The sequence below is a fragment of the Parabacteroides caeci genome (assembly GCF_023656795.1).
In the GTDB taxonomy this organism is placed as follows: Bacteria; Bacteroidota; Bacteroidia; order Bacteroidales; family Tannerellaceae; genus Parabacteroides; species Parabacteroides segnis.
The window spans coordinates 1-47,103 of sequence record NZ_JAMOKT010000056.1; the positions used below are offsets into that span (position 1 = coordinate 1).

At 43.6% G+C, this 47,103-nt stretch carries 18 protein-coding genes and 1 pseudogene; 17 read left to right on the forward strand and 2 right to left on the reverse strand.

Going from position 1 to position 47,103, the window contains the following annotated elements:
• Positions 1-152: 152 nt before the first annotated feature.
• The 8 genes from NBH15_RS22355 (at position 153) to NBH15_RS22390 (ending at position 19,893) form a co-directional block, all read left to right on the forward strand.
• On the forward strand, positions 153-2,495 hold the full coding sequence (locus NBH15_RS22355; RefSeq protein ID WP_128134200.1) for an ABC transporter permease: 2,343 nt from the start codon (positions 153-155) through the stop codon (positions 2,493-2,495).
• 200 nt (positions 2,496-2,695) lie between these two features.
• On the forward strand, positions 2,696-5,026 hold the full coding sequence (locus NBH15_RS22360) for an ABC transporter permease (protein ID WP_128134199.1): 2,331 nt from the start codon (positions 2,696-2,698) through the stop codon (positions 5,024-5,026).
• Positions 5,027-5,188: 162 nt separating this feature from the next.
• Entirely contained in the window at positions 5,189-7,576 is a 2,388-nt protein-coding gene (locus NBH15_RS22365) for an ABC transporter permease (protein ID WP_128134198.1), read from the forward strand.
• 42 nt (positions 7,577-7,618) lie between these two features.
• Entirely contained in the window at positions 7,619-9,973 is a 2,355-nt protein-coding gene (locus NBH15_RS22370; protein ID WP_128134197.1) for an ABC transporter permease, read from the forward strand.
• Between the two features lie 88 nt (positions 9,974-10,061).
• On the forward strand, positions 10,062-12,437 hold the full coding sequence (locus NBH15_RS22375; RefSeq protein WP_250823586.1) for an ABC transporter permease: 2,376 nt from the start codon (positions 10,062-10,064) through the stop codon (positions 12,435-12,437).
• 156 nt (positions 12,438-12,593) lie between these two features.
• Positions 12,594-14,966: an ABC transporter permease gene (locus NBH15_RS22380; RefSeq protein ID WP_250823587.1), complete on the forward strand. Its 2,373-nt coding sequence runs from the start codon at positions 12,594-12,596 to the stop codon at positions 14,964-14,966.
• Positions 14,967-15,003: 37 nt separating this feature from the next.
• Positions 15,004-17,376, forward strand: a complete 2,373-nt coding sequence (locus NBH15_RS22385; RefSeq protein WP_250823588.1) for an ABC transporter permease — start codon at positions 15,004-15,006, stop codon at positions 17,374-17,376.
• 159 nt (positions 17,377-17,535) lie between these two features.
• Positions 17,536-19,893, forward strand: a complete 2,358-nt coding sequence (locus NBH15_RS22390; RefSeq protein ID WP_128134195.1) for an ABC transporter permease — start codon at positions 17,536-17,538, stop codon at positions 19,891-19,893.
• Positions 19,894-20,561: 668 nt separating this feature from the next.
• Here NBH15_RS22390 and rbp read toward each other — a convergent pair.
• A complete protein-coding gene (gene rbp, locus NBH15_RS22395; protein WP_007653338.1) occupies positions 20,562-20,807 on the reverse strand; it encodes an RNA-binding regulator in 246 nt (81 codons plus the stop codon).
• A 368-nt stretch (positions 20,808-21,175) separates the two neighbouring features.
• Here rbp and NBH15_RS22400 point away from each other — a divergent pair, with 368 nt between their 5' ends.
• The 8 genes from NBH15_RS22400 to NBH15_RS22435 all read left to right on the forward strand — a co-directional run bounded on the left by NBH15_RS22400 (position 21,176) and on the right by NBH15_RS22435 (position 42,544).
• Positions 21,176-24,595, forward strand: coding sequence for a glycoside hydrolase family 2 protein (locus NBH15_RS22400; protein ID WP_287625860.1), 3,420 nt, complete (start codon positions 21,176-21,178; stop codon positions 24,593-24,595).
• 143 nt (positions 24,596-24,738) lie between these two features.
• Complete coding sequence (locus tag NBH15_RS22405; protein WP_250823590.1) at positions 24,739-26,883, forward strand: TIM-barrel domain-containing protein; 2,145 nt, start codon at positions 24,739-24,741, stop codon at positions 26,881-26,883.
• Positions 26,884-27,071: 188 nt separating this feature from the next.
• Positions 27,072-30,242 (forward strand): glycoside hydrolase family 2 protein, encoded by a 3,171-nt coding sequence (locus tag NBH15_RS22410; RefSeq protein WP_250823591.1) that lies wholly within the window; start codon positions 27,072-27,074, stop codon positions 30,240-30,242.
• A 170-nt stretch (positions 30,243-30,412) separates the two neighbouring features.
• The gene (locus tag NBH15_RS22415; RefSeq protein WP_250823592.1) at positions 30,413-33,793 is read left to right on the forward strand and encodes an endo-alpha-N-acetylgalactosaminidase family protein; all 3,381 of its coding nucleotides are present in this window, start codon (positions 30,413-30,415) and stop codon (positions 33,791-33,793) included.
• 23 nt (positions 33,794-33,816) lie between these two features.
• Positions 33,817-36,105 carry a glycosyl hydrolase family 95 catalytic domain-containing protein gene (locus NBH15_RS22420; protein WP_250823593.1) on the forward strand — a complete coding sequence of 763 codons (2,289 nt, stop codon included), beginning with the start codon at positions 33,817-33,819 and terminating at the stop codon, positions 36,103-36,105.
• An 85-nt stretch (positions 36,106-36,190) separates the two neighbouring features.
• On the forward strand, positions 36,191-38,581 hold the full coding sequence (locus tag NBH15_RS22425) for a glycoside hydrolase family 95 protein (RefSeq protein ID WP_250823594.1): 2,391 nt from the start codon (positions 36,191-36,193) through the stop codon (positions 38,579-38,581).
• A 212-nt stretch (positions 38,582-38,793) separates the two neighbouring features.
• Positions 38,794-40,179 carry an alpha-L-fucosidase gene (locus NBH15_RS22430; RefSeq protein ID WP_250823595.1) on the forward strand — a complete coding sequence of 462 codons (1,386 nt, stop codon included), beginning with the start codon at positions 38,794-38,796 and terminating at the stop codon, positions 40,177-40,179.
• A 22-nt stretch (positions 40,180-40,201) separates the two neighbouring features.
• Positions 40,202-42,544, forward strand: coding sequence for a glycoside hydrolase family 3 N-terminal domain-containing protein (locus NBH15_RS22435; protein WP_250823596.1), 2,343 nt, complete (start codon positions 40,202-40,204; stop codon positions 42,542-42,544).
• Between the two features lie 504 nt (positions 42,545-43,048).
• On the opposite strand, the pseudogene NBH15_RS22440 reads toward NBH15_RS22435, so the two are convergent.
• Positions 43,049-44,265: pseudogene (locus NBH15_RS22440) on the reverse strand (transposase family protein).
• 236 nt (positions 44,266-44,501) lie between these two features.
• On the opposite strand from NBH15_RS22440, the gene NBH15_RS22445 reads away from it, so the two are divergent.
• The gene (locus NBH15_RS22445) at positions 44,502-46,985 is read left to right on the forward strand and encodes a SusC/RagA family TonB-linked outer membrane protein (protein ID WP_250823598.1); all 2,484 of its coding nucleotides are present in this window, start codon (positions 44,502-44,504) and stop codon (positions 46,983-46,985) included.
• Positions 46,986-47,103: the final 118 nt, after the last annotated feature.

Genomic DNA, 47,103 nt, shown 5'->3' on the forward strand with positions numbered 1-47,103 from the left:
GAGCGTCTAAAGTAAGAGCTACCAAAGGGCTGTTGGTACACTCCTTTGGAAAATTGGCAATTGCTCTACTTTCTTATGTTAATTTTTAATCTTTGAATCAGGTCGCCAACTCCTGATTCGCATGAATAACTAATCTAAACAATAAATATATCATGAGTAATCTTTTAAATTTAAAATCATTCTTTAAATTCCTGGGACGGAATAAGGGATATACAGCCATCGACCTGTTCGGCCTGTCGGTTTCGCTGATGTTCGTGATCCTGATAGCTACCTATGTCACCGGGGAGTTGATGACTGACCGTTATCATGAAAAAGCCGATCGGATATATGTTTTAGGTAACGGTGAATATACAGGTTCTGCCTATCGGATCGGTTACCGCCTGGAAGAACGTTATCCGGAGATAGAGAAAGTGTGCCATGTCATGACACGTGTCTTCGACAATACCCCGTTGAAGAACGGTGAGAATAACCTGACGGCAAACCTGATGCTTGCCGATACGACTTTTTTCGACTTTTTCAATTTTCCGTTGGTAAAAGGAAATTGGGAACAGGCGTTAGCTGCAAAGGATTATGCTGTGATCTCCGAATCTTTTGCCAATAGGTATTTCGGAAATGAGGACCCGATGGGTAAAACGATCCGCATCAATGATAACTTGTCGCTGATTGTTAACGCTGTAATGAAGGATATTCGCTATTCAGTTATCCCTGATGAAGATATCCTGTTCCGGATCGACAATGTCGATGCAATTGGAAAGGGTATGTTCGACAACTATAATAGTGTCGGAGCTGTCAATGTTTTCGTGATGGAACGCGAGGGGGCTGATATTTCTTCCCGCTCCGATGATATAAGGGACTGGTTCAAGACCTTTTTCAAGATATATGAAAAAGGATCATTTAAGGAAGTCAATTTTGTCCCGTTGAAAAAGTTATACTTCTGGGAGCAGAGCAATCCGTTCGGAATGTTTACCATAGAGAGGGGGAACTGGCAGTTTGTGATGATCCTGCTATCGGTTGGTTTGCTTATTCTTTTGTTTGCCGTTATTAATTATGTAAATCTGACTGTGGCGCAAACCGGTTTCCGGGCAAAGGAAATGGCTACCCGGCGATTGTTGGGGTCTTCGCGTAAAGAACTGTTTTCCCGTCTGATCATGGAATCGACGTTGCTGACAACGATTTCTTTCTTTGCCGGTTTGCTGCTGGCCTTTTTCTTTGCGCCTTTTGCGAGCAATCTGTTGCAGAAGCAGGTAGATCTGGTTGATATGATCACTCCGTTGAATGGCATGATCGTTATCGTTTTGATCGTTCTGATCGGATTTATATCCGGACTGTTGCCGGCGATCGTCATCTCGAATGCGAAGCCGATCGAAGTGGTGAGGGGGACTTTCCGTAAACAAACGAAGATGGTATTCAGTAAGTTCTTTATTGTTTTTCAGAATACGATCACTATTTGCCTGATTGCTGCCGCCGTTACGATGTTTTTGCAGGTAAAATACCTGATCAAAGCTCCGTTGGGATATAACTCGGTGAATATTCTGAATATAAACGGTGAAGAGATGCCGGATAAAAATATGGCTTATACGCTGGTAAACGAGTTGAAGCAATTGTCTTGTGTCAGCCGGGTAGGGATAGGTTACGGAACGCCTTTCAATATGGGAATGAATTATACGGCCCGTTATGATAATAAGAGTATTAGTTTTCAGGGTATTCGTTGTGATAAGGAGTATTTTGATATTTTGGGCTTTAAAACTTTGCGGGACAATCATGTAGCTGACCCTGTCAAGTATTTTCTGTCCGAAGGATCGATGAAGGCGTTGGAACTGAATGAAGATGCAACGGATTTTGATTTTAATGTCTGGGGTAAGCATCCTATTGCCGGCATCGTCAAAGATTTTCAGTTGCGTAATGTGATGCTGGAGAATAAGCCGGTCATTGTGATGCTTCACGAGAATAAAGAAGATTTTAGTCCGCATGATATCGTAGTGGAGGTGAACGGGGAACCGTTTGCCGCCCGCCAGGAAGTGGCGGCTGTGTATAAAAAGCTGGCAAGGATGGACTTTGACGGTAAGTTTCTGGATGAGCAGATCGAGGAATCATTTGCCGTTCAGACAAGGACCTCTACGATCGTCATGATTTTTGCTGCTATCGCAATACTGATCTCATTGCTGGGGTTGCTTGCCATGTCGACCTATTTTATACAGCAGCGTGCGGCAGAGATAGCCGTCCGTAAAGTCTTTGGCTCGACAAATGCACAGGTGCTTCTCCGGTTGGTAAAGGCTTTCCTGACCTATGTGGCAGTAGCTTTTATTATTGCCATACCATTGATCTGGCATTTTATGAACGGGTGGCTTACCGGTTATTCGTACCGTATCACACTTTCTCCCTGGATCTATGCAGTTGCCGGACTGTTTTGCCTGATCATTTCATTTATCACTGTCTTTATCCAGAGTTACCAGGCAGCAACAGCCAATCCGATAGAAAGTATAAAAGATAATTAGTTATTTGTAAATGAGGACAGTCCTGTAAAAAAATTAGACAGGACTGTCCATTTATTAGACAATACCGGAACTTTGACCTTGTGAGTATTTGTTTGACAATTAGTTAGTTGGTTCTTTTGGCATGTATTTTGAGTTGAAAAGAGTATCTAATGAATAGTATATAGTACAGGGAATGAGTAAAACCCAATAATTGATGAACCATGAGTAATATTTTGAATTTTAAATCTTTCCTTAATTTCTTGGGAAGGAACAAGGGGTATACGGCTATCGACCTGTTTGGTTTGTCCGTGTCGCTGATGTTTGTGATCCTGATCGCGACCTATGTGGTCGGTGAGTTATCGACCGACCGTTTTCATGAGAAGGGAGACCGTATCTATGCGTTGACGAATGGCGAGTCGACGGGTTCGGCCTACCAGATAGGATATCGCCTGGAAGAACGTTATCCGGAGATTGAGAAGAGTTGCCATGTGCTGGCCCGGGCATTCTACCTGCCGGTTCAAAGCGGAGAGCATAAGCTGAATGCCGGCCTGATGCTTGTCGATACGACCTTTTTCGACTTTTTCAATTTCCCTCTGATAAGAGGAAACAGAGACCAGGCCTTTGCTGCCAGGAACTATGCTGTGATCTCCGAGTCGTTTGCCAATAAGATTTTTGGCAATGAAGACCCGATGGGGAAAACGATCCGTGTCAATGATGAGTTGACGGTGGTTGTCAACGGCGTACTGAAGGATATACGCCATTCCGTGATCCCCAATGAAGATATCATGTGCCGCATCGATAACATCAGGGCGGTAGGGCAGAATATGTTTGACGATTATAACAGTGCAGGGTCTGTGAATGTTTTCGTGATGAAACGCGAAGGAGCTGATCTTGCCTCTAAATCGGATGATATCCGGAACTGGTTCAAGACATTCTTCTGGATATATGAAAGAGATTTATCGACAGTTGTCGAGTTTGTTCCTTTGAAACAGTTGTATTTCTGGAATCATACATATTCGCCCGGCATAGAGAGGGGCAACCGCCAGTTCGTGATCATTTTGTTATCGGTCGGTTTGCTTATCCTCCTGTTTGCCATCATTAATTATATTAACCTGACGGTGGCGCAGACCGGTTTCCGGGCAAAGGAGATGGCTACCCGGCGGTTGTTGGGGTCTTCACGCAAAGAATTGTTTTCGAGGCTGATTATAGAGTCGACTTTGCTGACAGCTATTTCTTTCTGTATCGGTTTGTTCCTGGCTTTCCTCTTTGCTCCTTATGCCGGCGATCTGGTACAAAAACAGATTTATCCGTCTGAAATGATCACCCCGCTGAACGGGATCATTGTCATTCTTCTGATCGCGCTTATCGGATTTATTGCCGGGTTGCTACCCGCGATTGTCATTTCTAATGCCAAACCGATCGAAGTGGTGCGCGGGACTTTCCGCAAACAGACGAAGATGGTGTTCAGCAAGTTTTTCATCATTTTCCAGAACATAATCACGATCTGCCTTATTGCCGCCTCCATTACTATGTTTTTGCAGGTGAAGCATTTGGTTAAAGCGCCGTTGGGATATAATTCGGAGAACATCATCGATATAAGCGGAGAAGCATTGTCGAACCGGCAGACTTGTTTTACCCTGGTAAACGAGTTGGAACAACTGGCCAGTGTGAAACGGGTAGGAGTGGCGGAAGGTACTCCGTTCAATATGGGGATGAACTTTACAGGCCGTTTCGATGATAAGAATATCAGTTTCCAGGAGTTTAGCGGTGATAAGAATTATTGGGATATGCTCGGTTTTGAAATTCTGCGCGATAATAATGTGGCCGAAACGGTTAAATATTATCTGTCCCAGGAAACGATGAGGGTACAGGAACTGCCGGAAGATGTTATGGCTTATAAATACAGAGGGTGGAAAGATGTGACTGTGGCCGGTATCGTCAGGGATTTCCAGTTGAACAATATCCTGATGGACAAACAACCGACTATCCTGATGCTTTATATAAACAGGGAAGACCTGCATCCGCGCAATGTGTTGGTGGAAGTAAAAGGCGATCCGTTTGCCGCCCGTAAGGAAGTGGCGGCTGTCTTTGAGAAACTGACAGGGTTGGAGTTTACCGGTCGGTTTATCGATGAGCAGATCGAGCTTTCGTTCGCCGACCAGGAAAGGACGTTGAAGATCGTTTCGATCTTTGCTCTGATTGCTATCCTGATCTCTTTATTGGGATTGCTGGCGATGTCGACCTATTTTATCCAGCAGCGTTCTTCGGAGATAGCGGTACGTAAGGTTTTCGGTTCGACAAATGTGCAGGTGCTTGTACGGTTGGTAAAGGCCTTCCTGACTTATGTAGGAATAGCGTTCATTATTTCGGTACCGGTGATCTGGTATTTTATGAATGGGTGGCTGTCGGAGTATTCTTACCGTATTGTTTTATCGCCGTGGATATACGCTGCGTCGGGATTGTTCTGCCTGCTTGTTTCATTCGTGACGGTGTTTCTTCAAAGTTATCTGGCGGCTATTTCAAATCCGGTCGAAAGTATAAAAGATAATTAGGCGGAGGCTAAGGGTTTGTATTGTTCTTTGTCTAATTATTTTACACCAGTGTCTAAAATTTAGACACATCTGATAACGCCTTGATTCGTCAAGGCGTTATTTATTAGATGATTACATGTTTGGCATGCGTTTTGAACCTATTCGGGTAAAAATAAATATATAATGAAAACAATTCTTCGAAATTTCATCAGTGTATTACGTCGTTTTAAGATGGCAACGCTTCTTAATATCTTAGGGCTTTCAGTGGCTTTTTCTGCATTTATGATCATTATGATGCAGGTCGATTATGATAAGAATTTTGACACTTTCCATAATGAAGCCGATAATATTTACCGGGTGGAGCTACAGTGGGGTAAGGAAACGCCGCAGGCTATTGTAAGCCGGCCCCTGATGGATGTGTTTTTCAACTTTTCACCGCATATCATAGCCGGAGCCATTAGCTATCCTATCTATAGTGAGACGGTTTTTATTGTAGATAAGGACGGGAAACAGGATAGTTATATGGAACCGAATATGACTATTTATCCTTCCTTTACCGATGTGTTTACTTTTGATATGTTGGAAGGAACGAAGGATGCCCTGAAGGACCCGGAAAAGATCTTGATCTCGGAAAGTCAGGCTAAAAAGATATTCGGTACGGAATCGGCTGTCGGGCGGAGGATGAAAGCGAAAGATACCAGAGGGCGGTTGGCTGGCCTCTTTACCATACCTGAGATGGATTATACAGTGGGAGGTGTCTATAAGGATTTTCCGGTAAACGGTATCCTTCAGAATGCTGTCTATGTGAAACTGGATGATAAGGAGGGCCTGAATGATTGGGGAAGTTCTAATTATTATGCTTATATCCGCCTGGATAGCCCCGAAGCGGCAAAGGATTTGACAAACGACTTTCTGGATTATTATAAAAAACATGAGATAGGGAAAAATATGCCGTGGTTTACCGATGACCTGAATTTGCGGTTGACTCCTTTGACGGAACTTCATTATGTAACGGATGTTCTTTATGACATGGTTCCTAAGACTAGCCGCCAGACGATATTGGTTCTGATTGCCATCGCATTTGTTATTATGCTTATTGCCGGTATCAATTTTACCAATTTCAGTACGGCTTTGACTCCAATGCGTATGAAAAGCATCAATACGCAAAAGGTGCTGGGTAGTTCTAATGCAACATTACAGTTCTCTTTATTGATGGAAGCGGTTTGTATCAGTGTCGTGGCTTTCTTGCTGGCATTATGGATCGTCCGTATGACGGCGAGCAGTCCCATAACCGGCCTGATCAATGCGGATATCTCTTTTTCCGCTCATCCGGTGTTGATTTCGTTGACGGCTCTGCTGTCTGTGCTGGTCGGAGTGCTGGCCGGGATTTATCCGTCTTATTATATGACATCTTTCTCGCCGGCGCTGGTGCTGAAAGGTAATTTCGGACTTTCTCCCAAAGGAAGGGTATTGAGGAACGTGCTGATCAGTGTGCAGTTCATTTCTTCATTTGTTTTGATTATGGGCGCTATGTTCATGTATTTGCAAAATAATTTTATGCGAACCAGTTCGTTGGGATATGACAAAGATCAAATCATCGTGACAGACCTGACGGCTACAGTCTTAAACAGTAAAGAGGCTTTCACGAATCGTATGAAATCGTTCTCCGGTATTGAGGATGTGACCTGTGCGGAGTTTCTGTTGGCCAGCCAGGATCAGTATATGACCTGGGGACGTGAACTGAATGGTAAAAATATTCAGTATCAGGTGATGCCGGTCGATCCTTCTTTCCTGAAGGTACTGAATATTGCAGTAAGTGACGGGCGGGATTTCCGGGAAGAAGATACTTTGACAGAGCATGGTGCCTATATATTTAATGAACGTGCGCGAAAGACCTATGACATTCAGCTGGGAGATAAGATCGGTGATATGGAGGTGATTGGTTTTGTTCCGGATATCAAGTTCGCTTCTTTCCGTACGGAGGTGGTTCCGATGGCATTCTTAGTGCGTGGTAAAAGTTATTCGGGAGGTGCGGCGTTTGCATATATCAAGGTAAAAGCCGGCTCGGACATGGGAGCTGCCATGACGCATGTCAAGAATGTAATGAGCGAGATTCATCCGGATTATCCTTTCGATATCACTTTCTTTGATAAAGTGCTGAATAATTTATATGAAAAAGAAACGAGTCTGGGAGCATTGATCACATTATTCAGTCTGATAGCCGTCTTTATCTCGATGGTGGGTGTCTTTGGTCTGGTAGTATTCGACAGCCAGTATCGCAGAAAGGAAATAGGTGTCCGCAAGGTGATGGGGTCTTCCGTGTCGCAGATTCTGATTATGTTTAACAAAACGTATGTCCGTATCCTGTTGATATGCTTTGTGCTGGCCGCTCCGTTGACCTGGTATGCCATTCATGCCTGGTTGGAGAACTTTGCTTACCGTACTCCGATCTATTGGTGGGTGTTCATACTGGCTTTCCTGCTGGTGTCGGCTGTGACGATCGTTACTGTTACCTTCCAGAACTGGCGGGCGGCAAGCGAAAATCCGGTGATAAGCATAAAAACAGAATAGCGGATGGGTCATTAGATTTATAAACTTAGTACAGATACTATCATGAAAACAATTATCAGGAATTTATTAGGAGTTGTCCGTCGTTTTAAAATGGCGACTCTATTGAATGTGATGGGTTTAAGTATAGCCTTTGCTGCCTTTATAATTTTAATGATCCAGTTACAATATGACTGGGGGTTCGACAGGTTCCAAAAGAATGCAGAACGGATTTACCGGGTAGGACTTTATACTCCGGATTGGGGGAACCAGGTGGTTGTTTCTCCCCCTTTTGCAGAGGCTTTCGTTCAATCGTCTCCCCATATAGAGACGGGAGTATTACTTTCTTCCTGGGGTAGTCAGCTTGCATTAAAAAGGGGAAATGATACGGATGAAACGAGTTTCTGGTGTCCGGTAAATGCAATAACTCCTGAATATGCCTCTGTTTTCGACTTTCAGATGCTGGAGGGGAAGATAGAAAGCCTGGATAATCCGGGGTATGTTTTGATAGCACAGAGCCAGGCTGAAAAGTTTTTCGGAGATGAACCGGCTGTCGGCAAACAGTTGACAGCCGATAAGTTATCTTTTGTTGTGGGTGGCGTATATAAGGATTTTCCTCAAAATTCAGTGGTACAAAATGCCGTATACAGGAGAATCGGTGAAAAGGAGAATCAGGATAATTGGAATGCCAACGGCTACCAGTTATATGTGTTACTGGATGATCCCGGTAAAAAAGACCAGATAATTGCTGACTTCAAGAATCATTTCAACCATGAATATTATGATTGGAAAACGAAAGATGTGAGACTGACCCAACTGACCGATATTTATTATGAGGCAGATGCCCGTTTTGATTCACAGAAAGACAAAGGTAATAAAACGATGGTATTCGTGTTGTTTACCATCGCTGTATTGATCGTTGTCATTGCCGGGATTAATTTTACGAATTTCAGCAATGCACTTGTTCCCATGCGTATCCGAAGTATCAATACACAAAAGGTTCTGGGAGGATCGGATAATACGTTGCGTTGTGCCATGTTGGTTGAAGCGGTAGCGATCTGTCTGTTTTCTTTCATCCTTTCCTTGTTTATTGTTAAAGGGATGGCTAATACCTGGTTGGCAGATATGATCAGTGGAGAACTTTCATTGGAAGCCAACATTCCTTTATTGATAGGGACGGGAGTTCTGGCTGCTCTTACCGGTTTGCTGGCCGGAGCATATCCTGCCTGGCATATAACGTCGTTTTCTCCTGCCTTGGTTTTGAAAGGATCGTTTGGATTGTCTCCTTCCGGTAAAAGGATGAGAAGTTTGCTGGTCTCTTTCCAGTATGTCATCTCTTTTGCTCTGATTATTGCCGCTTTGTTTATTTACTTGCAGAATCATTACATGCTGGCCTCTTCTTTAGGTTTCGATAAGGAGCATGTGGCTATTGTGGAATTGAACGGCCAGTTGATTAAAAATATAGAGGCCGTGGAAAATCGATTAGAGCAGGAAGTCTCTGTGCAGGAAGTTTCTTTTGCGGCAGATTTACTTTCGGCAAGTGATGAATATACCGACTTTGGCCGTGGTTACAGGGAGAATAACGTACAGTTCAAAGTGTTTGTCGTTTCACCTGATTTTCTTAGGCTGATGAACATTCCAGTTATTTCGGGACGGGATTTCCTTCAGGAAGACAGTAAATCGGTTGGGGGCGTTTACCTGTTTAACGAAGCGGCCAGATTGCAATATGATCTGGTTGCCGGTGAATATATCACGGGAAATGAATGGTATGAGGCTCCTCCCGCCTTGATTGCCGGGTTTATAGATGATATTAAGTATGCTTCGTTCCGTACGGAAGTGGCACCGATGGCTTTTTATGTTTCGCCTGCGGCTGGGTATCGGCCGAGGTATGCCTATATCAAAATAAAGGCGGGGGCGGATATCCGGGATGCAGTGGCTTCGATCAGGAAAGCCTTGACTTCGATAGATAAGAATTTCCCCGCCGAGATCAGGTTTTATGATACGATATTGAATAATCTCTATAAGCGGGAACTGAGCATCGGGTGGCTGATCTCTTTATTCAGCCTGATAGCTGTGTTTATATCGGTTGTCGGTGTGTTGGGACTGGTTATTTTTGAGAGCGAATACAGAAAGAAAGAGATCGGTCTCCGGAAAGTTCATGGTGCTACCACTTCGCAGATATTGCTTATGTTCAATAAAGTCTATGTCCGTATCCTGATTGTCTGTTTCGTTCTGGCAATACCGGTTGCCTATTATGGGGTGAGCCGTTGGATGGTTTATTTTGCCTATAAGATTCCGATGTATTGGTGGGTATATGCGGTCGCTTTTGTAGTCGTTTCCGTTATAACATTCCTGACGGTTACTTTCCAGAACTGGAAGACTGCCAATGAAAATCCGGTAGAAAGTATAAAAACAGAATAGCTATCATGCAACATTTCTGAATTTATTACGTATTTATTAAAAAGTTGTTTGGTGAACAACCTTAAATCGGAGTAATAATTCAATTGATATGAAAACTATTTTAAGAAACTTTATCAGCGTGCTTCGCCGTTTCAAAATGGCAATGTTGCTGAATGTATTTGGACTAAGCATCGCTTTTGCTGCTTTTATGGTGATTATGATGCAGGTGAATTATGACTACACGTTCGATTCCTGCCAGCCGGAAGCAGATGCAATCTACCGCATGGACATGGATTTTCAGGGAAAAGCGAGTGCCGTTTTCAGCCGTCCTTTTGCGAGAGGTTTTACAGAGTCATCGCCCCATATTAAGGCCGGCATGATTATGGCGTCGTGGAATTCCGAACTTTTTTATAGTGTCGAACGGCAAGGGGAGAGGCTGAATTTTCAGGATCCGGTCGTGAATGCTTCGCCCGGGATTACCCGTGTCTTTCATTTCAATATGCTGGAAGGAGATGAAACGGCACTGGATCAGCCGGAGACTGCCATCATCCCTGAAAGTATGGCGCGTCGCCTGTTCGGAGACGAGTCGGCTATAGGAAAACGGCTGATGAATGTGGAGACGGGAAGTACGGTAGCAACAATAAGCGGCGTCTTTAAAGATTTTCCCCTTAACTCTTCTATCCGGAATATTATCTACCGGCAGATGCATCCGAAAGAAAACTACGATACTTGGAGTAATCAGAATTATTTCTTCTTTTTCCGAATGGATGATCCTGCCAATACGAAGGATGTGAAAGAAAACTTTATGAAGAATTTTGATGCATCCCAACAGTTCGGTAAAGATTTTGACTGGGAGAAAGATGGTATTGACCTGCGTATCACACCACTTCCCGAGTTACATTTCCTGGAAAATGTCTCTTTCGACTCAATGCCGAAGGCCAGCCGTCAGACAGTGCGTGTCTTGTTTGCCATAGCTTTTGTCATCTTACTGATTGCGGGTATCAACTTTACCAATTTCAGTACGGCACTGACACCGATGCGTATCAAAAGTATCAATACGCAAAAGGTGCTGGGAAGTCCGGATAGTGTGCTTCGTTTGAGTTTACTGGCGGAGGCAATTATCGTCAGTGCGGTGGCTTATCTGATTTCGCTGGGGATGTTGTTTATAGCCGGTAAGACTTTTATAGCCTCTTTGGTGGATGCCGACATAGCTTTTTCGGCACAGTCGGGAGTTATTACTACTACGGCGGTTATTGCTGTGGCTGTCGGTGCGTTGGCTGGCCTTTATCCGGCTTGTTATATTACCTCTTTCCCGCCGGCACTGGTACTGAAAGGCAGTTTCGGACTGTCTCCAAAAGGGAGGTTGCTCAGAAGTACATTGGTCAGTATCCAGTTCATTGCTTCATTTATCCTGATTATCAGTTCCCTGTTCATGTTTTTGCAAAACCGGTTTATGCAGAATACACCGCTTGGATATGACAAGGACGAATTGATCGTGATGGAGCTGAACGGTAAGGTGAATAAGAGCCAGGATGTATTGGCGAGTGAGGTAAAAACATTCTCCGGGATTGAAGATATCACTTTTGCCGAACAGGTTTTATCGAGCCGGGACTTCTATATGGGCTGGGGGCGCGAGTATAAAGATAAGGATATTAACTTTCAATGTATCCCGGTGTCTCCTTCTTTCCTTCGTGTGATGGGGATTAAAGTGACCGACGGACGTGATTTTCGTCCGGAAGATGACCTGAAAGATACGGGATGCTATATATTTAATGAGAAGGCCCGTGAGATGTACGATTTGGAACTGGGGGATAAGATTGACGGTGGCGAGATTATTGGTTTTATGCCTAATATCAAGTTTGCTTCTTTCCGCAATGAAGTTTCACCGATGACTTTCTATGTCTGGGGAAAATACTATTGGGGAGGGGAAGTCGACAGTAAATATTATGCAGCAGCCTATGTCAGGGTAAAGGCCGGCAGTGATTTGCGTGCGGCAATGAAACATATTCAGGCTTCATTAAAGAAGATCGATCCGGTTTATCCTTTTAAAGTATCTTTTTATGACGAGATATTACAACGTACCTATGTGAAGGAACTGAAGATCAGTAACCTGATCACCCTTTTCAGTGTTATTGCGATCTTAATCTCCATAGTGGGAGTCTTCGGACTGGTGGTGTTTGAGAGTGAATACAGACGTAAAGAGGTGGCTGTCCGCAAAGTATTGGGATCGTCCACTCCGCAAATATTGGTGCTGTTCAACAGGAGTTATCTGATTATTCTGGTTATTTGTTTTATCTTGTCGGCTCCTGTGGCTTTCTATGGTGTATATCGTTGGCTGGAAAACTTTGCTTATCGCACGCCGATGTACTGGTGGGTATTTCTGGCAGCCTTTATTATTGTTTCGGTCATCACCTTTATAACCGTAACTTTTCAGAACTGGCATGTCGCTAATTCAAATCCGGTGGAGAGCATAAAGTCGGAGTGACCGGGAAGTTATTTTCCTTTATGAATGTCTAATAATTTGACACGACTGTCTAATTATTAGACATTCATTTTTAAGGCGTGAGCCAAATGTTCTTGATAGATAAAGAGTTATCGTTTTGGCATGTTATTTGAACGAATTGGATAAAAAGAGGTCAATATGAAAACGATATTACGAAACTTTATCAGTGTACTCCGCCGTTTCAGGATGGCGACTTTGTTGAATATTCTGGGATTAAGCATTGCTTTCGCTGCATTTATGGTGATCATGATGCAGGTAAGTTATGATTATACGTTCGATTCCTGCCAGCCGGAATCAGAAGCGATCTATCGGATGGATATGCAATATCAGGGAGAACAGGTAGCCATTATGAGCCGTCCTTTGGCGAGGGCTTTTACAGAATCGTCGCCGCATATCAAAGTAGGAACCCTTATGACATCGTGGACTTCCGACGGGTTTTACAGTGTCGAACGGAGCGGTGAGATACAAAACTTTCAGGATCCGATAGCGACGGTAACCCCCGACTTTACCCGTGTTTTCCATTTCGATATGGTGGAAGGCGATGAAACGGCGCTGGAGCAACCGAAGTCGGCCATGATTCCCGAAAGCATTGCTAATCGCCTGTTCGGTAATGAATCGGCTATCGGTAAACAGTTGATGGGTGGGACATCGGGAAAGGTAGTCGCGATCGTCAGCGGTGTTTTTAAAGATTTCCCCCGTAATTCTTCTGTCCGCAATATCATTTACCTCCAGATGGATCCGAAGGAAAATTATGATGAGTGGGGTAACAGTAATTATTTTTTCTTTTTCCGTATGGATGATCCGGCAAATGCGGAAGATGTGAAGGAAAACTTCAAAAAGAATTTCGATAAAACAAAAATGGCCGGTTCCGATCTGGATTGGGAAAGGGATAAGATCGACCTGCATATCACTCCGCTTACCCAATTACATTTCCTGACCAACGCTTCTTACGATTCGATGCCGAAAGCCAGTCGTCAGACAGTACAGGTGTTGTTTGCCATCGCTTTCATAATCCTGCTGATTGCCGGTATCAATTTTACGAACTTCAGCACGGCATTGACACCGATGCGCATTAAGAGCATCAATACGCAGAAGGTGCTCGGTAGTCCGGATAGCCTGCTACGGCTGAGTTTATTGGGAGAGGCTGTCATTATCAGTTTCGTGGCATTCCTGATTTCACTGGTCGTATTGCATCTGGCTGAAGATTCGTTTATTGCTTCTTTGGTGGATGCCGATATGTCTTTGGTGGTGCAATGGAAAATTCTCGGTGTCACAGGAATCATTGCCCTGCTAGTCGGTGTGTTGGCAGGGGCTTATCCGGCTTGTTACATCACCTCTTTTCCGCCGGCCCTGGTGCTGAAAGGGAGTTTTGGGTTGTCGCCTAAAGGACGTGTGCTGCGGAGTACATTGGTCAGTATTCAGTTTATTGCATCCTTTATCCTGATCATCGGTTCTCTGTTCATGTTCCTGCAAAACCATTATATGCAAAGTGCGCCGCTTGGATATGATAAGGACGAACTGATCGTTGTCGAGCTGAACAGTAAGATCAATAAAAACCTGAGTGTGCTGGAAAGTGAAATAAAAACATTTTCAGGAATAGAAGCTATCACGTGTGCCGACCAGATATTGTCGAGCCGGGACTATTATATGGGCTGGGGACGGAATTATAACGACAAACCTATCGATTTTCAATGTATCCCGGTTTCCCCGAGTTTTCTGCATGTCATGGGAATAAATGTAATCGATGGCCGTGATTTCCGGCCGGAAGATGATCTGAAAGATAAAGGAACGTATATATTTAATGAAAAGGCACGCGATATGTATGATCTTGTGGTGGGTGAATCGGTCGAAGGCGAAGAGATTGCCGGAATTATTCCTAATATCAAGTTTGCTTCTTTCCGTAACGAAGTGTCGCCAATGGCTTTTTACATCGGTGGAAAGTATTGGAAAGGAAATGACGGAATCCGGTATTACAGTGCAGCTTATATCAAAGTAAAGGCCGGTAGCGACCTGTGGGCTGCCATGGAACATGTAAAAGCATCGTTGGGCAAGATCGATCCGGTCTATCCGTTTAAAGTCTCTTTTTACAATGAGGTGTTGCAACATACGTACGACAAGGAGTTGAAGATAAGTAACCTGATAACCTTGTTCAGTCTGATAGCCATATTTATTTCTGTTGTCGGTGTTTTTGGGCTGGTCGTTTTCGAAAGCGAGCATAAGCGTAAGGAAGTGGCGGTACGGAAAGTATTGGGTTCTTCTACCTCGGAGATACTGTTTATGTTCAACAAAAGTTATCTGTTGATCCTGTTGATCTGTTTTGTGCTGTCGGCTCCGGTTGCATTCTATGGCGTATATCGCTGGTTGGAGAACTTTGCTTACCGTACTCCGATCTATTGGTGGGTATTTCCGGCAGCCTTTGTTATTGTTTCGGCCATTACTTTTATAACCGTTACTTACCAGAACTGGCAGGTAGCAAATTCGAATCCGGTGGAAAGTATAAAGTCGGAATAATCCGGCTTTGGAATGGATGCCGTAAAAACAAACTGATATGAAGACAATATTAAGGAACTTTTTCAGCGTGCTGCGCCGTTTCAGTCTGGCCGCTTTCCTGAATGTTGCGGGGTTGGCTGTTGCTTTTGCAACCTTTATCATTATTATGATACAGATCAGCTTCGAACGTAATTTCGATCGTTGTCATCCGACGGCCGACCGTATTTACCGGGTGGAATTGAGTGGTGAGGAGATAGAAGCGGAGGCCGGGACATTTTCCCGTATTCTTCCGCGAGGATTGATCGAGGCTGTAATAGGATCATCTCCCCATATCGAGGCTGGTAGCCTGATTTTTCCTTATAGTCCGGCCATCTATTTTACGGTGACGGAGAACGGCGAACGGGAAGGCTATCATGAATTGATTCAGACTTGCCATCCGGCACTGACCCATGTATTCGATTTCCCGATCATCGAAGGAGATATCGATTGCCTGAACGATCCTGAGAAACTGATCTTACCGGAAAGTATGGCTCGTAAGATGTTTGGAAAACAGTCGGCTGTAGGTAAGGCATTACATGCTGAAGAGCAAATAATGAGCAAGAATGTAAGGAATTTTACTGTCGGAGCCGTTTATAAAGACTTCCCGGAAAATACGCAGATTCGTAACCTTATTTATACGGGTATCGATAATACTATGCGTGAGAATTTCGGATCCAGTAGTTTTATGTGTTTCCTTTTACTGGATAATCCGGAATCGGCCCGGCTTGTTACGGACAACTTCAATGCGAACTTCGACTTTTCCAAGTTGGGAAGTGGGAAGGTACAGATAAAGTTGACGCCTCTTACGGACATTTATTATATGAATGAAAGCCAGGATGGTACGATTTTCCGCAGCGGTAATAAAGAAGTGACCTGGCTGCTTTTTTTTATTGCCTTACTGATCATTATAGTGGCTGCCATCAATTTTACGAATTTCAATACTTCGTTGACGCCGATGCGTATCAGGAGTATCAATACCCAGAAAGTGTTAGGCAGTCCGGATTGCGTATTACGTCGGGCTTTATTGGCCGAAGCTGCTATAACCAGTCTGGTGGCCTGGCTGGCGAGCCTGTTCATTGTGCATGTGCTGGCTACGACCGGTACCATGCCGTTTATAGAGGCCGATTTGAGTATAATAGATAACCTGCCGATTGTCTTATTGACCGGTGTTATCGCATTGGTTACCGGCATACTGGCCGGATTATATCCTTCCTGGTACGTGACCTCCTTTCCTCCGGCCCTGGTGCTGAAAGGAAGTTTCGGGCTTTCACCGTCGGGACGCAAATTACGTACGGTGTTGATCGGTATCCAATATGTGGTATCTATTTTATTAATTATCAGTGCTTGTTTTGTTCATTTGCAGAATAAATATATGCGTGGTTATTCGCTGGGATTTGATAAAGATCAGATCGCGATCGTTCCTTTGAGCAGTGACCTGTATATTAATTCTCATGAGACCTATGTTAATCGCCTGAAGGAATTTTCCGGTATCGAAGATGTGGCTTTTTCTCTGGAGAAGGTCGGTTCGCAGGATGGTTACAGTACGAACAGCGGTTCTGTCAAGGAAAATGATTTCCACTTCTTTATGATCTTTGTTTCCGCAAATTTCCTGCGTGTGATGGGAATCCCGGTAGAAGAGGGGCGTGACTTTTATCCGGCCGATGAAATGGCTGAAACGCCTTCTTACATTTTTAATTGTACGGCAAAACAGGAAGTAGGCATGGAAGTGGGGGATAAAATGGATTCGTGGGCTTCGGGTGATATTGTCGGGTTGACAGGCAATGTCAAGTTTACTTCGCTTCGAGAGGGAGAAAGTAATATCGGTTTTGTGACAGGGAAACTGCCTTATCCGCTAACTACTTCTTATATACGCCTGAAAGCCGGGGCAGATGTCGATGCAACCGTTTCACATATTTATAAAACACTGGCTGATATAGATCCGGCTTATCCGGTCGAGATCGAGTTTTATGATGCTGTGTTCAACGAATTATATCATAAGGAAGAGAATTTGCGTAGCCTGATCACGGTATTCAGCCTTTTGGCGATCATTATTTCACTTGTGGGTGTCTTTAATCTGGTGGTATTCGATACACAATATCGCCGGAAAGAGATCGGTCTCCGAAAAGTGCATGGTGCGACTATCGGTGAGGTTTTGAAGATGCTGAACAGTTCCTATATTTATATTGTCCTGATTTGCTTTGTGCTGGCAGTACCGATTGGTTATTATGGGATCAGTAAGTGGCTGGAGAGTTTTGCCTATAAGACACCGATGTTTTGGTGGGTCTATCCGCTGGCTTTGATTATTGTACTGACTATTACTGTCGGTACGGTGACTTACCAGAGCTGGCAGGCAGCTAATGCTAACCCGGTGGATAGTTTGAAGTCGGAGTAACAGCGTTTTACATAGAATCTGTTTCAATGTCTAATAATTTGACAGTATTGTCTAATTATTAGACATTGTTCTTTTCTGGCGATTGGGCTAATATTCTGTTATTCTGCGTGTTGTTGCTTTGGCATGTAATTTGAATTACCAAAGCAAACATAAATGATAATGAAAACAATACTAAGAAACTTTTTAAGCGTACTGCGTAGGTTCAAGATGGCAACCTTTTTGAATGTGGCGGGACTGGCTGTTGCATTTGCAGCCTTTATCGTTATTCTGATACAGGTAAATTATGAACGTAGTTTTGATCGTTGCCATCCGACGGCGGAAAGAGTTTTCAGAGTGGAGTTGGAAACTCCCGGTACATTCGGTCTTATTTTACCTCGTGGATTTGTAGAAACTGTTATCCAGTCATCCCCGCATATTGAAGCCGGGTCGTTGATCTATCCTTATAATCCGGCTATTTATTTCTCTGTCATAGAGAATGGAGAAAAGATAGGTTACCGTGAACCGGTATATACCTGTAACCCTGAGATTACCCGTGTCTTTGATTTCCCGATATTGGAAGGGGATATCGATTGTTTGAAAGATCCCGATAAGCTCATTTTACCTGAAAGCATAGCTCGGAAAATTTTTGGAGACCAACCGGCTGTAGGTAAAATGTTGCATGCCGAAGAGTATGTTGAGACCAAAGATAACCGTGAATATACCGTAGGTGCCGTTTATAAAGATTTCCCCGGGAACACCCAGATGAGGAATCTGATCTATACGGCTATCGGACCGACTTTTCAGTGGGATAATTTTGGGGCGAGTAATTTTGCCTGTTATGTGTTGCTGGATAAAGCGGAATCTGCACAGGATGTGGTTGATAACTTCAATGCAAATTTTGATTTTACTAAAATAGGAAATAAAGGTCAACAGCTCAAACTTACCCCTCTCACAGCTATTTATTATCTGAATGAAAGCCAGGACGGAATGATTTTCCGCAGTGGAAATAACGAAGTGACCTTGTTGTTATTTTTTATCGCTTTATTGATCATTATCGTAGCTGCTATCAATTTTACCAACTTCAGTACGGCCCTGACACCTCTTCGTATTAAGAGTATCAACACCCAAAAGGTACTGGGCAGTTCTGATAGATTATTACGAAACGCTTTGCTGGCGGAGGCTGCTATTGTCAGTCTTATAGCCTGGTCGATCAGTTTGGTTCTGGTTTGGATGCTTGGCAGGGCAACCGCTTTACCTTTTGTGGAAGCTGATTTGAGTATCCTGAAGAATCTGCCGATTATTTTGATTACGGGTGGGGTGGCATTGCTGACCGGAGTGGTCGCCGGATTATATCCTTCCTGGTATGTAACCTCTTTTCCGCCAGCACTGGTGCTGAAAGGCAGTTTCGGACTTTCTCCGTCCGGTCGTAAACTGCGTACCATTTTGGTCAGTGTACAATTTATAGTTTCTATCCTGTTGATTATCGGGGCTAGCTTTGTGCAGTTACAAAATGATTATATGCGTAGTTTCTCGCTTGGTTTCGATAAGGATCAGATCGCTATTGTGGAATTAAGCGGAGAACTTTATAAAAAACATCATGAGACATATGTAAACCGGTTGAAGGAATTTCCGGATATCGAGGATGTTGCCTTTGCCATGGAAAAAGTGGCTTCAAAAGATGGTTACAGTACCAATGGAGCTGTTTTGAAGCAAAAGGAGTTTCAATTTTTTATGATCATGACTTCTTCCAATTTCCTCCGGGTGATGGGTATTCCGGTTGAAGAGGGGCGCGATTTCTCTTTGTCCGATGAGTTATCGGAAGAACCTGTTTATATATTTAATGAGGCAGCCAAACTGGCGGTAAATATGGAACAGGGAGATATTCTTCAGTCATGGGTTCCCGGACGTATTATCGGATTTACCGGAAATGTGAAGTTTACCTCTCTTCGCAACGGAGAGAACAATATTGCTTTTGTGGTGTCAAAAATGCCATATCCGATGTCTGTCTCTTATATTCGTCTGAAAGCGGGATCCGATGTGCATGCAGCTGTTAATCATATCCGTAAGACATTGGCGGATCTTGATCCGGCCTATCCGTTTGATGTGCAGTTTTATGATACGATCTTTAATCATTTGTATCATAAGGAAGAGAATTTGCGTAGCCTGATTACTGTCTTTAGCATATTGGCAATAATCATATCGCTTGTAGGAGTATTCGGATTAGTCGTATTCGATACACAGTATCGTCGGAAAGAAATCGGTGTGCGTAAGGTACATGGGGCGACTAACAGTGAAATTCTGAAGATGCTTAACCGTTCATATATTTATATTGTACTAGTTTGTTTTGCCCTGGCTGCGCCGGTCGGCTACTATGGCATTAAGAAATGGCTGGAAAGTTTTGCCTATAAGACACCGATGTACTGGTGGGTATATCTGGCCGCATTGACAATTGTGCTGGTCATTACGATAGGAACAGTCACATTCCAGAGTTGGCGGGCGGCAAATGCCAATCCGGTAGATAGTTTGAAGGCGCAATAAGTATTTCAACTAAACAGATTTACTACCATGTTTTTTTGAAATTAACTGTCATACTATCATTTGTTTATGTAATGTGTTGTATATGTGTGTGTTGTCTTATGATAGTTGCCGCTTTTAACTATCACTTATCTATCACGCAACTATCATAGCCTGCTTGAAAAGACGGATAGATAAGTACTTCTTTTCAGTAAGTATACTGTTCAAAATCAGATGGATAGTAATATAAGTCGCTTGACACCCGGGTCTTGATATGCCCGACACCCGGGTGTAAGCATCGTTGAGATGGGGGTGTGAAATAGGTCGAAATGGGCATGCCGGCAACAAAAAATAGGTATTCGGATGAAAATAAGTCATAGGTTTGAGATAAAAAGGTAGTAGGGCGACGAATTATAAGAGGTGGTATCGAACGGTTACAGGTACTTTTTATGAGTTGAAATGACTGTTCTTTGGTTAAAATATCGTTAAAATGATGGTTGTATGATAGATTAGTGATAGTTAAAAGCGGTAACTGTCATAGGTTAATGTGCCTGTATATAGATACTTACACGAGGGAATGATAGTATGATAGTTGATTTGTAGAAAACCCTGTACTATAAACGCAAAAAAAGGATATCCCATATGGAATATCCTTTCTCCTACTGATATATAATAAATATAATGTCAGTCAATTAGTTTCTTGGAAGTGCTTCTTTCACTACCATTGCCCGGCCTTCGTATTCTGCACCGTTTAATTCGTTGATAGCTTTGAAGGCTTCTGCATTTTCCGGCATTTCAACAAAAGCGAAACCTTTCGATCTTCTGGTATCGCGGTCTACAATAAGTTTTACAGAATCAACTGTTCCGAACTCTTCCATTACATCTCTCAAATCTGATTCCTTAACATTGTAGCTAAGGTTACCAATATACATGTTCATAAATATAAAAATAAAAAATTAATAATATAACAATAAAACTTTAGGAAGGTCTTTATCAGAGATGGAAATACTCAATGCTTATTACTGAGGAGATACATGTGAAAGTAAGATCGAAATAAATCTCTTATTGTTTCTAGTGCAAAGGAACGGAAATAATTCGGATAATGAACTATATATCTTGTTTATTATTCTATAATATATTATTATTATGAAATAAGGCCATTAATTTAGTAATATGCCGTTATTCCGTTTTGTATAAGTTTATTCGGTATTAGTTCCATCCTCTCGTTTTTTCTATCGGAAAAATATACGGGTAAAGCGGACATATATTCGTAATATTGCAGTAGAAATACTAAATATGATATAGCATGAATAACCTTGAACGATCCAGGCACAGGAGGCCTGTTCTGAGTACCTTGATCTTGTTACTTTCGATTGTAACAATGAGCGCACAAACAACGACCTTGCATCCGGTTGCTTCCAACGACTGTGGTGTGGACGGCAAACAACCGTTTCTGGTGAAAGGCGATAATTATACCATGCCCGATGAAACGGGAGGAAGTATGACGGCAAGAACCTGCAATTTCGGAGGGACTGTTATCTATGCTTTCGACCGTTTGGATATACAGGCGGATTACCAGTTGGAGGTAGTCTATCTGGCGGATAGCGAGCGCCGGCAACGGATCGTAGCCGATGGAAACGAGGTACAGGCTCCTGTCGTTCTTGAAAAAGGGAAGGAACAGCGTTACCGTATCGACCTGCCGAAAAAGGCATTTGCCTATGGGCAGCTGGTACTGGTTTTCGAAGTATTGAAAGGACCGAATGCCATTGTTTCAGAATTGAATCTTTATTCATCCAATCCAAAGAAACCGATTCCGTTTGAAGGGGATAAAAAGTTGGCGCTGGCACAGACACAAAGTTACCGGGTGGATACGACCGTGAATGTGGAAGAACATCTTCCGGTTTATACAACTGTTCCGTACAGTGTGCCGGGCGTGTACAATCCGGTTCTCTCATTGAACGGGACCTGGCAGTTTAATCCGTCTCCGAAAGCTGATTTTTATACCCGCAAGGCCGATACGGACGGATGGCATCCGATTGTTGTACCCGGACAATGGTCGATGCAGGGATTCAAAGTCGATTCTGCCGGCTTTGGAGGTTATCAGACTATTTTTACGTTGCCGGCAGACTGGAAAGGCAAGCAGGTGAAGTTGCGTTTCGACGGTGTATCCAGCGAATGTATTGTCTGGCTGAACGGAAAAGAGATAGGAACCCATATGGGAGGTATGACTGCGTTTGAGTTGGATGCTACCACAGCTTTGCAACCGGGAGAAAACAGATTAGCACTGAAGGTCCGTAGCGAATCGCTGGCTGATATGCTGGGAAGCTTGACGCAGTATGCCGCTCATCAACTGGGAGGTATTACGCGCAAAGTCACGCTCTTTGCCGTACCCGATGTGCATATTTCCGATCTCCGTATCGTGACGGAGTTGGATGAACAATATAAGGATGCCGAACTCAACGTGTATCTGGCTGTGACAAATGCCGGAAGGGAGACGGAGAAGAATATAGCAGCGCGTCTTTCTATCGGCGGTCTTCCCGTTGTTCTCGATCAGGCAATTCCGGAACTGTCTCCGGGCCAAACCTGGACCGGCTGGTTAACCGGAAAAGTGGCCGATCCCCGGAAATGGGATAATGAGCATCCTTATTTATATACGATGAAAATAGAATTGGGAAATGCGGACGTAACCACTGAACAGATAGAAAAACGTTTCGGTTTCCGTGAAGTAGAAGTACAGGGCAACCGTCTGTTGGTAAACGGCAAGCCGGTAAAGTTGAGAGGCGTCTGCCGTCATGAAGCGCATCCGCTTACCGGGCGTGTCATGACTCCGGAACTGGAACGGAAAGATGTGGAATTATATCGTGCCGCTAACTGTAACTTTATCCGTACGTCACATTATCCTCCTTGCGAAGAATTACTTGAAATCTGTGATGAACTGGGAATGTTTGTCGAAGTGGAAGCGCCTGTTTGCTGGATTGGTCATCATGCGAATGAGAACTGGAAAGAACTCGATTATCAGGATAGTACATATTATCCGTATGTCTTGCAGGCAAATATGGAGACAATCCATTTCTACCGGAATCATCCGTCCGTTATCTTCTGGTCGATTGCTAACGAGTCATATTGGAACAAGGAGTTTGCCCAGGTTGAGGTGTATGTGAAGAAAGCCGATCCGACTCGTCCGCATACTTTCCATGACCAGGCATACGGTGGTTTCAACAACCAGGGAAGTACGGCTCCAATCTCCAATATTCACTATCCCGGACCGGGCGGATATAAGGTTGCCGCCAAGAGCGACCGTCCGATGGTGTATGGGGAATATTGCCACCTGAATGTTTACAACCGCAGCGAGTTGGTGACCGATCCCGGTGTACGTAGCGACTGGGCGCTGGCACTGTCTCCGACCTGGGAGAATATGTATAAGACGGATGGCGTGCTGGGCGGTTCTATCTGGTCGGGTATCGACGATATTTTCCAATTGCCGAATGGGGATGCTGTGGGGTACGGTCCGTGGGGGCCGATAGACGGATGGCGTCGTCCGAAACCGGAATATTGGGATATGAAAAAGATATATAGTCCGATTCGTGTGCAAACAGACCGGTTGTCGCCTGCTAAAGAGTTGGTTATTAATTTGGAAAACAGATATACCTATACTGATTTCAATGAATTGCAACTCAACTGGAAATATGGGGATGAACGAGGAGTTTCTTTTGCCTCGATTAAGCCGGGAGAGAGCGGTCAGATACGTATTCCGATTATGAATCCGGATCAGGCAAACGAGTTGTATCTTTCTTTTACCGATCCGCGCGGTTTCATTGCCGACGAGTATATCATTCCGGTAGGTAAACAGGTTCAGAATGAATTACCGGAATTGCAGCCGCTTACGACACAACTGAAGAAGGCAAGTGACCGTTACCGCATTACCGGTAAAAACTTTATTTGTGAAGTGAGCCGCACGACCGGACAAATCCTGTCATTGAAACAGGGAAAGCAGGAGATACTGAACGGCGGTCCGTGGCTGATGGCGCTTCCTTTGAATGGCGGCGGTTGTTATCCGAACCATAATGCAAATACTCCTTTATTTAATGATATTTGTACGGAATGGAACCCAACGGAAATCGATGCGGCAAAAGTCGGTGACGATGTAGTTGTCACGGTGAAAGGAAGCTATAAAGAGTTTGAAGGAAGCTATAAACTGACTGTCAACGCAGCCGGAAAACTTTCTGTCAGCTATTCATTTAATGCGCTGGCTGACGTAAATCCCCGCCAATGGGGATTGGTTTTTGAGGCCCCGGCAACCTTCAATAAAACATTCTGGCGTCGCGATGGCCTGTGGAGTGTTTATCCGGAAGACCATATCAGTCGTCCGGTAGGAGAGGCAGACCTGTTTTATTCCGGTTTACCCTCGCATCTCAATCCGCGAGTGGAGCCGACCTGGTCGTGGAGCCTCGATTACAATGAATTGGGAAGCAACGATTTCCGCTCTACCCGTCGTAATATCTGGTACGCCGGCCTAACCAATGCCGCAGGCAATAAGGTAACCGCCGTTTCAGATGGCAAACAGCACTGGCGTTCATGGTTGGAAAAAGACCGTATCCGTTTCCTGGTGGCTGATTTCGTCACTGCCGGCAACGAAATGTTCCTGGGCAGCTACTATGCTCCGTTCAGAAAACCGTTAAAGGCTGGGGATACGATTGGAGGGACAATAACCTTACATGCAGAGTAAAATAAGGTTATGAATAGTGAACGTTGAAAATAGATTAAAAGATGGATTATCGAATGATTGTCCATCTTTTATCTTATATAGTCTATTTGTTCTTTTAGGGAAAAACTCTTATTTTGCGGAGTAAATACGTATATAACAATACCATGAGAAGACTTACCTTATTATTTGCGTCTATCGGCTTAGTCATGACAGCCTATAGTCAACCGAACGTAACCCCAAAAGAATGGGGCAATAATGAATATGCCGGAATATGGAAACTTTCAGTAGGCACACCCGAAAAGATCAACCTGCTGAGCGAACTCGATATAACTCCGAAGAAAGAAGCCTTGCAGCAGATGGCGGAAGGTCGGTTACCTATATCACCGGCTGATGTAAAAATAGAGTTAAGGGATGGCAAAACGTATATCAGTTTCCCGTTGGAAAAAGGGGAGAAGATATTCGGTTTGGGGCTTAACTTCAAAACCGTTGAACAACGGGGCCGTATCATGCGGCTGCATATGGATCATTACACCGGAAGCGATAACGGCCGTACCCATGCACCGGTTCCTTTCTTCGTCTCTTCCCGCGGATATGGTGTACTGATCAATTCCGCCCGCTATATAGATTTATGGGTAGGAACGGCCGTTCGCAAGGGACCGAATGCCCCGGAGGAACAGGACCGTAATACAGATCCGACCTGGCCTGCACAACCTTATTCCGACAATATCGAAGTCCTGGTTCCCGCACAGGGCGTGGAATTGGTTTTCTTTGCGGGGCCAACCATGCAAGATGTCGTTCGCCGTTACAATCTGTATAATGGTGGTGGCGCTTTGCCTCCGCGTTGGGGACTGGGTTTCTGGCACCGTACACCGACTTTGTTTACCGATAACGATGTAAAGAAAGAGGTGGATGAATTTGAGAAACGTGGATTTCCTCTTTCCGTGATTGGTCTTGAACCGGGATGGCATAGCAAAGCTTATCCTTGTACCTATGAATGGGATAAAACCCGCTTCCCGGATGCTCCCGGCTTTGCCAAAGAGATGCTCGACCGCGATATACGGTTGAACCTTTGGATGAATCCGTATGTATCCAAACATAGTGAAGTATACAATAAGATAAAACCCTATACCGGTTCTCATACGGTCTGGCTGGGTGAGGTTCCCGACTACTCCATGCCTGAGGCCTGTAAAATTATGACCGATCACTTCCGTAAACATCAGGTCGACCTGGGAATAAGCGGATATAAGATGGATGAGAACGATGGTTATGATTCCTGGTTGTGGCCTGACGTAGCTACGTTTCCTTCCGGTATCCCGGCGGAACAGTTGCGTAACTTGTATGGTTCGCTGATGCAACAGGCTACGGTAAAGATGTATCGCGAAAAGAATCTGCGTACTTATGGGCAGGTACGTGCCGGTAATGCGGGAACGAATGCTTATCCTTATGTCCTGTATAATGACTATTACGACCATCGCGGTTTTATCACCGCTTTGATAAACAGTTCTTTTATCGGCGTGTTATGGACACCGGAAGTCCGTTCCTCCAAAACATCGGAAGAATGGCTTCGACGGATGCAGACTGTTTGTTTTTCGCCTATTGCACAGTTGAATGCCTGGGCGGATGGAACGAAACCATGGACTTTTGCAGATGTAGAAGATGATATTCGTGAGATCGCTTTGTTGCGTATTCAGTTGATACCTTATTTATATACCGCTTTTGCCGATTACGCATTCTACGGAACACCTCCGGTACGTGCCATGAATCTGGAAGAAGGTTATTCTGTTGAAGCACAGACGGAAGAAGGTAAGCTGGATGCAACTGAGAATCCGTATGCGATGGCTGTACGCCGGGAAGTGAAAGACCAGTTTATGGTCGGCGAGAATATCCTGGTCGCTCCTTTGTTTGCCGGAGAGAAAGAACGTAAAGTCGTTCTCCCGCAAGGTAAATGGTATGATTTTTACACCGGAAAGTTTGCCGGTGAGGGAGAAGTCATAACTGTTATCCCGGCTGACCGCCATATTCCTGTATATGTAAAAGACGGTGGTATTATCCCACTCTGGCCTGCTATGTCGAAATTCGGTGATCAGAAATATCCGCTGGAAGTACGGCATTATGGAAACAAACCGGGCACATATTCTTTATATGATGATGACGGAAGTTCCTATAATTACGAAAAGGGAGAGTTTACCCGCATCGATCTGACCGTTACGGTTGATAAGAAAGGAAAGAAAAAAGGGAAAGCCGTTCAACCGAAAGGAAAAAAGATTTGGTCATTCAGTGAATATAATTTCAAGTTTATGACGGAATAAGCGTATATTCTTTCCATATCACAGATGCATTTCTTTTGTTTCACAGTTGGATTCCGTTTGTATCACAGTTGAGTTTCTTTTGTTTCACAGCTGTGATATGAATAAAGAATTGGGGTTTATCCTTACAAACTGGCGGGTAAATCATACTGTGACCGGGCTAATAGACTGTATCAGAAACATAATTTTATATGAAGCTAAGCAAAACTATTTCACTAACACTACTTTCTTTAACTCTTGGAAGCTATCTGCACGCGCAGGATATTCAATCGTTGGCAGGAACCTGGCAGTTCAGTCTCGACCCTGCCGATCAGGGGATGAAAGAAAACTGGCAGGACCGTTCGTTTGATAAAACGATTGCCTTGCCGGGAACAACCGATGAGGCGCAATATGGCGGGAAGACGTCCGGTTCCGATTTCGGTATCCTGACCCGTGCTTATAAATACTATGGTCCGGCCTGGTATTCGAGAGAAATTGAAATTCCATCCGAATGGAACGGAAAACGCATTCGGATGGAACTGGAACGCGTCTTATGGGAATCACGTGTTTTTGTAGATGGAAAGGAGGTATCCGTGCAGGATGCTTTGTCTACTCCCCATTACCATGATCTCGGTTATCTATCCCCCGGTAAACATCGGTTGACTATTCGTATCAATAATGATCTGATCTATAATATCGGTGATAAAGGTCATGTCTATACGGAATATACGCAAAGCATTTGGAATGGAGCTGTCGGACGCATACAATTGAAGGCGATCGAACCGGTTCATTTCTCTAATCCGCAGGTGTTTACCAAGGTTTCACCCTGTTCCCTGCAACTGATGGATACCTTGATGAATACTTCCCCTAAAAAGGTCGATGCACGTATAACCTGGCAACTGACAGAGCGTGAGAGTGGAGCAGTTGTTTTTACAGGAACAACCGAACAGCCGTTACATAAGGGAGCGAACGTACTGAATTTTAAAGCATCTATGCCGGAGGGTATCAAGCTATGGAATGATGTCACTCCTCATTTGTATCAGTTGAAAGTTACCGTACGGGATAAAAAGAAAATATACGATACCCGTGAAATCGAGTTTGGTTTCCGGGAAGTGACGACATCCAAATCGAAAGTTCTTATCAACGGAAAACCTGTTTTTCTGCGTGGTAATCTCGATTGCGTGCATTTCCCGCTGACGGGTTATCCGTCCTGTAAGGTAGAAGATTGGGAAAAGATTTTCCGTATTTATAAAGACTACGGTCTGAATCATGTTCGTTTTCATTCCTGGTGTCCTCCGGAAGCGGCTTTTATCGCGGCCGACCGGATCGGTATTTATATCCAGGCAGAAACGATTTGGATCGACTGGTGGATGTCTGTCGAGCAGAAAGAACGAAAAGAGATGGATACCAAAGGCCATCCGCAGGGATTGGGTAAGAATCCTTCGGCCGACCGGTATGTGCAGCAGGAATTAACCCGTATGATCGATGCTTACGGCAACCATCCATCTTTCATTATGCAATGTATCGGTAACGAGTTGGGTAACTCTGATTTCGAAGTGATGGAGTCGTGGATGAAACCCTTGAAAGAAAAAGACTCGCGTCGCCTGTATGCAACTTCAACGGCTCGTAAGATCATGCCGCTCGATCAATATATGGTCACTCATTATATTGACGGATTGGGCGGAACCCGCGGGCTTCGGGGCGGTGCTTCTACCGCCTGGGATTTTGAAGATGTGTATTCACGTTCGGACATCCCCATTCTTTCGCATGAGATCGGACAATGGCCGGTTTATCCGAAATGGGAGGAGATAAAGAAATATACAGGTGTACTGAAGGCCCGTAACTTTGAAGAGTTCCGCGAGCAGGCCTGTAAAAACAAGATCGAGGATCAGAATGAGGAATTTGTTGCAGCTTCCGGTGCCCTGAACCAGATCATGTACAAATATGAAATAGAGTCCTTCCTTCGTACGCCTTCCTGTGCCGGCATCCAGTTGCTTAGTATGCAGGATTATCAGGGACAAGGCGAAGCGTTGATCGGTTGGCTGGATGTTTTTTATGACAGCAAAGGCATTACAACGCCTGAACAGTTCCGTGCACACCATGATACGACAGTTCCTTTGTTACGTATGCCTAAATATGTATGGGAAAACAACGAACCTTTTACGGCTGAAATGCAGTTGGCACATTACGGAACCGAAGATTTGCAGGAGGGGCTTTACTGGAAGATTAAAGATGAAAACAGTAATCTGGTCGCTTCCGGAAAGACTGCATCCCGCCGTTGGCCCGTAGGTACTTCCGAACTGGGAGGTAAAATAAATTGTGATCTTTCTTCTATCTCTGCTGCTCAAAAACTGACGGTTGAAGTCGGTTTGCAGGGACGGCCCATAGTTAACCGTTGGAATATCTGGGTTTATCCGTCTGCAAAGTCTCCGGATAAACCTGTTGTGGCGGAAGATGTGTATGTCACCGACCGGATGGATGCCGAATGCCTGAAACGTTTGGAAAAAGGAGAGAAGGTTCTTTTGCAGGCATCTGCTTTAGGGACGGAAGAAACCTGCGATAAGATTAGTTTTTATCCTTTATATTGGTCGCTGACTTTCTTCCCCGGCCAGGGTAAGAATACGATCGGTATGATTGTTCGTGATAAACATCCGCTGTTTGCCCAGTTCCCGACCGATTCACATAGCGACTGGCAGTGGCAATCCGTTTATAAAGATGCCCGTGCCTTCTATATAAACGACTATCCGGAAAGCTATAAGCCGATTGCGCAGCCGGTCGATGATTTTCATCGGAATAATAAGCTGGCCTCTATCTTTGAGTTGAAAGTAGGAAAAGGGAAATTGCTTGTCTGCGGTTTTGACCTGAAAGATGAAAAGAATCCGGCTGTACGCCAGTTGAAGAACAGCATCCTGCATTATATGAGTTCGGACGATTTCAACCCTTCGTATGAAAAAGATATTGCCTCCTTGCAGAAAATGCTGACTTATGTGGAACCATTGAAGAGCACTGTTACCGGCGAGTTCAGCAATGCTTTACTTTACATCGACTGTGCAGCTCCGGATAAAACCTTTGCCAATAAGAAGACAACATACGAGATAACTCCCGAATGGCAGGCAAAGGAGATGGAGTTGACGATCCAATGTCCTCCGGGAATCATCGGTTCCTTATATGTTTGTTTTGTCGACAAGGATAAGAAAGGACGCACGGGGCATCTTGTCTTCGAAGGTCGTGACTACGAATTGGTAAAACAAGAGAATGAAGAGTCATGGGTTAAACTCCATATTATGCGTGAAGATTCAAACGACGGAATACTTCGTTTGAAAGCAAAGCTGAAGAATGGTCCTGATCTGGTTATTTCAAAAGTGGCTATCGTGGAGGAATAAACATATTATTAGAAGTACGATTGCTTTGTGTTTTGCATAATCTGTGGAATAGTTTGCAAAATACGATATAGTGGAAAAGAGAGCAGGAATATATTTCTTTTATATGTATAGACCTTTTATCTTTGTTAATTTGATTATTGTATATCATATAGGAATTACAAGTAGATACCATGAATAAAATACTTACAATCGGGGTTTTCAGTTTGATCTCTGTCGCCTCTGTTGCCTTATCGCCGGTAGAAAGGGGAATGAAGACCCCTTCATCTGTTTATCGGTTGAGTACGAAAGCGGATAGTCTCATTCTGGTAAATGACTTTTCTGCCGTAAACAGTACTGTCGAGTTTGATCTGTTACCGCAAAACTCATCAGCCCAGGTAGGTGTCTTATTGCGTTATAAGAATGCGAAGGACTGGGTGTATGTTGGATGCAACGAGGCTGCGGATAACTTGGGTTTTGCAGTTTGGTATGTGGAAACACCGGGTGGAAAGATCGAGATTGCGCGCGATATAGCGAAATTATATGCACATCATTTAAGGCATATCAAAGTAAACTGCGTCGGACGTACATTGACAGTTTATGTAGACGGTGAACAAATTGGTCATAAGTATATACCAGACATTACTCTTTCATCCGGACAGACCGGATTTCGTGTACATGATAAAGGTAATGTGCAAATATCTAACGTCGTTTGCCGGGCATTGCCGGAACCCGGCAAAGAAATTGCCAAAAAGAGAAGTGCTTACAGGTTGTCTTCTTCTCGAATGGATGTCCTGCTGAATAAAGATTTTCCATCGATCCAATCCTATACGTGGAAGGATAATCAGGCTCGGTTGAACGGACAGTTATTTGACGTAAAGGGTATCACGATCAACGGAGACTATTATCAACCCAAGGTGACGAGTAAAGTTGAGGCTGATTGTATATTGTATACGTTGAAAGTAAAAGAAATAGGTGTTACACTACATGTTTGCTGCGAAGTAACCGATAATATATTTCAGCTTTCCGTAAAAAAGATCGAAGAAGATGGCGATGTTAAAGTAAAGACACTAGCCTTTCCCGACCATCACCTGGTATCTGTTTCCGCATCCACTCCGAATGCCTCTCTGGCTATTGCCGATAATGTACATTCCGATATATTCTATCCGCTAAAGGATAAGGCTGTTGATAATACCTGTCAATATGGTTCCATCCTTTTGTTGAATTCAGATAAATTGGTGGCAACACTTGAAAGTAATTCTATTTATGGTACCCGTCAGTTTTTATATCAGTCGGTGCAGCTGCCGGGGGAAGTTGTTACCGGTATATGGGGGAATGAGTGGATTTATCGCGGACATGACGGAGAAGTGACTGAACTGCCTTATATAAAAGTAATCCTGTCCGATGATTGTAATCAGGATAATCAGGTAGACTGGCAAGATGGGGCGGTTGCTTTGCAGAAAGTCTATCCGGCACCTTCCGGTGTGGAAAAGTTGCAGAATTCATATGCTACCATTACGATGAATTTTGCCAGTTGCGCTCAATACCCTTTCCTCCGTCAGTTGGATAACATAAAGAAATTCTATCTGGCAACCGACGGTTTCGGACAAATGCTCGAGTTGAAAGGCTACCAGAGTGAAGGACATGACAGTGCTCACCCAGACTATTCCGGCAATTATAACGAGCGGGCAGGCGGTAAAGACGACCTGGCTTTCCTCGCTAAAGAAGCCCGCAAATATAATGCTCACATCGGTGTCCATATCAATCATAGCGAATCGTATCCCGAAGCAAGAGCATTCAACGACAAGATCGTCACCGATATGCCCGGTTGGAGCTGGCTGGATCAGGCATTCTTTATCAATAAAGAAGCAGATATGCTGGCCGGAACTTTTGAGAAGCGTTTGAATCAGCTGAAGGAAGATGTGCCCGATCTCTCTTTCGTCTATCTCGATACGTACCGTGAATATCGTTGGCTAGCCTATCAGACTGCCCGGATTTTCAATCAGAACGGTTGGGCGATCTGGACGGAAGATGCCAATGTCTTCGATAAAGAAGCAACCTGGATTCATTATAATCCTGAGGCCAAGAGCTTGATACATCGCTTTGTGCATCACCAATATCGCGACGGATATGCTAAACATCCGGCATTGCTGGGTGGTTATAACCGGGGGGCCGAGATAGGTTTTATGGGATGGCAGAAAGGACGTGATTTTAATGGCGTGATACGTAATTTCTTTACTAAACAATTGCCTTATCGTTATCTGATGCATTATCCGGTTATGCAACTCGACACCGTTCGTGCCGTACTGGCAGACGGCCTGACTTCTTATTGGGATGAAAAAGAAGAAACTGTCATTCGTAAAGGCGACCGGATACTGATGTCCGGCGGTAACGTATTTATTCCCTGGAATCCGGCTACGGAAGAGAAGATATATCATTATAATGTAAAAGGCGGTAAGACATCCTGGCTACTTCCTGTTTCCTGGAAATCGGTTACAGATGCTTGGTTATATCGCTTGGGAGATACCGGAAAATCATTTGTGGCAAAACTGCCCGTACGCAACGGTGGAGTAGAGATCGAAGCATTGCCGGAAACCGGTTATGTCTTGTATAAAGAAGAAGCAAAACCATCGCCGGCAATGGAGTGGAGTACAGGTAGTCTCGTTAAAGATATGGGCTTTGATAGCCATACATTCGATCATTGGAAAGTGGAAGGAGATGCTGCCGCAGTATCTGTTGAAAGGACGGATTACGGTCAAAGTTATTTATCTGTAAAAGGAGGAGGAGCTGCTAGTGTGAGCCAGCAGATTGAGGGGTTGGCTCCTGGTAAGGAATATGTTGCATCCGTGTGGGTTAATGTAACCGGTCGGAAGGGAGCTGCATTAAGTATACAGACCGGTAGCCAACAGAATGAACAGGTTTCTATTGAAGAAAGTAATGTCTTTAATTATACCGATAATACCGATCGTTTCAAAACGACATGGCAGCGTTTGAAACTTCCTTTCCGGGTTCCGGCCGGTAAAAGTAGCGTTACATTATCTTTATGTGCTGCTGTTTCGGGTGATACGTCTGTTGTCGCCTTTGACGATGTACGTGTCATCGCTTATCAGTCTCCTAAAAAAGCAGGATATGATTATTACGAAGACTTTGAGCATGTAGATGAAGGATGGGGTCCTTTTATCCCTTGCCAACCCAGTGCCTTTACAACACATTTATCTGAAAAGCATGGCATCTATACCGATAATACGATTAATGGTAACTGGTCTTTAGCAACCTGGCGTGAACGGAACGGCGAAGTGTACAGAACCTCTCCGGCTATGATTCGTTTTGTGCCCGGTCAGACGTATGAGATCGAATTCGATTATAAAGTAGACGCTCGTGATGTTTATAAGGTCGTTGGAATCTCTCCATCGGAAAAAGTTCCTGTGTTTTCTTACGATCTGAATCGTCCGGGTAAATGCCGGGTGTGCTTTACGGTTCCCTCATGTACAGACTTTTATATTGCCATTATGAAGCAAGGAAACGGTATGCTGATTATCGATGATTTCGGTATTAAAGGAAAACTTATGCAATAAAATAATACCAATTTATACATATAATGATGAAACATTTATTACTCGTATCGACAGTCTGGCTATTAGCAGCCTGTAATGGTGGAAAGGTCGATCTGCCTGTTACTCCTTCCGAAAGCGATTTGCGATTCTCCAACCTGGCAACTACCTGGGATGAAGGGATGCCGTTAGGAAATGCGACTGTCGGGGCTTTGGTTTGGCAGCGGGATTCGGCATTACGTTTATCCCTGGACAGGACAGACCTCTGGGATTTGCGTCCGATGGATAGTATCTCCGGTCCGAATAACCGGTTTGCCTGGGTTCGTGAACAAGTGAAGAAAAAGGATTATCTTCCGGTTCAGCAGAAATACGACCATCCGTATGACCGTCAACCGGCTCCGTCCAAAATACCGGGGGCGGCGCTGGAGTTCTCTCTGGAAGAACTGGGTTCTCCTTCCGATGTCCGTCTTTATTTGAATGATGCGCTTTGTGAAGCGACGTGGGATAACGGAACCACGTTGAAAACTTTTGTCCATGCCACTGAACCGGTCGGTTGGTTTGTTTTCGAGAATTTACCCTCGTCGATAACTCCTACCTTAATTTCTCCCAAATACAGTACAGGAGGAGATAAAGCCGGAAATTCCGTAGAAGGGCAGGATTTGCGCCGTCTAGGTTATAAACAAGGTACTATTGATGAAGATGCGAATCGGATTACCTATCATCAGGAAGGCTGGAATGGTTTTTCGTATGATGTGAATGTTCGCTGGGAACAGAAAGGAAAGACGCTGTATGGTGTCTGGAGCGTGACTTCTTCATTGGAATCCGATAAGGCAGCAGAAAAGACACAGGAAGCCATGACACGCGGAGTGAATCAGGATTATCTTTCTCACCTGAATTTCTGGAAGAACTATTGGGCGCAGTCATCCGTCACACTTCCGGATCCTGTTTTGCAGAAACAATATGATAATGAAATGTATAAATACGGTTCTGCCACCCGCGAAAACTCTTATCCCATCTCTTTGCAGGCTGTATGGACTGCCGATAACGGTAAACTCCCGCCCTGGAAAGGTGATTATCATCATGACCTGAATACTCAACTCAGCTACTGGCCGACTTATACCGGTAACCATCTGACGGAAGGTCTGGGTTATCTGAATACGCTTTGGAATCAGCGGGATGTCTATAAGGAATATACCCGCCAGTATTTTGAAACGGATGGAATGAATGTCCCTGGTGTATGTACGTTGTTAGGTGTTCCGATGGGAGGATGGATTCAATATTCCATGTCGCAGACGGCCGGAGCCTGGTTGGCACAGCATTTTTATCTTCACTGGAAATATTCGATGGATCGTGATTTCCTGAAAGACCGTGCTTATCCTTTCCTGAAAGATGTGGCTATATACCTGGAACAAATATCCGTGGTGGATGCTCAGGGTGTTCGTAAACTGACCATGAGTTCCAGTCCTGAGATATACGATAATTCGATCAACGCCTGGTTTAAGGATATGACAAACTATGATCTGGCTTTGATGAAGTTCGCTTTCAGTGCCGCGTCTGAACTTGCGTCTGAATTAGAGATTCCGGAAGAGGCCGCTCATTGGAAAAAACTGAATGAACAACTGCCGGAACTGGATGTGGATAAGGATGGTGCCTTGACATTTGCCAAAGGTTTCTCATACGATCAGTCCCACCGTCATTTCTCTCATGCAATGGCTATCCATCCGTTGGGTTTGCTGGATTGGAGCCAGGGTGAGAAATCCCAACAAATCATTAAAGCTACGATAAAGAAGTTGCAGGATTATGGTCCCGATTACTGGACCGGTTATTCATATAGTTGGTTTGGTAATATGAAAGCCCGTGCATTTGACGGTGATGGTGCTGCCCGGGAATTGCGTACATTTGCTGAATGTTTTTGCTTGCGTAATACATTCCATGCCAACGGCGACCAGACAAAAACAGGGAAGTCCAAATTCACATACCGTCCGTTTACCCTGGAAGGTAACTTTGCCTTCGCTGCCGGTATCCAGGAAATGCTTTTGCAAAGTCATACCGGAATCATCCGTGTGTTCCCGGCGATCCCTTCCGACTGGTCGAATGTCTCTTTTGATAACCTTCGTGCCATGGGTGCTTTCCTTATCTCTGCCGAAAAACAGAATGGAAAGATCACCAAACTTCGCATCTATCCTGAACAGGGCGGAACATTACGTCTCGCTTCTCCATTCGGAACAGATGAAGCAGTAGTAACAGGTAATGCCGGAGATGTTACGAACGAAGACGGCATACTATCGTTTGAAACCCGTAAAGGTGAATGGGTAGATATAAAGCCGGCAGGTTAAGTTTATTATTCATTTATGACCATTCCCGCTTAGCGAGATGGATGTTAATCCTCTGAAATCCGATTATAAATAATTGAGAGATATTATGGAAAACACTTTTATAAAAGTTATCCGGTACCTGTTACCGGTTGCATTATTGTCTTGTGCCGGAGGTCAACCTCCGGCAAAGGATCTGTCTTCGACCATCCTTTATATGGACCAGCCTGCCGCTTCCTGGTATGAAGCGACTCCTATAGGCAACGGTCGTTTGGGTGGGATGGTTTATGGGGGAGTAACCAAAGATACCATCCGTACAAACGATGATACGTTTTGGAGCGGCGAACCACGGGATTTGCAGCGGCCGGGAGCTTATAAATGTCTTCCGGAAATACGAAAATTGCTGTTGGGAGAAAAGAACCTGGAGGCCCAAGAGTTGATCGATAAACATATGCTTGGCCCCTGGAACCAGAATTATATGCCTTTGGCCGATATTCTGCTGGAATGGCCTGGCGACGGGAATGTCTCCGGATACAGAAGAGAGTTGGACCTGAACCGGGGAGTAGTCACGATTACATATACGCAGAATGGAGTTAATTATAAACGGGAACTGTTTGCTTCATACCCCGACCAGGCTCTTGTAATGAATATCTCTGCAGATAAGAAGAACGCTGTTGAGTTTATCGCCGGCCTGGGTAGTCAGATCAATAACCGGACAAAGGTGGAAGGTGATCAGATTGTAATTAACGGGCAGGCTCCCTGGCATACCGATCCTAATTATACAGGCGTTCATCCTCCGGTATATAAGGAAGGGAAAGGCATGCGTTTTGAAGGTCGGTTATTAGTAAAGCAGGAGGGAGGAACAATTTCTGCCCAAGATGATAAATTACATGTAAAAGATGCAGTATCTGCCACTATTACTTTTGTTGCAGCCACCAGTTTTAACGGTTTCGATAAAGATCCTTCTGTAAACGGAAAAGATGAAAAAGTAATATGTGAAAAATATCTTTCCTCGCTGGAAACAAAGAAATACCCTGATTTATATAAGGCGCATCTGGCAGATTACTCTTCCCTGTTCGGACGGGTAAGTATCGATTTGGGTGAATCTCCGGAATCAAATTTACCGATTAACCAGCGAATAAAAAATTATAAACCCGGCATGGACCCGGCCCTTACTGCTTTGTATTTCCAGTTCGGACGCTATCTGCTTATCTCGGCTTCACGGCCAGGTTCGCAGCCGGCAAACTTACAAGGTATCTGGAATCAGGACATGCAACCCGCCTGGAGTGTAAACTGGACGATCAACTGTAATGCGGAGATTAATTACTGGCCGGCTGAGATTACCAATCTTTCCGAATGCCATTTCCCAATGTTCGATATGATCCGGGAAACCTCTGTCGACGGTGCCAGAACAGCAAAGAACCTGTATAACTCCCGTGGTTGGGTAGCCCATCATAATCTCGATATATGGCGTACGACCTGGATGGTTGGAGGAACCGGATTATATTCTTTGTTCCAGGTAGGAGGTGCTTGGCTTTGCCAACATATCTGGGAACATTATCTGTTTACTCTGGACGAGGATTTCCTTCGCGATCACTATGATTTATTAAAGAGTGCTTCCTTGTTTTATTTGGACAACTTGCAAACGGACCGGGATGGGTATCTGGTAACGAGTCCATCCGAATCTTTTGAGAATGGTTATATCAAACCGAATGGTGAGGAGGGATGGGCCTGTATCGGTTCCGCCCAGGATATGCAGATCATTCGTGCTTTGTTTGAAAACACGATGAAAGCAGCAGAAATTCTGAATGACGGAGCTTTTAAAGAAGAAGTGGCAAAAGCATATGCTAAACTGCCTCCGATGAAGATCAGCCCAAGAACAGGACAACTACAGGAATGGAACGACGATTGGGAACCTTCCAATCCGGCCAGCGGACAGGTCGGGCATGGCTGGGCATTTGCCGTAGGAAATCAAATAACGCTGCGTGGAACACCTGAACTGGCTCAGGCTTTCAGAAAAACGATAGAGTACCGGCGTCCGGGTTATTCTTATAACAGTGGTAGCTGGACAGGATCATTCCCAGCCGTTTACTGGGCCCGTTTTGAAGAACCGGATAGTGTGCAACGTGTGATAGACCGTCATTTTGACCTGGCTTTATCTCCGAATCTGACTTGCGAATTTATGAAATCATGGCAAATAGATGGAAACTTAGGTATTACTACCGCCATTACCGAAATGCTTTTACAGAGTCATGCAGGGGAAATCAGCTTGTTGCCAGCCTTACCGGCAAAATATCCGACAGGCTCTGTTACCGGATTGCGGGCACGTGGTGGTTATGAGGTCGATATTTTCTGGAAAGACGGAGTATTGACTAAAGCAGTGATTAAAGCGGATAGGACGAAGGGGGATGAAATTATCCCAGTGCGTTATGCAGGCTTGGTGAAATCAGTTAAGTTGGCAAAAGGGCAGACTATCGTATTGGATAGTTCTTTGGAATAAATAGAACAGAAAGTGTATGGACCGGGCTGAGATTGAATGTCGTCTGACAAATCAATCACTCGCTCAGTCCATACATTTTTTTTGTTACATATTGTCTGGATTACATTTTGACATTTGGGATATTTTCTATAACTTGCCGTGATTTTTAATACTAAATCTGATTTGACTTAAACGAAAAATTAAGAATGTACAATAATTAAAACAATCATTTTATGAAATTCCAGAAAACACTATTCGGATGTTTAGTTGGTGTAGCTTTGTCTATGAATGTAAACGCCCAAGAAGTACAAGGATTCGTTCATGAACGTTCTACTGATTATGAATGGCCTACAGATCAACAGATCTTGGATAAACTTGATAAATGGCAGGACCAGAAATTCGGTGTATTATTCCATTGGGGGCTTTATTCGGTTCCGGGTATTGTAGAGTCATGGTCTATTTGTTCAGAGGATGTAGACTGGATTTCCCGTAAAAAGGATATGACCTATGATGAATACAAGAAGTGGTATTTCGGTTTAAAGGAATCATTGAACCCGACACAGTTCAATCCGGACAAATGGGCTGATATTATGAAGGATGCCGGAATGAAATATATGATTTTTACAACCAAACACCATGATGGTTTCTGTATGTTTGATTCAAAATATACAGATTTTTCTATTGCAAACGGTCCTTTTGCCAATAACCCCAAAAAAGATGTGGCCCGTTATGTCTTTGACGCATTCCGTCAGAAGGATTTCATGATCGGGTGTTATTTCTCCAAACCGGACTGGCATTGCGAATGGTTCTGGAATCCTTATTTTGCAACTCCCAACCGTCGCCAGAATTATAAGATAGACCGTCATCCGGACTGGTGGAAAAATTACCAGGAATTTACCTATAACCAGATGGATGAACTGATGACTAATTATGGCAACTTCGATATCCTTTGGCTGGATGGCGGCTGGGTGACCGGTGAAGATGTCCATCTGGATAAATTATTGAATAAGGTACGTACTTCTACTCAACCCGGACTGATTTCCGTAGACCGTACTATCCGTGGAAAAAATGAAAATTATCAAACTCCGGAACGTAGTATTCCTGAGACTCAGTTGAATAATCCCTGGGAAAGTTGTATTACTTTGAGTAACGATTGGGGATGGGTTCCTAATGCTCCTTATAAATCTCCGACGAAAGTAATCGGTCTGCTGGCTGAAATCACGGCAAAAGGCGGATGTCTGCTGCTGGGTGTCGGTCCTACGCCACAGGGTACTATTGAAGATGCTGTTGCAGAACGTCTGCATGTGATTGGTGACTGGCTGAGAGCCAATGGAAAGGCCATTTACAACACTCGTATCACTCCGGTTTATAATGATGGAAATGTTTGGTTTACAGCTGATAAGGACGGTAAAACATTATATGCTGTTTACGCTTTGCCGGAAGGAGAGAATTTGCCTGAAACAATTGAATGGACAGGAAACATTCCGACAGGTAAAATGAAAATGCTGAAAGGTAACAAAACAGTAAAATATACCAGCAAGGACGGTAAGGTAAGAGTCACCCTTCCGAAAGGGTTGAAAAACGAACCGATTGCTTTGCAGTTTACTTCTGATAAATAACTGAAATAAAATAACTTGTTATATGAGTAAAACAACAACTTTAATTATCGGCCTTGCCATTTGTGCGGGACAGGCCGTGGCGCAACAACCGTTATACAAGCAGGCTACGGCTCCTGTTGAAGACAGAGTAAACGATCTTATAGGACGTATGACGGTTGAAGAAAAAGTCGGTCAGTTATGTTGTCCGCTTGGTTGGGAAATGTATACTAAAACGGAAAACGGCGTTGTTGCTTCCGACCTCTATAAAGAACGGATGAAGACGATGCCTATCGGTTCATTCTGGGCAGTCCTCCGCGCCGATCCCTGGACACAAAAGACTTTGGAGACAGGATTAAATCCGGAACTGTCAGCTAAAGCATTGAATGCCTTGCAAAAATATGCTGTAGAAGAAACCCGTCTGGGAATCCCTGTGCTGTTTGCAGAAGAATGTCCTCACGGACATATGGCGATTGGTACCACTGTCTTCCCGACATCTTTGTCTCAGGCAAGTACCTGGAATGCAGAGTTAATGCATCGGATGGGAGAAGCTATTGCCCTGGAAGCACGTTCACAGGGGGCCAACATCGGTTATGGTCCGGTGCTGGATATTGCCCGTGAACCACGTTGGTCACGTATGGAAGAGACTTTCGGTGAAGATCCTGTGCTGACAACTCATCTGGGGGTTGCCTTTATGAAAGGTATGCAGGGGAAATCGCAGAATGACGGAAAGCATTTGTATTCTACCTTGAAACATTTTGCCGCTTATGGCATTCCTGAAGCCGGACATAACGGTGCACGTGCCAATGTCGGTATGCGTCAGTTATTTTCCGATTATCTGCCTCCTTTCAAGAAAGCAGTGGAAGAAGGGGTTGGAACGATTATGACTTCCTATAATTCTATCGATGGTATTCCCTGTACTTCTAATAAATATTTATTGACGGATGTTCTCCGTGATCAATGGGGTTTTAAAGGGTTCGTTTATTCGGATTTGACAAGTATCGAAGGCATTGTCGGGGCAAGAGTGGCGAAAAATAATAAGGAAGCTGCCGTTCTGGCTTTGAAAGCCGGTCTTGATATGGACCTGGGAGGAAATGCTTATGGAAAGAATCTTCAGAAAGCTTTGGAAGAAGGTGCTATTACCATGGATGACCTCAACAGAGCGGTCGCTAATGTCCTTCGTCTGAAATTCCGCATGGGGTTGTTTGAGAATCCGTATGTTTCACCGGAACAGGCTAAACAGGTGGTACGTTCAAAAACTCACAAAGAACTGGCTCGCGAAGTTGCCCGTGAAGGGATTGTTTTACTAAAAAATGAAGGTGTATTGCCTCTGAAAAAAAATATTGAAAGTATAGCTGTAATCGGTCCGAATGCGGATATGATGTATAACCAGTTGGGTGACTACACGGCTCCTCAGGAACGTGAAGAGATTGTTACAGTACTGGATGGTATACGAAAAGCCGTTTCTCCTTCAACGAAAGTGAATTATGTAAAAGGCTGTGCAATCCGTGATGTAACGACCAGTAATATCCCGGCAGCGGTGGAAGCTGCCCGTGCTGCCGATGCAGTTGTTTTGGTTGTCGGTGGTTCGAGTGCCCGCGATTTCAAGACAAAATATATAGGTACAGGTGCAGCGGATGTTTCTAATGATGGAAACCAACTCCTGTCGGATATGGATTGTGGCGAAGGATATGACCGTAGCACATTGCGTTTACTGGGCGATCAGGAAAAACTCCTGGAGGCGGTAGCTGCCACAGGCAAACCATTAGTTGTTATTTATATCCAGGGACGTACATTAAATATGAACCTGGCTTCGGAAAAGGCACAGGCGTTGCTTACTGCCTGGTATCCGGGTGAACAGGGTGGGGCAGCTATAGCAGATGTTTTGTTTGGCGATTATAATCCTGCCGGACGTTTGCCTGTATCCGTACCCCGCAGCGAAGGTCAGTTACCCTTATTCTATTCACAGGGAAAACAGCGTGCCTATGTCGAAGAAGAAGGAACGCCTCTTTATGCATTTGGCTATGGATTGAGCTATACTAAGTTTGATTACAGTCAATTGGAACTGCAGAAAGGTAATGGAAAAGATGTCTTGCAAACGGTCAGTTGTACGGTTACCAATACCGGAGACTGTGACGGGGAAGAAGTTGTCCAGCTTTACATCTGTGACAAAGTAGCCTCTGTTTCTCAGTCCCCAATCCTGTTAAAGGCTTTCGAACGTATCTCCCTGAAGATAGGTGAAAGTAAGAAAGTCACTTTCACATTGGGTGAAGAAGAACTGTCTCTTTATAATATGGAAATGAAGCAAGTGGTAGAACCAGGAGACTTTAAAGTCATGGTTGGAGCAGCTTCGGATGATATCCGGCTGGAAGGAGAATTTACATTGTAATAGAGGTTTCTATATCTAAAAGAAGAGGCTGGATTCTCTTGTTATACAAGGAGAGTCCAGCCTTTTTGTATTTAATACGATGTGGGCAGGTAAGCTGTTTTGTATTCCATTGCTTATACTATTGCATTTGGTAGTGCAATCCTTTGCATTCAGCAGTGCAGAAGTTTGCATTACTTAATGCAAAATCTTGCATTAAGTAGTGCAAAAACATCAGGATAGTATGTTATTATCCTTCTTAGGAGAGATGTTATGGAAAATGATTATGAGGAAGCAAAAGAAATACTGAAACAGGAGTTTCCTGAATTGGTAGGAGAAGAATAAAATTGTCTAGTTCCCAATTTGACACATTATTAAAAAATCAGTTCCGTATTTAAAACTTTTTGCCATCAATGTAATACCTGTCGAGAATGAAATCATAATTTACTTTGTGTTTGTAAATCTTTATCAACTCTAACATTGTATAAAGGTATTATTATTCAATAGTTCGTTAAAAAATCGCCAAGCCTAAGCGGCTCTGGCAGTAAATAAAATGAGTTCTTTGAAAATTTTGTCAATTAATGTCGTGTCCGGCTGAATACCGAACACGCAAATAAATCTTCAAGCATATAAGCATTGTGTATGAATGACTTGCAAGAGGATATAGAATAGACTATTCCGAGCCTCTTACATGCCGCTTTGGCCAAGTTGACAGCAGCAAGCGATGCATTGAAGTGAAAATCCAACTTTCTGAAGTCAGTTGACTGACAGTTGGTAATTCCAGCATGCTGCTTTCCATCTCTAAAGCAAAATTTCAATTGGAACCTGGTTCTGTAATAATCCAGGACTTCGCGTCCCTCCATGGAATCGTCTGTAGAGAAATAAAGCTGCCACTTGTCTGTCCTCCCGTCCATCGGATACCAGACGGCCAAGGAAACATACCTTTTGAGGGCTTTTACATATACCCTCAATCCGTATAGTTTTCCCTTGTTCACCTCATATTCCTTGCACCGGGTCAAATCCAATTTGGCAAAGTCGATTTTGCCGTCAAACCACTTGGGATGCCCACGTTTTCCTGTTTTCTTTTCCAATGTCGGATAGTACAGGACCACGTCGTTCCTAAAGCGGCTGATGACATGGAAATCGTTCTCGCACATAGGCGTTATGAAAGTTTCCTTGGAAAAGAATGCGTCTGCAACCACCGTTGTGGATATGCTCTGTAGCTTGTCTTTTCTACTGATAAGATAGCTGCTATAACAGTCAACCAGGTTCTTGCCCATATTATCCAAGGTCTTACAGTCCGGCGTCTGAATGGAGCCTAAAGTCATGCATTCATGGTTGTCGATGTCAATGACACCGATGCCCATGATTTCCAATCCTCGCTTATAATCCCCGGCACAGCCTGACCAGAAGTAACCAATCCAAGGTGTCTTATGACCGGACTTGGGGATATAGGAAGGATCGATGGCGATGGCTTTTCTTCTACTTGTGAGATGCTTGCTGATGATAGAGGCGTTGAACGCAAACCAGTCGAATGTTTCATACTCAAAAAGGTTACGGTATGTCTGTTCCGAAAAACATCCATACCTGCCCAATTGGAGGAAATTTATACGATCCGGGATGGCCATGAATAATTTCATGGTATCCATGAAGGTCTTTTCAAAAGGTTTGTGTATATTCGCAACAGATTTGAGAGCCAACAGGCACTCAGATTGGTATTGCATAAGGAGTGTTTCTTTAGTCATAATCAGAAGAGTTGAGAAACTTCTAATTTACTAAAAACAAACAAATTATGCAATACTTTTTACCTCTATTATCAGTAGGTTATCCTTTTTTTAGTACATTTTCTCATGCTTAACCATTCGTTTTTGACAACATTTCAATGACCTCTTTAATGTTTTCGAACCGGCTTTTGCTAGTTCTATTGTTTAACTTTTAAATTTTCGGTGAAAATTTACCGAAGTGTTGTACTATTAAAAATATGAGACGCAAAAATTTAAAACTAAGTGGAATTCCTTTATTAGCATATTTACTAATAATAGGAAATCCTTTATTGTGTAAAGGAAATGTGAATTACCACGTTGAAAAAACGACTTTTAATGGAGTTGATCAAAAAAAAGCTGTTTCAGGAACAGTTTTGGATGTGACAGGAACTCCGATTGTTGGCGCAAATGTAGTGGTTAAAGGAACTATAAACGGAACCATTACCGATAAGGACGGTAAATTTTCTTTGGATGTAGAAAAAGGGACTACTTTGGTCGTTTCTTATATAGGATTTGCCAGTCAAGAGATTTTGATTGGAAATCAGACCAAGATCTCTATTTCTTTGGAGGAAGATTCTGAAGCATTAGAAGAAGTGATAGTTGTTGGTTATGGAGTCCAGAAAAAAGTTAATATGACAGGTTCTGTTGCTGCAATAGATTCTGAATCATTGTCGAATAGACCGGTTACAAATGTATCTACAGCTTTGCAAGGAATGTTACCTGGTGTGACTGTTGTACAGAATAGTGGACAGCCAGGAAAGGATAATTCAACGATTCGTATTAGAGGTGTTGGGACATTAAACAATGCCAACCCTATGTATGTTGTAGATGGCTTGATTGTTTCTACCATCAATGATATTGATCCAAATGATATTGAAAGTATTTCTGTTTTAAAAGATGCGGCATCAGCTGCTATTTATGGTTCTCGTGCAGCTAATGGTGTCGTTTTGGTGACAACAAAGAAAGGTAGTAAAAAAGCGGCTACATTACGATATGATGGTTATGTTGGTTGGCAGTCACCTACGGCATTGCCAGAATATTTACCTTCTCATGAATATGCGGAATTGTATAATAAAGCATTGATCAATGAGGGAAAACAGCCATTGTATAGTGATGCAGAGATTGAATTATTCCGGAATGGAAGTGATCCGGATAATTATCCGAATACCGATTGGTTGGGATTATTTTATAAAGACAAGGGGTTTCAGCATAGCCATAGAGCTGAAGTCAGTGGAGGAAGTGAGACAACTTCTTATATGTTCTCTTTAGGTTATTTAGGACAGGATGGTATTGTTGATAATTCAGACTTTCAGCGTTATAATCTGAGAGGAAATATCAATACGACGATAGGAAAGTTTTCTGCTGGCGTGAATTTCTCATATACTTATGGTAATACAAATGAACCAATCAGTTCATGGACAGGTGACTTTTATCAGATTCTTCGCCAAATTAATCGTATAGCACCGTTTGTTCCTTATAAGTATTCCAATGGTTATTATGGCTATATAGCAGATGGAAGTCCGATGGCATGGGTTGAATCTGGTTCGATCCATAATCAAAAATATTATACAACTCGGGCTGTTGGAAATGTTGGATATGAGTTTATTAAAGGGTTAAAGCTTCAGGAAGTGATTGGTTATGAGCATACGGGTGATACTGACGAAACATTCTTGAAAGATATTCAATATTATAACTGGAAAACTGGAGAACCAACTCAATACCAAGGACCTAATAGCCAGACTGATGATAGAGAAGATTACATGATGTTGAGTCTGCAAACCTTGTTGACATATAATAATACTTTTGGAAAACATACTATTGGTGCTTTGGCTGGTTTTTCTCAAGAATATAGTCGTCGAGATTGGACAATTGGTAAACGTATCAATTTTTTGAACAATGATTTGTGGGAATTGAATGCCGGTTCTCCAGATGGACAGACTGCACAAGGATCTGCAAATGAGTATGCACTGCGTTCTTTCTTTGGTCGGGTAACGTATGATTATGATAATAAATATTTGTTTGAGGCAAATATCCGTCGTGATGGTACATCTCGAATCCGTCGTGAGACTCGTTGGGGAACATTCCCTTCATTCTCTGCAGCTTGGAGAATTATCAATGAGCCTTTTATGGAATCTACGCGAGATGTGTTGTCTGATTTGAAACTTCGTGGAGGTTGGGGTAAGTTAGGTAATCAACAATTAGGAACAAATACTCGTGCATACATAGAATATTATCCATATCAGTCAGTATTATCTCAAAAGAATTATGCGTTTGGTGGTACCGTTAATCAAGGTGTCGCACCTGTAGCAGGAGCTAATAGTGATTTAAAATGGGAAACATCAAAAACTACAAATATAGGTTTGGATGCAGGTTTCTTACAGAATATGTTTACAATATCCGTGGATGCATATTGGAAAAAGACATATGATATTTTGATGAAGTTACCTGTTAGTACATTATATGGTTTGGAAGCTCCATATCAAAATGCTGGTGAAGTAACAAATAAAGGTGTTGAAATGCAATTGGGATATAAATTGTCAAAAAATGATTTTACTTTCAATGTGGCTGCAAACATCGCTTACAATAAAAATGAAGTGACGAATTTGCACAATGATGGAGCAGAAATATGGTTGAATAGTTATTCTTTACGTCAAGAAGGACTTCCAATTAATGCGTTCGGAGGATATGAAGTCTTAGCCTGAATAATTCATAGTCTCCACAAAAAAGAGAACGCCCTTCTTGTATATTTGCAAGAAAAGCATTAACTTTAAGGTGTTAAAAATAAACTTAATACCGGCGTTCTCATGTGCAAAGATACAA

Excerpts from the sequence above, each read along its gene's own strand:
- NBH15_RS22370 (WP_128134197.1), top strand. The coding sequence starts at position 7,619 with ATGAAAACAATTATCAGGAATTTATTAGGAGTTGTCCGTCGTTTTAAA.
- NBH15_RS22430 (WP_250823595.1), top strand. The coding sequence starts at position 38,794 with ATGAAATTCCAGAAAACACTATTCGGATGTTTAGTTGGTGTAGCTTTG.
- NBH15_RS22380 (WP_250823587.1), top strand. The coding sequence starts at position 12,594 with ATGAAAACGATATTACGAAACTTTATCAGTGTACTCCGCCGTTTCAGG.
- NBH15_RS22410 (WP_250823591.1), top strand. The coding sequence starts at position 27,072 with ATGAAGCTAAGCAAAACTATTTCACTAACACTACTTTCTTTAACTCTT.
- NBH15_RS22390 (WP_128134195.1), top strand. The coding sequence starts at position 17,536 with ATGAAAACAATACTAAGAAACTTTTTAAGCGTACTGCGTAGGTTCAAG.
- NBH15_RS22385 (WP_250823588.1), top strand. The coding sequence starts at position 15,004 with ATGAAGACAATATTAAGGAACTTTTTCAGCGTGCTGCGCCGTTTCAGT.
- NBH15_RS22445 (WP_250823598.1), top strand. The coding sequence starts at position 44,502 with ATGAGACGCAAAAATTTAAAACTAAGTGGAATTCCTTTATTAGCATAT.
- NBH15_RS22400 (WP_287625860.1), top strand. The coding sequence starts at position 21,176 with ATGAATAACCTTGAACGATCCAGGCACAGGAGGCCTGTTCTGAGTACC.
- NBH15_RS22360 (WP_128134199.1), top strand. The coding sequence starts at position 2,696 with ATGAGTAATATTTTGAATTTTAAATCTTTCCTTAATTTCTTGGGAAGG.
- NBH15_RS22355 (WP_128134200.1), top strand. The coding sequence starts at position 153 with ATGAGTAATCTTTTAAATTTAAAATCATTCTTTAAATTCCTGGGACGG.
- NBH15_RS22435 (WP_250823596.1), top strand. The coding sequence starts at position 40,202 with ATGAGTAAAACAACAACTTTAATTATCGGCCTTGCCATTTGTGCGGGA.
- NBH15_RS22415 (WP_250823592.1), top strand. The coding sequence starts at position 30,413 with ATGAATAAAATACTTACAATCGGGGTTTTCAGTTTGATCTCTGTCGCC.
- rbp (WP_007653338.1), bottom strand. The coding sequence starts at position 20,807 with ATGAACATGTATATTGGTAACCTTAGCTACAATGTTAAGGAATCAGAT.
- NBH15_RS22405 (WP_250823590.1), top strand. The coding sequence starts at position 24,739 with ATGAGAAGACTTACCTTATTATTTGCGTCTATCGGCTTAGTCATGACA.
- NBH15_RS22425 (WP_250823594.1), top strand. The coding sequence starts at position 36,191 with ATGGAAAACACTTTTATAAAAGTTATCCGGTACCTGTTACCGGTTGCA.
- NBH15_RS22420 (WP_250823593.1), top strand. The coding sequence starts at position 33,817 with ATGATGAAACATTTATTACTCGTATCGACAGTCTGGCTATTAGCAGCC.
- NBH15_RS22375 (WP_250823586.1), top strand. The coding sequence starts at position 10,062 with ATGAAAACTATTTTAAGAAACTTTATCAGCGTGCTTCGCCGTTTCAAA.
- NBH15_RS22365 (WP_128134198.1), top strand. The coding sequence starts at position 5,189 with ATGAAAACAATTCTTCGAAATTTCATCAGTGTATTACGTCGTTTTAAG.